The organism is Calditrichota bacterium, assembly GCA_013112635.1.
In the GTDB taxonomy this organism is placed as follows: Bacteria; Calditrichota; Calditrichia; order Calditrichales; family J004; genus JABFGF01.
This window is the reverse complement of the sequence record JABFGF010000001.1, coordinates 865,071-922,741: the sequence shown is the minus strand read 5'-3', so window position 1 is coordinate 922,741 and position 57,671 is coordinate 865,071. Positions and strand designations below refer to the sequence as shown.

Below are 57,671 nucleotides of genomic sequence, written 5' to 3'. Positions count from 1 at the left end.
ATTAAAGAACTGCAAGGTTTAAATACAGATAGTTATTTAGGCAATTTTTTTGTTCGCTGGGCGTTAAAACCAGCAATGCCGGAAGTTTATGTATATTATTCTTCAGGAGAATTTGTTAGTACAACCTTATGGTATAAAAATTTCTTTTATCCAAGAGATGAAGGAAAATATAATGACAGTCTATACGAACATCTTTTTAACCCTGGCTTTTTTCAGGCAACTTTAACTCCTTACCATAGTGTAGATTTATATATTTCTACGAAAGAGTTGGATACAAATAATCTTAATTATGAGGCTTTGTATCGGCAGGAAAAGGAAAAAAGAAACACAGAAAAAAAACTCTACTTCACCAATGATAAAAATTTATGTGAGGTTAACAACTCACTTAGAAAATCACAGGTAAATATAGATTCTGAATCTTTAATTTCAGTTTCATCCCTGGAAAATGTTTATACAAACCGTGATCTGATGTTATCAATGCCAGGGTTTTATTTGGCCAATAAAGATTATGATGGGTTTAAAAAACAATATTTATCGTTGATAGATCAGCTGAATGAGGGATTACTACCTGTACATTCAGCACATATGCGGAAAAAGAATCATTACTCTTCTGCCGACTTAAGTTTGATTTTAATAAACCTTGGATATCAATATTTTGAAACGACAAAAGACATTAATTTTTTTAATAATGGTGTCTATAGCAGCTTCCAATCTATTTTTGACTACTATTCTAAAGGAACTTTGAATAATATCTATCTGGATAAAGATAATTTGATTTTTTGTGGAAATAAATCTACATCTACCAGTTGGATTCCTTTAATGGCAGAAAATAAAGAAGTATTGCGTTTTGGAAAACTACTAGAAATAAACGCCCTTTGGTTTAATGCCTTAAAAGTTTTACAAGTTATCAGTGAAGAATTGGGTAAAAATAGGAAAGCTTCAAAATATGGTAAACTGGCAGTAAAAGTAAAAGAGAGTTTTAATAAAACATTTGTTCAGAACAGTGACACATTGCTTGATTTCATTGCTAATGAAAATAAAAACAGTGACTTTAGGATTAACCAAATAGTACCCTTGGCTTTGCCATTTTCTGCACTTGATGATGAATTGAAGTGTAATGTATTAAAACAGGTAGAGAAAAATTTACTAACTCCCTATGGTCTCAGGTCTGCAATTAAAAATGATCAAGATAAACAAGGTAATTTGAATAGAAGAAACTCATCTTTTTATAATGGTGCAATTTGGCCATGGACTATGGGAATGTATGTTACTTCTGCTCTAAATTGTGCAGAGAATAAAGAAAACAAAGCAAAGCAATTGTTAGAATATTTTAGCCCATTACCAAAACTTATTTCTAAAGGTTTATTAAACCACCTACCTGAAGCACTTTCTGATAATGATAACATGGATCAAGGCGGCATTGTTGATTTTGCACCCTCACTCTCTTGTTTACTTTGGGCTTATTTACAAATTGATAAAGCTGGAAATGTGCAATAATTACGGAGAGTAAGTGTCTTACTTATTTGAAGGTTTTCGCGAATTACTTTCATTGAGTTGATTTTTGATGCTGTTATAGACTGAATGCCAATATTCTGGTTCTTGCTCTAGCTTTTTAATGATGCTTTTTAATGAATCAATTTCAATTTTATAAGTTTGCATTATTTTAGAAATTTTTACAGCTTTCAGACTATCAGATATAGCAAGATGTTCAATAGCCATCAATTCAGTCATAACATCGACTATCACATCTTTTTTAATGTCTGGTTGCGATTCATTTGAACAACTTATAAGCAAAAAAGTACAAGCTATAAAAATTATTATACTATTGAGTAGTCTTTTGTAATTATTCATCGTTAAATGTATAAATTAATGTGATACAAATTCAATAGTTTCTGATTTATATTAAAACAAAATACAAAAACCATTTTAGCCTGGAGGGTTAGCATGTTTAAACCCCGGAAATTTTTACACATCTTTGTTATGTCTTTTTTCTTGTCTCAACATTTATTTGCACAAGGGTTTGGCCAAAACAAAGTGCAGTACAGAGACTTTGACTGGCATTTTCTGCAAACGGAACATTTTGATATTTATTTTTATCCAGGCGGATATGATATAGCAGTTTTTACAGCAGATGTTGCTGAAGATGCTTATAAGTTATTGCAAAGAGATTTTAACTATGAGCTAAGCAAACGGGTTTCAATTATTTTATATAAATCTCATAATGATTTTCAGCAGACAAATGTCGTTATTCCTTATATGCGTGAAGGTATTGGTGGTGTGACTGAGCTCTTTAAAAACAGAGTTGTGGTTCCTTTTGAAGGATCATATTCCTCATTTCGTCACGTAATTCACCACGAACTGGTTCATGCTGTTATGAATGATATGCTATATGGAGGATCTGTTCAATCTTTAATTTCAGGGCAAATTGCCCAGGTACCAACCTGGTTTTCTGAAGGGTTGGCTGAATATTTTTCCCAGCGATGGAATACCCGTACAGATATGATGGTTCGGGATGCAACAATTGGAGGATATCTGGTAGGAGCTTTACCAACATATGGCGCCTATTTTGGCGGAAACAGCCTTTTCAGATATATCGCAGAAAAATATGGTAATGAAAAAATCGGGGAAATTTTACATAAGATAAAAGGGAGCTTCCGGTTTGAAAGCGCTTTTAAATCTGCTTTGGGAATTGAACTAAATGACTTAGCTGAAAATTGGCAGAAGCAAATGCGCAAAGAATATTGGCCAGATATTGCTGATCGGTTGGAATCAAAAGAATTTGCACGGGCAATAACCGATCACCACGAGAGTAAAAGCTATTTGAATATTAGTCCAGCTTTGTCACCAAATGGCGATAAAGTTGCTTTTCTATCCAATATGGGTGGGAAACAAGGAATTTTTATAATGGATATTCTCGATCCTGAAAATATTACAAAAGTTATTCAGGGCGAGACAGATGTTAATTTTGAAGAATTGCATTGGCTAAGTCCTGGAATGGGTTGGTCGCCGGACGCAACACATCTTACATTCTCAGCTAAAGCCGGAGATCAGGATGCTTTATATATTTATGATGTTTTTAATGATGAGATTGAACAGCATAAATTTGATATTGACGGACTTTTTTCAGCAGCCTGGTCGCCAAATGGTGATGACATTGCTTTTGTTGGCAACAATAACGGAGCCGGCGATATTTACGTTTTTAATTTAAAATCACAAAAACTGGAAATGATAACAAATGATATTTTTTCTGATACATATCCAAGGTGGTCTAATGATGGAAATAAAATTGCCTTTGTATCTGAAAGAGGAGAGTATTTAACTCCTGAGCAAGTTCCTGAAGACTTTAAAATGTCAAATCACAATTATGAAAATACAGATATTTATATTGTTGACAGATATTCAAAAGAAATTGAACGTATAACAGACACAGAATTTTTAGAAACAGATCCAGTTTTCTCCCCAAATGATAGCAGCTTGCTTTATGTTAGCGATGTAAATGGTATTTCTAATATTTATGTTCATAATCTGGAGTCAGGAGAGTTTTACCCGGTTTCAAATCTCTTATCCGGTGCTTTCCAGCTTTCTTTAGATAAGAAAGGCCACACTTTGGCATTTACTTCTTTTAATGAGATTGGCTTTGATCTCTATACAATAAAAAACCCTTTTGATTTACCAAAAGTTGAATTAGAGAATACAGTGTTTTACAATAAATTAGAAGATGAAAACAGTTTACTAAGCACCGTGGATAATCTTGATCAGCAGGAATCACAAGGCGATTCTGCAAAAACAGAAGTTAAGATTCCGCAATCTACAGATTACAGCAATTATGTGTTTGCCGATTTAAATAGAAAGACCCGTAAGGAAAAAGTTAAGGTAAAACTTAAAGAAGATGATTATAAACGCACTGATGGAAATTTTAAAATACGCAATTATAAAGTGAAATTTTCTGCGGATATAATTCAGGGTCAGGCTCAATACAGCACATTATGGGGTCCTGAGGGGTTTACTCAAATAGCCTACAGCGATGTTCTGGGAAATCATAGAATTAACCTCGGTACAAACCTTGTTTTTGATTTACGCAATAGTTTTATATCAGCCCAATATTGGTATTTGCCAGAACGAATTGATTATGGAGTGACAGCTTTTCACTCAGCACATTCATATTATTCAGGAACATCAAATAGTATTATCCGCTTTAGAAACTATGGAGCAGCCTTTATTGCATCCAGACCATTTAATAAATTTTCACGAGCAGATTTTCAATTATATATGATGAATGCAAGCCTAGAATATTTAGTTGCCGGTGGTAGAACAGATGAAGTTAGAAGCCTTGTACCAAGTATTCAACTAATCCATGACACATCCCAATGGTGGGGGACTGGGCCAAATGAGGGCTTTAGAGGTTCCGTGTCGTTAACACATAGTCCATTGTATACGGATAAATCACTGGAATTTACAACACTAAAACTGGATGTTAGAAAGTATTTTAAAATACATGATTATTACAGCCTGGCCTTTCGACTAAATACAGGAACAAGTTTTGGTGAAAATCCTCAATTATTTTATTTTGGGGGAACTGAAAACTGGATTAACAGGGATTTCAATGGCAATATCGATTCGCGAATAAATTCTGTTCGAGATGTCTATTTTTCAGAATTTGTAACACCTGTCCGTGGTGCAAGGTTTTATGAAAAAACTGGCTATAACTTTGCTTTGGTAAATTCGGAAGTGCGCTTTCCATTGATTACCCGTCTGGATTTAGGATTACCTCCAATTAGTTTCGGTTATATCCAGGGAGTATTGTTTAGTGATGTCGGTAGTGCCTGGTTCTCGAATAATGAATTTAAAGGAATAGAAGATGGAAAAGTTAAAGATTTGTTTATTGGTTACGGAACCGGAGCAAGGATTGGCATTTTTGGCTTTCTTCTAAAATATGATTTAGCATGGGAATATAATCTAAAAAAATCAAGCAGGGCAAAACACTATTTTTCAATTGGTGTTGATATTTAAATCAATAAATGTAAGCAAATATTAAGGGGAGAATAGTTGGACATTCTCCCTTTTTTTTATTCACAATCCTATCCAAAACTTCCTCAAACTTCAAGCCTTTCTTCAACAAGCCGAATTAAAACAGTAAAGATAACTAACAAACGGATTGAAATGGGTTGGCTGGAATTATTTGAAGAAAATCAACAAGACATTGAAATAAAACAACAAATTTCAGAAAAAATGTCTGTCCTTGTTGTTGATGATGAAGAACATATTACAAACACAGTTGATAAATACCTGAGTCATGAAAAGTATCAGGTTTTTGTTGCAGGTAATGGCCTTGAAGCTCTTGAAATCTATAAATCACAATCCCCCCGAATTATTATAACTGATATTTTAATGCCCGGGATGGATGGCCTGGAACTTTTAAGTACAATTCGAGAGACAGATGATGAAACTGAGGTGATTGTTTTAACCGGCCATGGCGATATGAGTATTGCAGTTAAAGCCTTGAAAAATAAAGCCTCAGAGTTTTTGATAAAACCTGTTGATCTGGAGGTTTTGTTAAATTCTGTCCAAAATGCAGAATCCCGGTTAGTTTTAAAAGATGAAGTGAAATCATATACAGCAGAGTTAGAAGAACTTTTTAAAGAGGTGCATCATTCACGTGATTATCTTGAAACTGTTTTGCAAAACTCCCCCAATGCGACAATAACTTACAACACAACTGGCATTATTACTTCATGGAATGAGGCAGCTGAGAAAGTTACAGGATTTACAAAAACTGAAACAGTTGGAAAAACAGTAAAAGATGTTTTTATATTCGAATCTCACCTTATTGATACAGGAAATACTAATCAGAAGAATGACAAGCAAAATATTGTGGGGCAGATTTTAACTAAAGACCAGAAAATGCGCTTCATAAACCGCAATGCAAATATTTTGTATGACTCTGAAAACAAAATAATTGGTGGAATAGAAAGTTTTTATGACACCACTGAAAAAACCCAAAGCGACCAGCTTTTAGAAAAACGATATATGCAGGTCCAGACAATCAATGAAATTGGAAAAAGGGTGGCTGCAAGTATTGAGGTAGGTGAATTAATCGGTTTTATAAGTAAACGCCTTGTAACCACTTTTTTTGAATCTGCAAATATCTTTTTTCTGTTAATAAATGATCAAAAAGAAAAACTCGTTTTAAGAGCGGCTTCAGGCATTCAGATTAATGATGTCCTGGAAAAGTTGCCGATTAACAGTGAAATTGAGATTGAAGATTTATATGGGCATGTTTATAAAACCGGCAAAAGTGGTCTTTACTCGAATGCTAATAAATCTGAATATTTTTCTGAAGGTTTTAGCAAAGAAGTTGCCAGCGTATTTACATTTCCTATTAAATCAAATGATAAAAAGTATGGACTGCTGCATATTGAAAATGCCGAAAAAATGTCCCTGGATGATGGCGATATTTTTATGATGGAAACAATAGCAGAATACCTTGCTATTAGTTTGGATAAACTTGAATTGGTGGAAAAAATAACAACTCAAAACCACCTCATTGAACAACAAAATAAAACACTTCTTAAAGATTTAAAAAAGGCTGGTGATTTTCAGAAGAGTTTATTGCCAGAGCATTTACCTGTTTTAGAAGATTATAAATTTGCCGTATCTTTTTCTCCATCTAATCAGCTTGGTGGTGACTACTATGATGTTTTTCAAATCAGTGAGCGTTTTGTTGGTGTTCTCGTATCAGATGCATCAGGGCATGGGGTTGCATCGGCAATGCTTTCTGCCATGTTTAAAATGACTCTTGAGAAATATTCTTCCCTGGATATAGATCCTGCAAGTGTCTTTAAAAAAATAAATTATGATTTTTGCCAGGTAGTACAAACCGGTGACTTTTTTACATCCTTTTATGGGATTGTTGATCTGCAAACCAATAAGTTCATTTACAGCAATGCAGCACACCCACTGCCACTTTTGTATAATTATGAAACCCGCGAAATTAGCGAGCTTGACTCTGAAGGATTTCTTTTGGGAATTATGGATGATGGTATAACCTATGAAAGCAAAGAACTTGAATTTAAAGGAAAATCACGTCTTTTTATTTTTACAGATGGGCTGCATGAGGAGGTTAATAAAAAGAACGAGCAATATGGAGAAGAGCGGGTTAAAGAAAATCTCATAAAATATTCAGACCTCGATAAACAAGAATTTCTTGATAATATTGTAACAGACCTTAAACAATTTACCGGCCGCGATACGTTTGAAGATGATTTAACGTTACTTGTGATGGATATTTCTGTTTAACTATTCAAAATATACAATTAATTTATTTGAACCCGGTTAATTCTAAATTGATCGGGTTTTCTTTTTATCTATAGAATCCTTATTTTTAAAATTCAATTTATATTCAAACAGGATGGTTTTTTATATGCAATTTGAAAAATATTTCAAGTTATTAAAAAAAAATGGACAAGAACATATTCTTCAATTTTGGGATGAATATTCAGATCTTCAAAAAAGAGAAATAATAAAACAGATCGATTCAATTGATTTTCCCTTGTTGGAAAAACTTGTCAATTTGACTTCAGATAAATCCCAACAAGATATTGAAATGCAATTGGATGAAGCTGAGACAGTTTCGCTTGAAGAAAGAAAACTGAATGACGATGATATGCAGAAAAGTGGAGAACAAATATTAAGATCAGGTAAGGTTGGAGCTTTTTTGGTTGCAGGCGGGCAAGGATCACGATTGGGTTTTGAAGGCCCGAAAGGTGCCTACCCAATAACTCCGGTCAAAAAGAAAACATTGTTTCAATTACATGCCGAAAAAATTTTAGCCATGTCTGGTGAATATGGCGTGACCATTCCCTGGTATATTATGACGAGTACAGGAAATCATTCCGACACAATCTCTTTTTTTAAAGAAAACAACTTTTTTGGATTGGCGGAAAATGATGTAATGTTTTTCTCCCAGGATATGCTGCCTGCAGTTGACAAAAATGGCAAACTAATGCTCGAGGCAAAGGATCGGATTTTTATGAGTCCAAACGGGCATGGAGGTTCTTTGAAGGCCCTTTGGGATAGTGGAGCATACTTGGATTTGGTTAAAAGAAATATTGAGTATCTTTTCTATTTTCAGGTAGATAATGTTTTGGTAAATATTTGTGATCCTGTTTTCCTTGGATATCATAAAAAGTATAATGCTGAGATGTCCAGTAAGGTTGTCCGAAAAGCATTCCCTGAAGAAAAAATGGGTATAATCTGCAAAGCAAATGGAAAAACCGGTGTAGTGGAATACAGCGACTTAAGTGATAAAGATATGTATGCTGAAACTGAAAGTGGTGAGTTAAAATATTGGGCTGGCTCAATTGCAATCCATTTTATAAATACAAGTTTTATTGAAAAAGAAAATAAGCGAGGATTCCAGCTCCCTTATCACGTTGCACAAAAAAATATTCCATTTATTGATTCCAATGGACAATTAAAAAAATCTGATGAAAAAAATGGGTATAAATTTGAAACGTTTGTATTTGATGCACTGGCGCATTGTGAAAATACAATCACATTGGAAGTTAAACGGGAAGATGAGTTTAGTGCTCTAAAAAATAAAGAGGGTATTGACAGCGAAGAAACAGCAATCCGTGATATGAAAAACTTATATCTCTCATGGATGAAAAATATTGGAATAGAAATCCCTGAGAATTTTAACATAACGGATATTCAGATTGAAATAAGTCCTTTATTTGCATTTTCTGAGCAAATATTAAAAGAAAAAAAAGAACAAATCCCTCCTTTTTCAAAAAAAATGTACTTAAAATAAGAAGAATATATGGATGATCAATTAGAGCTACAATTACAAAACATTCTACAAAAAAATCGCATCGTTTGGGGTGCCGTTTTATTTGGTATGATAAGCTTAATATTAATTTCAGTGGCATTGTATTACCTCGATATTATTGATCGTTTGCCTGTGGTGCATCCGCAAAAAGCAGACAACATTGCTTTGTTCGTTATATTGTTTTTTGTTTTACTGATATTTTATATAAAACAAACCATATTAACCCCGGCCAAACTAATTGAAAAATCTAAAAAGCCTGGAATTGAATTAAATAATCTTCTTGCTCCATTAGCATCAGACGCAGATGAAAAAAAGTTAACCTTTCTTAAATGTGTTCAGATTTTTAATAAGAAAATGCTCATAGTCTGGTTTCTGGCAGATCTTGTTGTACTAACTGCTTTTGTTAATTTTATCCTTGCACCTGTTTTAAATAAATTTATCATGTATAGCTTTGTAGGATTATTTTCGCTGATAATAAATTTTCCTAATTTAAGCATATATAAAAGAGTGCACCGATATCTTTATGAATAAACCAATACCTATTTTTAAAATGTTAACCTGCCGAGTTTTGGTTTTTATAATATTAACTCTTTTATTTACTTCAAATGCCTACTCTCAAATTGGATTAGGATCACATGCTTCACTAAGTAATCCGGGTTTACAGAAATCTGACAAATATGATATCCGTTTTAAAACGGGATCAGGGTATGGTTTTTTTGTGCGGCATGATGTTTATGATTCGTCTGGGACAAATATAGATTTTCGTTATATTGCAACGCTTACTTCTCATAAAGCAAACCTGCCACTTGGCAATAACGCAAAATATGATTTTAGCCTTTTTTCAATGGAAGCATTGGCTAATTTTATGATTGAAAAGAGCTCAACTCTTTATGCAGGATTTGGAATTGGTATTATGTCGCAACTATCAAAAGACCGCTTTCGAAAAACCTATTCGGATCAAATATTTTATCCTACGGTAATTGCAGGATGGAGCTACCAATGGGCGCAGGGTTTTGATCTGTTTGTTGAAACTAAAGCAGGATATGGTAATAGTGGGGCTGGTCCGGAAAAAATTCCGGTTAGTAGTTTAGCGCTAAATTTTGGAATAACGATGTACATTACGGAATAATTTTTAATTATGGATACACAAAGTTTATTTGGGAAAAGCCCAAAACCTGATGCAAAAACTAAATCAAAACTAATTGCCTGTGGAAATGAATATGATGACCTGCCAATGACTTATGGCTTAAAACAATCTAAAAATCAGCTACGTTTTGGCAGTTCTAAAGAACGGTTTGAATGGATTTCTCAAGGAGCGGTTGATATTGGCTTTATCTCCTCTGCAGATTTTCCAAAACTAAAAGGTGGATGGACAGTATTTCCAGGTATCTGTAAGTCATCTTTAGGTAAGTCGAACCTCAATTTATTTTTTAACAAAGATTTAAGCGATATAAATACACTTGCAATTCCACCTAATTCAAATACGTCTTCAATTGTTCTACAAATTTTATTAAAAGAACTCTTTCAAATAGAAACAAAGATAGAGAAATCTTCTTTAGGATTGGAATCGGCTCTAAAAAAATACGATGCTGTTTTGCTGACAGGAAATAATGCCATTAAAGAAGTTGCAAAAAATAAGAACAAATCATTTATCGATTTAGGAGAAGATTGGTTTGATTTAACTGGCTTGCCATTGGTTTATGGGTTTTGGATCGGTAATGAACTTCTTGTAAATAAAAAAGACTACCTGCAAATTTCAGAATCACTAAAGAGTGGAAAAAATTCAATCAAAAGTATTGTAAACAATATTTCCGGATTTGATAATAAACCGCACTTAGAAAATTATCTTTCAAATATTATTAAATATGATTTTGGTGAAGATGAGAAGGAAGCATTGGGCGAGTTTTATAACTATGCTTTTTTTTACGGATTTGTAGATTATATACCGGATTTTAATTTTCTTGAAGTATAAACTGTTTACCTACCTGTTGTATTCCAAATGCTTTTTCATAGACTCCATTTTGTTCTTGAAAACAGGCTCTTCACTTATCTGTTGTGTTACAGAATCGATGCCGTGGATAACGGTAGAGTGATCACGACCGCCAAAGTGTAAGCCTATAGAAACTAGAGAATGGTTTGTAAGCTGTTTGGAAAGATACATGGCCACCTGGCGTGCCTTAACAATATTTCTTTTGCGGCTTTTCGCCCGGATGTGGTCTTTAGGTACATCAAAAACTTTGGCGCAATACTCAACAATTCCATCAATATTTAATAGCTGCTTATCCGGTTTGGCAATTTCGGCAACAATATTTCGGGCCAGACTGATGGTTGGTTCAGCTGCTGTAAATGTAACCTGAGCCATAATTTTTGTTAACGCTCCTTCAAGCTCACGTACATTATCTACAAGGTTTACCGCAAGGTATTCCAGTACATCTGCTGGAATGTCCAATTCACTTTCATCACATTTTTTGCGTAAAATTGCCAGACGTGTTTCAAAATCTGGTGCCTGGATATCTACGATAAGTCCCCATTTAAAACGGGAAATCAGCCTTTCCTCCAAACCAACAATTTCATTAATTGGCCTGTCAGAGGTTAATACAATTTGTTTTCCATTTTGGTGCAGATCATTAAAAGTGTGGAAAAACTCTTCTTGCGTTTTCCCTTTTTTGGAAAAGAACTGGATGTCATCAAGAAGCAATATATCGCAAGATCTGTAAAAGGCAGAAAACTCACTGACTTTATTACGCTGGATGGCATTAATAAAATGTGAGGTGAATGTTTCGCTTGATGCATAAAAAACTTTTGTTGCCGGACTTTTGAGCATTGCCCGGTTTCCAATCGCCTGAATTAGGTGAGTTTTGCCAAGACCGGTTTGCCCGTAAATTATCAGAGGATTGTAGTTTGTTTTGCCAGGAGCTTCACCAACTGCCTTTGATGCTGCAGTTGCGAAATTGTTATTATCACCAACAATAAAATTGTCAAAATGATAGCGTTCGTTTATGCGAGTGCTAAATGGCAGATCTATCTCGACTTTTTCAGCCGGCTTTTCAGTCTCATGTTGCCAATCTTGAGAAGTATAGGGTGATGGACTGTCAGAATTGCTATTATCTTTTACTAAATATTTTATTTTTTTTGAGTCGCCAATTACCTGGGTAATTGCATTTTGTACAAGGGTGGAATAGTGATTGTCGATCCATTCACAAAAGAAACGGTTGGGAACCGAAACTTCAATGAAATCTTCTGTAATCTTTAATGCTTTTACAGGTGCAAACCAGGTGCTAAAACTTCTTTTATTAATATTGTCTTCAATTACATCCAGGATTGCAAGCCATGTTTCTTCTAATGAATGCGTCAAATGAAGTGATGCATTTTCTGACATTAAGTTGGTACCTCAAAAATAGTTTTATCCACAAGAAGAAAAAAGCTTTGGTAATGTCAAAAAACGCAAACATTTAAGCCATAACTATTAAGCTGTGGAAATGATTTGTTATGTAAGTTGTTGAAAAATAAAGCTTTGGCGTGATCCGAGTTTTGGTCCGTTGATTAATCGGCATAAACCAAAGTGAAATTTTCAGTGTGGAATACCCCCTGTTTTCCACAAGTTATCCACATTGAATAACTTTCGCTGATTCAGTGTAAGAGCCAGGGCAAATATATGTCAAGCACTTCTGTAGTGATTAACAAAAAAAAAACTGCTGTCAAAAATCCGCCATACTTAAGTGCTTTAAATACACAATTTATGTAACAAAAAAAATGTTTATTTTTTAAAAAATATTTAGAAATGTTTCACGGTCATTTAGTTTCGTGCTTTGAAATCGGGAACTATACTTTATCGTGTTTCACGATTTTTTTTGGACATTTTTTTTTTGTTGGGCAGTAAAACTGATATTTGAAAATTAACAAGAATAAATCTAACTTATTCTAGTAAATAATGAAAGAGGATTTAAATATGCAAAGCATTAATTCAAAAAATGCACCGGCTCCTATTGGACCCTATTCGCAAGCTATTGAAGTAAACGGTTTTATCTATACATCCGGACAAATTGCTTTGAGCGCCAAATCTGGAGAGATTGTTTCTGATAATTTAGAAGATCAGGTACACCAGGTTATTAAAAATTTGCAGTCTGTTTTACAAGCTGGAGGATCGGATTTAAATAAAGTCGTTAAAACAACTATTTTCTTAGCAAACATGAATGATTTTGTCAAAGTAAATGAAATATATTCTACCTATTTCAATGAGTCTAAACCAGCACGCTCTACCGTGGAAGTTAGTTGCTTGCCAAAAAATGTTTTGGTTGAAATAGATTGTGTTGCGGTAATATAATATGCCGATCATAAAAAGATTTTTTTTCCTTCTAATTACGGTTTTATCTTTTTCTGTTTGTTCGGCTCAGGAATCTAAAATAAATCTGACCCGAGCAGACTCCTCTCAATTTGCATCACCTCAGAATGTCCTGATAAGTTCTGTTTTAATCCCTGGTTTAGGCCAGTTGAAGCAAGAGCGGTTGTGGAAAACAACGTTGTTTTATGGAGTTGCTGCAACTTTTTATTATCGTACAGCTGACAATTATTACAAATACAAAAAGGAAAATGATAAAACCTATCTTAACAAAGCAAAAAATGATTTGGCTATTGCCGGGGTAACACATTTTCTAAATATTATTGATGCGTGGTATTATGGATATAATAAAAAGCCAATGGGTTGGAACGGGGCCTTGTTTAATGACAAACCTTTAAAGTCTCCCTGGGGCGCTACATTAAGATCGGCAATGTTACCGGGTTGGGGCCAGTTTTATAATGAGTCATATGTAAAATCAGCAGTTTACGCGGGCCTTGTTTCATATGTAGGGTATCAAGTTTATTGGAATACAAAAAAGTATGATGAAACAGGTTTAGAAGAATATGAAGATGACCGTTCACGTTATAGTTGGTACCTTGGGTTAACTTACTTGTTAATGTTAACCGATGCCCATGTGGACGCGCATTTATTTGAGTTTGACAAAGCTGTTGAACTGGCAGTAATACCTTCACCAAATTCTGGAGCAATATCCTTAAACCTGAAACTATCATTTTAAAAACTTTTATAAATGTTTTTTATGAAATTATTTCTAATACTGCTGTTATTTCAAATTAATCCTCTTAAGGGCAATAGTTTTAAAACATTTTCAGTAGATTCACTTAGATTCCAGCTCTAAGATTAAAGATGACTGGTTTGGTAAAGACAAAGGTATGCATATCATCGGTAGTTTTATTAGCACCGGCATTACCAGGCTTGCCTTAAAACGCTATGCCGGGTTTTCGGACTCAAAAAGTGTAAATATTGCACTTTCATTTTCTTTTAGTCTTGGGCTTGCCAAAGAAATTCATGATAGTCGGCAAGAGAGAAATATATTTTCGTATAAAGACATCAGTGCAAATTTGCTTGGTTCTTTATTAGCTTACCTTGTTGTAAAATAATTACCATAAACATGGTATGTTTTTTAATTAATGTAAGCATTATTTATATCATATATAAATAAACCAACGTTTCATATGAACATAGCACTTATTGAAGATGATCGGGAAATTAGAGATAGTTTGATCGGTTATTTTAAACACGATCCTGAAATTAACGTTACCATTTCAGTGGAATCAATTGAAAATTTTTTTGACTGTTATATGACAGACCTGAATGTTATTATTGCCGACATTGGTTTGCCGGGAATCTCTGGGATAGAAGGGATTAGCATGATAAAGCAGGTATTGCCTGATACAGAAGTGCTGATGTTTACAATCTACAAAGATGTAGATAAAATATTTGCAGCTATAAAAGCGGGTGCTACAGGATATCTTTTAAAGAGTACGCCAAACGATAAACTGCGTGAGGCTGTTATGAAAACAGCCGAAGGCGGTTCTGTAATGTCACCTTCAATTGCACGAAAAGTGCTTTCCTTTTTCCAGGAGCCCAAAGTTGAGCCATTAAATGTATTATCAAACCGTGAAAAGGAATTGGTACAAGGTTTGGTTGATGGTTTAAGCTACAAAGCAATAGCAGAAAAACTATTTATTTCAGTTGAAACGGTCCGGTCCCACATTAAAAACATATACCGCAAGCTGCATGTTCAATCCAAGATTGAAGTTGTCCGTAAAGTTTTGAACAAATAATCCTTCCTAAAAATACCATAACCATGGTATAGTATTCTTCAATAAAGAACCTAATTTATATTTAGAATTTACTTGGCTTAAAAAATAATCTGGTATTTAGTGTTTATGGTATAGCTGGATAAAAAAATCTCATTATGTTGTTTAATAGATGAAATGAGGAAACCATGTGTAAGAAGTTTCTTGTCACAATGTTATTAGGTTTTGTTTCTCTAACAAACCTTTCTGCTCAAGCTGTTATAGCTGATATCAATTCTCACCAAATAATGGATGGTACTGGACGTGTTTCAATAAAATATCGTCTTTCTGGCATTGTAGGCACTGGTGTTACAATTAAACTTATAGCTTCATTAGATGGAGGAGTAAATTTTAATACTGTTCCACCTGACAAATATTTAAAAGGAGATGTAGGAACGGATATATCAAATGGCAACAATGAGATAATATGGGACGCTGATAGTACTTTTAGCCAGTCAAATAAACTACATGAAAATGTAAAGATTAAACTCATAATTGAAGAACAGACTTTGGCACAAACAATAACCTTAGAACTTTTTGAACCAATAGATTCAGTTTGGGAACTTCCTGACACTGTTACTCTTTCAGATTATGAATCCCCAAGTCAATTATTCTGGGGATCAAATGGAAAAGATGAACGAGGCTCACCTCTATTTAGCAATAGTGTTGATGTTGGAGCTACTTTTTACCCAATAAAAAACGTACAAGGTTTTCCAGTAAAATCAGATGGTCCAAGTTGGAATAGAAGAGGTGCAAGCAGTTTTTATGCACAAAAAGATGAAAAAATTTGGATTTCTGCATCTGTTGGTGTCTGGACAACAAATGGGATTGATTGGCAATATCAAATCCGATATCAAAATTCAGGAACCGACTCTTCAATGTTTATTGGATACGTTCCAAACTCTGGGTTTTGGACAGATCCAATTGAAATAACAGAATACAAAGTTACATCAAGTGAAAATATAAGCACACCATTTGTCTCTGCAGGTTTTTCAATTGATTTAAGAAAATCACTGAAACATTTAAATAGTTATTTGTCTTCTATAAATCCTAAAGAATTAACAGACACTCAATTTGATGATTCCCCAATTAAAGTCTGTGCTGACGGAACCTCAAATATATCACAATTCTATTATAGTGGAACCCTAGATGATGTGTCTAAAGCAGATTTGAAAATAGTTATTACAGAAAACGAAAGTATAGTTGATACAGTTCAAAATGGTCGTATCCACAAAGTGGCATTTGAAGAAGGGAATATAATTTTTCATTATAAGCATCCTTTACAAGTGCCTACTGACCATTTATATAATGAGCTAACTCTCAAAATAGTAAAAATATCTACACAATATACAATTTATGAATACCCCGTGCGTGTTTATCGCGCCCCTGTTGTAATGGTTCATGGCCTTTGGGCAGATAGAAGTACGTTTGAAGATTTAGATAATGAACTAAAATTATCACAGTGGCCAAATGAGTTGACAAGAAATCTAGGTTATGAAGAAACTAACAGTCATTCGTTTGAAACAAACAAAGATTTTGTTAAAGGCGAAGTGTTTTCCACAATATTAAATGCAATTGAAAAAAAATATTCTGTTGGAAAAGTAAATCTAGTTGTTCATAGTATGGGTGGTATTTTATCAAGACTTTATTTTCAAAGTGATGGTTATAATGCTGATGTTTGTAGGTTTATAACTTTGAACACACCGCACTCAGGTTCTCAGATGGGAAACTTCTTAATAGAGGCATTACACGGGAAAGGAGGGGCTGGTTTAGCTTCAGTACTTTTCACAGCCTTAGCTCTGTCAAACCAAAACCCCTATAATGGTGCAGTTGAAGATTTGAGGGTTGGTAGCGATGCAATATTTTCCTTAAATGACAATATCACTTCACAAAGTATTCCAAAACACGTTATTGTAACCAATGAAACGCTCGCTGACACAACTAATGAGCCAACAGGATTTGTTAAAGTAATTTTTACAGTTCTGTTTTTTATTTATACAGATGTTGAGCAACAAGTAAAAGATATTTTCAACTATACATTAAACGATTTCATCGTTCCAGATTCAAGTCAATCAGGAGGGATTATTAATGAAACATTTTTAGCTGGACAATGGCATTCTGGTTCTGCAGCTAATATAAAAAACATATCGAAAGTGTTATTCTTATTAAATCAACATCCTGACAACGAAAGTTTTTTCACTAGAGATATATTTAAACCTCTAGAAATTCACTACAATTATAAATTTAACCATGGCAATTCATTTCAACCTGTTTTTTCAAATACTATTGCAAATTCATCTGATTCAATATCTATAACTTACCCATCTAATGGATCTTCTTTTTCTCCGGGAATGAAACTTGACGTTTCTGTTTCCGGAACAGATAATATTATAAAGTCAATATCTATAATTGGTTCAGAAACATCTCAAGGTTTTACTCATATCATAGATTCAGCAAATGGGGTATTTCAATATACTATACCGGATGATGCTTTTGGTGTTTTTAAACTTGTTACTTTTGGAATCGACAATAATGAGAATCTTTATCAAGATTCAGTTTTATTTAATGTCAACTTTGACGCAGATCTTGATAGTATTAAAATAAATCCTCGAAAGATATTTTCACTTGAAAGTAATTTATTCCAATTAAATGTACAGGGTTTTTATAGCGATGGAATTAGAAGAAATATTGCAAAGCTCTCAGATTTAAAATATGAATTTGCTGACAGTTCTTTACTACATGATTCCCCAGGCTTATTTAAAGGTGTGTATCCTGACACAACCAAAATATTTGTTTCCATTGGCCAAATAAAGGATTCTATTGAGGTAGTAATTTTACCTAAAGATATCTTTGTTGGAATTAATGATAATAACTCAAAGCTAAACCAGATTGTTAAATATGAACTTATACAAAACTATCCTAATCCGTTTAATCCAATCACGACTATTTCTTATAATCTGCCAAAAGCAGATGATGTTAAAATTGAAATCTTTGATATAACCGGTCGCAGGGTAAAAGAATTGTCTCATGGAAAACAAACAGCTGGTACACACTCATTACAATTTGATGGTTCCGATTTAGCAAGCGGTTTATACATTTTAAAACTTCAAGCTGGAAGATACATAGCCAGCAAGAAAATGCTCTTGATTAAATGACAAAGCTTTTATAACCAAATTTTTATAAATAATGGACTTTAGGAGAAGCTATGAAAACCACGATAATAAATGTCTTTTCTATGGTATTTCTTTTAACAATTTCCAATGCTAAAGAATTAGGCTCAAACACACAATCTGGCACTTTGAGTATCTGGATAGTGGGAGGTTTGGATAAAGTAAGTGGAAAAGTAACGATTAATGGTGTGGACAATTCTCGACCGAGTACACCTTTTCAGTGGGATTGGGGTGATGGGACAGTTGAATCAGGATGGTTCCCGAATAGTCATATTTATAGTGACTTATCCCAAAACTACAGCGTCAAAGTAATAGCATTCTATGGCAGTGGGGCCACAGATACTAACAGAATTAATATTGAATTTGTGGGAACTCAGGTGCGGTTCAAAGATCATACAATTGTTGGCGGGGAATTTGCTGCTTTGGACGTCAATTCGGTTTTTACTATCGATATAGACAATGATGGGGATGTGGATGTATTATCAGCTTCAGGGAAAGATGACAAAATCGCCTGGTATGAAAATGATGGGAGTAAAAATTTCATCTCCCGTATTATCTCGACTAAAGCTGATAATGCTGAATCTGTTTACGCTGAAGATATTGATAGTGATGGGGATATAGATGTGCTTTCAGCTTCTTTTGGTTCTTATCCGGATTACAAAGGAGAAATAACCTGGTATGAAAATGATGGTAATCAAAACTTTAATGAACACATAATTACTTCGAGTTTAGATGAAGCTAAATCTATTTTTACAATAGATGTTGATAGTGATGGTGATATGGATGTGTTATCTGCATCATTCGGGCAAATTGCTTGGTATGAAAACGATGGTAGTCAGAGTTTTGTTATCCATGTTATAACAACAGAAGTAAATATAGCTGAGGAAGTTTATGCAATTGATATTGACGGTGATAATGACATAGATATTCTTTCTGCCTCCAGGGATGAAGGAAAAATTGCTTGGTATGAGAATGATGGGATACAAAACTTTATTACACATAATATTTCAAAAGAAGCAATAGAGGCCTATTCAGTTTATGCGAATGATATAGATAATGATGGGGATATAGATGTACTTTCTGGTTCAGATAAAATTATCTGGTTTGAGAATGACGGCAACCAGAATTTCACATCCAATGTTATTGCTGACAAATCTTTTGAATATTATGATGTTATTGCAGAAGATGTTGATAGTGATGGAGATTTTGATATAGTATCAGGATCTTGGGGACCTCCAGATTCTCGACTTTCTTGGTTAGAAAATGATGGCGAAGAAAATTTCACATCTCATAGCCTTGATTTTACTATGTTTGTTTTAGGAGTTGAAGCTGCAGATTTGGATAATGATGGTGATATTGATTTGCTTTCTGGGCGCGCAGGAGATTATGATTTAGGATGGTTTGAAAATGATGGTGAGGAAAGTTTTATACTGCACCCATTAACAAGTGGTGTCTGGGATCCAATATCTGTACATGCACTTGATTTGGATAACGATGGGGATGTGGATATGTTGTCTGGCTCATATAACAATAATAGAATTGTTTGGTATGAAAATGACGGGAAACAATGGTTTAACACCCACATAATTTATAATGGAATTGTGTTCGGTCTCTTATCAGTGTTTCCTATAGATTTAGATAGTGACGGAGATATGGATATTATTTCCACATCTGAGTCTAATTATGCAGATGAAAATTTTGATCATGTCTCATGGCATGAAAATGATGGTAACCAAAATTTTGAAAAACATATTATTACAACCGATATTAGTTATTCAACATCTATTTACGCATGTGATGTTGATGGTGATGGTGATATGGATATACTCGCAACCTCTGGTCATGAAGATAAAATAATATGGTATGAAAATGATAGCAATCAAGATTTTACATCACATATCATAGCTACCAGTGCAGATCTTCCTCTATCAGTCCATGCTAACGATGTAGACGGGGATGGGGATATTGATATTCTATCTACCTCATGGTTTGACAAAGAAATAGCCTGGTACGAAAATGATGGCAATGAGTTGTTTTCTCCACATGTGATAAATACAAGTGCTGATAGTGCAAAATCTGTTTTTTCAATTGATCTGGATAATGATGGAGACATTGATATATTATCCGCCGCTGGGAGTGAAATCTCCTGGTATGATAATGATGGTAATCAGAATTTCAGAACCAGATATATTTATAAAGGATTGAAATCAGCTCAGAATGTGTATGCAGTTGATATGGATAATGATGGTGACATAGATGCTCTTTCTTCAAGTAATGAAAACAATGGTATTAGCTGGTTCAAAAATGATGGTAATCAGAATTTTACAGCCTATTCATTTACAACAACAATTGGCGGAGCACAATCAGTTTTTGCAGCAGATGTTGACAGTGATGGGGATATGGATGTTATTTCTGGAACCCACTATGATAGTAGAATTGCTTGGTATGAAAATCTGGGTGATCCTGTCAGCATAAATGATAAAAAAGTTATTTTAGCTATAGAGGCAGATTTATCCCAAAATTACCCCAATCCATTTAACCCTGTCACCACAATTTCTTATAGTCTGCCAAAAGCAGATAACGTTAAAATTGAAATCTTTGATATAACCGGTCGCAGGGTAAAAGAATTATTCAATGGTAAACAACAGGCTGGCACACACTCCATAAACTTTGATGCTTCTAATCTGGCAAGCGGTTTGTACATCTACAAACTCCAAACACATAGTTTTATAACAAGCAAAAAGATGTTGATGATAAAGTAGTCTAAGTATCAGTGGACAACATTACCTATTTCAAAAGCCTATTTACCGGATTTGATTGCATTTAATAAATGAGAATATATCAGGGAAAATATTATGAGTAAAATATTGAAAATTATTATTTCTTTTAATTTTTTATTTTTAAGTACAACAATTTTTGCCCAAAACAAACAATCAAAAACTGCAGTTGCCGTTCTTGATTTTGATGGTGATGGTATCTCAAAACAAGCATTAGTTTCATTGACAAATCAATTTCGCGGGAATCTGGTAGAAATTAATAGTTTTACCGTTCTTGACCGGGGAAAAATGGATGATATTTTAAAAGAACAGGGATTTCAATTTTCCGGATGTTCTTCGAATGAATGTGCGGTAGAAGCCGGTAAAATTTTAAATGTCCAAAAGATGGTTGCTGGAAATATTGGCAAAGTAGGCGATACATACACAATAAATATTTTCTTGATTGATGTTGAATCAAGCAGAATTGATAAATCTTCCAATAGAACCTATAAAGGCAAAGTGGATGGCCTTTTACGAATATTTAAGGAAATTTCTTATACGATGTCAGGAAAGAAAATAAAGCAGGTAACAAAAGCGCCTTTGTACATTTTCGGCACTTCTGCATTAGTGTCTGTAGGTTTTGGAACATATTCTTATTTCGCGGGTCAATCGAGTTATAAAAAATACAAAGATGCTAAAACTTTTAATTCAATGTCAGGATATAAATCCGATACTAAAAAGTTCAATAATTATATTCTATATAGTTCAATTGCTGTAGGAACATCTGCTTTATTGTATTTTATTTCTGATGGGATATTTAATTCTGATAGAGAGATGAATACAGTTTCAGCTAGTTTATATAAATCAAATTTTGATACATATAATTTTGCATTATCAATAGAATTCTAAACTCACCTAAAGGAATGAAATGAGAACTTTTAAACAATTTGTTTTTCTTCTTTTATTTATTTCTTGTAACCCTGACTGGAATAACCCTTTAGAGGTAGATGAAGATTTAAAACAAATCCCTTCAATTGAAACAATTCTTCTAAACCAAGACAGCTTTATTGAGATTTCCCTGAACTATTCATATTCAGATGACGCTGATATTGTACTTGAACGTAAATCCAATAATGCCTTTAAAAAAGCGGTTTTTCAGTTTAAATCTCAATCAGTTCTTTTAGATACTTCGTTTGATCAGCATGCTGATTTTCATTTCACATACAGGTATTATGTCGAAAAAGATGGCTTTAAAACTGATTTTTCTGATGAAAAAGAGTTTGATTACATAGGGAAATCTATTCCAAAAGCAGTTTTTACAGTATCTCCACTAAACGGCACAATTGATACGATTATCCATTTTGATGCTTCTGGAAGCCACGATAAGGAGGATCCATTATTATCGCTCCAAATCAGGTGGGATTGGAAAAATGATGGAACATGGGATACTGGATTTACTACTTTAAAAACCGCCAGTCACCAATTTTCTACTTTGGGAATAAAAACAATAAAACTTGAAGTGAAGGATACTGATGGGTTTACGAGTACAACAACGAAGCAAGTATTGATGAAAGAGAAAACAACCGGAACTGTAACAGACTATGAGGGCAATGTTTATAAAACAGTAAAAATTGGCGATCAATGGTGGATGGCAGAAAACCTAAGATCAACACGCTATAATTCTAATGACCCAGAACATCATACTATCGGATACATTAAAGATAGTAATACATGGAGCACTCTTGCTAGCGGTGCTTACTGTTATCCACACGGAGAGCCCGGAAATGTAGAAACATATGGATTGCTTTATAATTGGCATGCTGTTAACGATGTCCGCGGATTGGCGCCGGAAGGCTGGCATATACCAACTGATGAAGAATGGAAAGAGTTGGAAATATATTTGGGGATGACCACAACTGAAGCTGACAAAACAGATACATATCACAGGGGGACTGATGAAGGGGATAAGCTAAAGGAAGCAGGTACAATCCATTGGCCTCCTCCAAATGCAGGCGCTACTGATGAATTTGGCTTTACGGCCATACCTGGTGGTGGAAGGTTTAAAGACGGTCATTTTACAGGAATTGGAACAGGAGCTTTCTTTTGGACAGCAACATCATCTTCAAACAGGCAAATAGATAACGGTGAACCAACCATTTACAATGGAACAGGCTCTTCACCTACTTGGGGCATGTCTGTTAGATGTGTAAAAGATTAGATTTTGTTAAAATTTGATACTCATTGATTGATATTTAAAAAGATAAGATAAAATCTTGGAAGCAATTTATTGATAGTTAGTACAAATAAGAAAGCGCCAAATTACACCCCCTCGTTGTGTTGATACTTAATTTGGCGCCTATCTGTTCAGCCCTGTTTTTCATGTTTTTTAGTCCATTGCCACTTTTGTTTTGTATACCTTTAATTCCAATGCCATTGTCCTTGATGTGCAGCTCAAAGCCATTCGATAGCTTTTTTAAAGCTATGTCAACTTTAGTGGCTTGTGCATGTTTGCAAATATTATTTAAAGCTTCTTTATAAATAAAATACACGTTCTGACGCACTTCAACATCCAGGTTAGAAGGTTCAAAAGTATCCGCTTTAAAAGTAACATGAATGTCATCCTCTGCAAACAAGTCAAATACCAGGTCGTTCATGCGGTCAATTAAATCCTGCATGGAATCCTTTCGTGAATCAATTGCCCAGATGACATCACCAAAAGAAGAAATCATTTCCCGGCTAAGATTACCAATTTTCTCAGCAGCCGCTTTTATTTTTATGCTGTCTTCTGCTGATTTAATGATCTCTGAATTTGTACTAATCTTGGTCAGGGTAGACCCAATATCATCATGAAGATCGGCTGCAATTCGTGTCCGGGTTTTTAAACGGATTTCGTCTTTCTCGTCTTTTAACCTGTTAATTCTATCTCCAAGCCCAAAAGATAAAAGTGTCATTTCCAAGGCCGAGCCAAAATGAAAGGCATAGAGGGTAAAAAAGCTTTCTGGAAGTAAACCCAAATTCCTTGAAATCCGGATCACCAATCCGGCAATAAAAAAGCTTACTGCAATCACAAAAAACTTTGAAGGCTTAAACCCATCGATCATTCTGACAATTGAGCTTACCGTCAAAAAAATTAAAAAAAGATAGCTGAAATTATGGGCCATTCTATTCCAATCATAATACCCTAAAAGCGGCAGTATTAAAATTAGAATAATATTCAGAAAGATGAGAACCTTATAATTATTATATAGCCAGGTATTTTTCTTAAGCAATAAATATTCTTTGCAAAAAACCAATCCCATCAATAAAAACCCGTTGATAGTAATACCCATCATAATCTCTGTAAGTATTGGGTTGTTTGGATAGGCATAAATCTGCACTAGGCCATCAAAATGAAACTGGTATAAACCCTGAAATCCGGCATAAAATGCATAATACAAAAACGATTTTTCTTTTGTTGAAAAAGCCAAAAATAAATTATAGAGAACCATGACCAAAACAAGACCATAATAATGACCTAAAAATAATTTCTTATCAATCAACGCCCTGTAGTAATTTTCTTTTTGAAATATTTGGGCATTGATTGCCATGGAAGAATTAGATTTTATTTTGAAATAGAAACGATTAATCCTGTTGGGCGAAAGGTAAAGCGGGAATGTTGGGCTTTCGGATTCCACATCTCTGTTTTTTAGTGGGATATCCAAACCAGACTCTTGAATCATTAATACGCTGTCTTTTATTGAGTACATCGTAACATGGTTTAACATCGGGTATTCAAATTGAATAAAATATCTATTCAGGTTTATATTTCCCGGATAAATATCGAGACGTAGCCATACCGCCGATTTTGTATGACCAAAACCTAAATGTGTTTTTTGTGAATGGATAAATATACTCTCAAATTTAGGTGATTGGACTGCTTCAATTGTTTTGGAATTTGTTGAGTCTGTATAGTAATACAAATATGTTCCAATATGAGATGAGTTCAAAGTATCGGATAGCTGGAAAACATGCTGTGATTGGCTCTGTTTTGCGGTGAGTAAAACAACAATCGGCAAAACAAAGTATTTTAGTTTTAAAATTTTATTCATGGAGTAAAAAAGTGCTGACTATTTTGGAAAACTGCTCAGGTTGTTCTATAGCTGGGAAGTGTCCACAATTTTTAATTATTTCTAAACGGGCATTTACCAATGATTGCAGTATTTTTTTTGAGCTTTCTAAAGTGATCAGATCATTTTCGCCATGGATAACTAAACTTGGGATTTTTAAATTTTGCAGTTTATTTTGGATGTTGTAGGCTACTAACTCTTTGAGCATCAGGCCATTAATTTTAAATATATTTTTAGCTGTATTTTTACTAATCGTAAGATTTAATTTTTGCAGATTTGAAGGTTCATCAAAATAGACTTTAAATATTTCCTGAAGTAAACTAGTTATAACTTCGCGGTCTCCCGTCACAAACCCAGATTTGGCCATTATAGTTTTTTGAATTTCAACATCTTCCTCGGTAAAACTTTCGTTTCGCATGTAAACAAAGGAATTGAGATCATCGTAGCTTGGGCCAATAGAATTTGCTAAAATTATTTTATTAATATTTTCAGAATATCTTAAAGCATAGTTCATGGCCAGCAGTCCACCCCAGGAATGACCAATAAGGTTTATTTTGCTAAGATTGAGTCCTGTTCTTAGTGCCTCAAGATCTTCAACAAATTGGTTCATTGAAATCAAACTAGAATCAACCTTGCTGGACGTCTTGCCTGTACCTCGTTGGTCATAGAAAATAAGGGTAAACTTTTTTGATAGAATTTCCCAATGAGGTAGCATATAAGAATGATCAAGACCCGGCCCACCATGAACAACAACAAGAATAGGACCCGATCCAATTTTTCTATAAAAAGTTTGAATCCCATCAGTTTCAACTAAACCTTCTTCATCTATTTTAACGACATTGTCGCAAGCAAAGACCATAAAAAAACTGATAGCAAGAACTAGTTTCATCATTGCCCTAAAAAATTCTGAAATAATGAATGATAATTTGGTTGGTAAGATTAACGAATTATAACTTTACTGTTTGATAAAATCAAATTTTTGTAATACGATGTTTTATTCTTAGATATTTTGATTTCAAGGTCAATATTCGAAGTTATTATTGGCATAAAAATAATGTATTAAATTAATTCTCATTTTTTTGGATTTATTTTTAGCCAATTTGATACCAAATGTTTATATTCCCGCTTTATTAATAATAAGTAAAATCGAAAAATATTATATGAACGATTATTTGGATAAACCAAGCGAGTTTTGCGGTGTTGTCGGGATCTATGGAACTAACGATGCTGCTGTAAATACCTACCTGTGTTTACACGCATTGCAGCACCGCGGACAGGAAAGTGCCGGTATTGCTGCGAGTGATGGGAAAAAAGTAAAAAAGAAATTAGGTATGGGCCTGGTATCCGATATTTTTAATGAAAAAAATATCTCTGAGTTAAACGGGCATATTGCAATTGGTCATAATCGCTATTCCACAACGGGCGAGTCTGCAGCATTAAATGTGCAACCTTTGGTAATAAAACACAGGGATGGACTTCTTGGAATTGGGCATAATGGTAATTTAAGTAATTCAAAATCCTTGAGAAATGCTTTGGAAGAGCGGGGTTCGATTTTCCAAACCACAACTGATAGTGAAGTTATTCTTCACCTTATTGCAAAATCATTAGAAAAAAATATTAGCGGCAAGATTAAAGATGCAGTACGCCAGATAGAAGGTGCTTTCAGCCTGGTCTTTTTAACCCGAAAAAAATTAATAGCCCTGCGAGATCCATACGGATTCCGGCCGCTTGCTCTTGGCAAATTAAACGATGCCTGGGTTGTTGCTTCAGAAACGAGTGCATTTGACTTGATTGGTGCAGAATATGTGCGCGATGTAAAATGTGGTGAAATGATTGTATTTGATGAAACAGGAATGAAATCTCATTTCCCATTTGAAAAATGTGAAGCAGCCCATTGTGTTTTTGAGTTTGTCTATTTTTCCCGCCCGGATAGCCAGATATTTGGCGAGTATGTTGATAAAACCAGAAGAAAGCTTGGTAAAAATCTTGCCATTGAAAATGACCTAGACGCAGATATTGTTATCTCTGTTCCTGACAGCAGCAACACTACTGCACTTGGATATTCAGCTAGAAGCAAAGCAAAGTTTGAACTTGGGCTAATCAGAAACCATTATGTTGGGAGAACTTTTATTAAACCAACACAAGAGAGCCGGGACGCAGGAGTTCGTCTTAAGTTTAATACTGTCGGTGGAGTTTTAAAAGACCGCCGGGTGATTTTAGTTGATGATTCAATAGTTCGCGGAACAACAATTAAGCAGCTTGTTACTGCCGTTAGAAATGCAGGTGCTTCCGAAGTACATGTAAGAATAAGCTCACCCCCAATAAAGAATCCTTGTTTTTATGGAATGAACTTTCCTACTAGTGATGAGCTAATTGCAAATAACCGGGATGTTGATCAAATCTGTAATTATCTTGGAGCAGATTCCCTTAAATACCTTTCTCTGGATGGAATGATTGAAGCCATGCCAAAAGATCAAGGTCAAAAATATTGTACTGCCTGTTTCAGCGGCCAATATCCTATTCCGGTTGATGATTTATTAAGTGAAAGTAAATAATGTCATTTTCCCGGTTTCTTTCCGTTTTTGATTATTTTTTTGTCCTTCGGCCTATGTTATTTATTCCTGGTTGGTCAACAATGATGGCAGGATATTTTATTGCCTCAAAAGGACAATTATTTTTTACACCGGATCAATTTCTAAATTTGGATTTTAAACAGATCTGGTTTTTGTTTATCGTTTTTGCTGCGGCAATGGGCGCATCATTTTTGTTGAACCAACTGCAGGACATAGAAAGCGATTTAAAAAACAAAAAACTATTTATCCTCTCCGAAAATCATATTTCAAAAACTACTGCAAAAATTGAGATATTTCTTTTAATAATTGTGGCAATTGTTTTTGCATATTTTATTAATTATGCCGTTTTAGCTACGGTGATTATTTTTCTTTTGATAACAGGATATGCATACAACTATAAGCCATTTATTCTAAAAGATAAACCGTTTAGAAGTCTTATTTCCAATGCGGCCATGGGGTGGCTGGCATTTGCAATAGGTTGGTTCACAACACAGACAGCAGGTTTCTCAATAATAGCAGATTCATTACCGTATTTATTTTTTAACACATCTTTATATTTTTTTACAACACTGCCGGATGTTCCAGGAGATTTAAAAAGTGGTAAAAAAACATTGGCGGTTATTCATGGCACACGCTTTGTAATAAACCTTGCATTATTGTCCTATGTGGCCGGTTTCATTATGGCAATAATTCTGCAAGATTGGTTCGCTCTTATATTTATTATAGCATCCTTACCTTTTTTTATTAATATGTTTACCAAAAAAGAGGTCAATGCTACTATTAAAACAACAAAATACGCCATATTATTTTTCGCGTTTGCAATATGTTTAAAAATACCGTTTTATTTTGTGCTGATGATTATTATTTTTGCCTTCACAAAATGGTATTTTATCAACCGCTTCCAATATAACTATCCAAATCTAAAAGGTGAGTAGTACGAATGTTTGGGAAAATTAAAGCAAGTTTGACAAAAACCCGTGAAGGCGTTTTTTCAAAAATTAATAGAATTGTAACAGGAAAACGTAAAATTGATGAAGATCTTTTAGAAGAAATTGAAGAGATTCTTATAACCGGAGATGTTGGAGTTGAGACTTCATTGCACGTTTTAGACAATATTCGTAAACGTGTGAAAAAAGAAAAATATCAATCATCTGAAGAGCTTGATTCTATTATCATCGATGAAGTTAAACAGTTACTGGAATTTGAACCACTGGAACCAGCAAAAACTAAACCCCAGGTTATTTTTGTAGTTGGTGTAAATGGAACGGGAAAAACAACCTCTATTGCAAAACTGACAAATTATTATAAGAATCAGGGAAAAACAGTTTTATTGGCTGCAGCAGATACATTCCGTGCGGCAGCTATAGAGCAATTATCCACATGGGGAGAGCGATTAGAAACTGATGTTATTAAGCATCATGCCAATGCTGATCCGGCTGCGGTAGTTTTTGATGCATGCGAGGCTGCTCTTGCCCGAAAAAGCGATGTTTTGATAATCGATACAGCTGGACGGTTACACACAAAAGTAAACCTGATGAGTGAGTTGGAAAAGATGTACAGGGTAATTGAGCGGCAAATTTCCGATGGCCCTCATGAAACAATTTTGGTTCTTGATGCGGGTAATGGTCAGAATGCAGTTAACCAGGCCAGAGAATTTATAAAAACAGCAAAAGTGAATTCAATTTTTTTAACTAAGCTGGATGGCACTGCAAAGGGCGGCGTGGTTCTTGGAATTAAAAGAGAGCTTGGGATTCCTGTGCGTTATATTGGATTAGGCGAAAAAGTATCTGATATGGAAATTTTTAATCCTGAAGAATTTGTAGAAGGGCTATTTGGTAAGTAATGGCAGTATCTTTAAATAAAAAAGTTCACATCACAACACTAGGGTGTTCTAAAAATGTTGTCGATTCCGAAATATTGATGGGGCAGCTTAATGCCAATAGTTTTGATGTAATTGAGTCCCCGGAGAACTCGGATGTAATAATTGTTAATACCTGTGGATTTATTCAAAGTGCGAAAGAAGAGTCAATCCAGGCTATTTTGGAAGCATTGGAGTTGAAAGAAAGAGATCCTGCTAAAAAGGTTTTTGTTGCAGGGTGCCTCTCGCAAAGGTACAAACCGGAAATTGAAAAAGAAATGCCTGGTGTAGATGCAATTTTCGGTACAGAAGATTATCAATCTATATTAAAGGCGCTTGGTAAAAAACACTCGGCTGTGGATAATTTGCACCGCTTGCGAATGGTCAGCACTCCAAGACATTTTGCTTATTTAAAAATATCTGAAGGATGTAACCATAGTTGTGCTTTTTGTGCAATCCCACATATTCGTGGTAAACATCGTAGCCGATCCATTGAGAGCCTTGTCGAAGAAAGTAAAAAGCTGGCGGAGAACGGAGCAAAGGAACTTATTCTGGTGTCGCAGGATACTTCGCATTATGGAAAAGATCTTTATGGTAAACAGTCAATTGTAAACCTTCTTCAACAGTTGGAAAAGGTTGATGGTATTGAGTGGATACGGGTTCTTTATTGGTATCCTACAAATTTCCCTAAAGATGTGATTCAATTAATGAAAGGCAGTTCAAAAATCTTACCTTATATTGATATGCCGATTCAACACATTTCAGAAAATATGCTGCGTACTATGCGCCGGGGAGATACGCGTCAATCTTTGGATGGGTTGTTTGAAATGTTCCGTGAAGAAATCCCGCATATCACTTTACGAACCACATTTATTTTGGGTCATCCGGGTGAAACAGATAAAGACTTTGATGAGTTAACCAATTATATCCGTAAAATTCGTTTTGACAGGGTTGGTACTTTTGTTTATTCTGATGAAGAAAATACATATGCTTTTGATCAGAAAAACAAAGTGGATGAGGAACTTGCCAATCAACGCCAGGCAGAGTTTATGGAAATCCAAAAAGATATATCTTTTGATTTGAACGAACAATATATCGGAAAAAAGCTTAAAGTTTTAATTGATGATTTTGATATAAACACATTTACATATTATGGCAGGACTTTCCGGGATGCACCGGAAATTGACAACGAAGTTATTATTCAGTCAGATGAAAGTGTAAATATAAAACCCGGGGATTTTGCAGATGTTATAATCGACGATGCTGCAGAATATGAACTCTTTGGAAGCTTTGAGGTAAAAACCGAAAAAAGTATAGCCTAAATTGAGGGAATCAATTATGCAAAACTCTAAAATTCTTAAATCTTTTATAATATTGTTTTTCTTCTGTTCATTTTCTTTTGCCCAATATTATGAGGAATCTGGTTATAGTGGAGTAGGGCTGCCTTTTTTCGACTTTTCATTAAACCGTCAATTTAACAACGATTTTACTAACAGCCATGTTATTATTGTTGCCCAGGTCTTATATGATGATTTGACTTTTGTAACTTCAGAACAATCTGGTTATGAAGCAGAGCTTGAATGGCTAATTGCTGTTTATTCAGATGATGACAAAATGATATTTTCACGCTCTGTTACCAAACAGATAAAAGTTGCTGATTTTGGAGAAACCAACAGCCGGACTGACAAAATTATTCTCAAAGACGAAATTCCACTTAAACCAGGTGAATATAAAGTTTTACTCAGAACAGTGGATCTGACAACAAACCAATCTGCACAAAAAACAATGCAGATAGAAATCCCCAATTATTATGATGAAAATATATCTATTAGTGATATCCTCTTTTTGAATTCTGTTAAACTTGATTCAGCAGGTATGCTAAAAGATTATGAACCTATACTTGGAGAAAATTTTACGATTAAAGATGGTGAATTTTATATTTATTTTAATGTTTATTCTGAAAAAATAAATTTACCTGTAAAAATAAACTACAAATTTAATGGTTCTAAAAATAAAACGGAATTTGATTCTCTTACTTCAAAATTAGTGAAAGCCAATATCACGTCTCATATTTTAAAAATTGATAAAAATATGTTTAAAGAGAACAAATACGAAATTAATATAAAAGTTACCGTAGATGGTAACAGTTCCGAGACCTCAAAAAATATTACATTTTTTTGGAAATCTGTACCACATAATTCTTTCGATTTAAACCTCGCTTTAAATCAGATGGTTTACATCATTAATCCTGACAGTTTAAGTTTTTATCTGGAAGCAGAATTGACTGATAAGCAGGCCTATTTTAAAAAGTTCTGGGCACAGCGCGATCCAGATCCTAAAACAAAAAAAAATGAGCTAATGGATGAATATTTTAAAAGAATAAATTATGCCAATGAGCATTTTTCCGGTTTAAGTAATCACGGCTGGACAACGGATCGCGGCAGAATTCTAATCAAGTTTGGACATCCTGAAGATATTGAAAGACATCCATTTGAATTGGAAACCAGGCCATATGAAGTCTGGCGTTATTATTCACTTCGCAAAATATTTCTATTTGAAGATCATACTGGTTTTGGCGATTTTCGTCTGCATCCGGAATATATAAGTGTCGAGTACCAATAATTTCTTTTCTCACTTCCTGCAGTTTTATAAATTAGTTTTATTTTCTACTATTCTTGAATATCACGTGATATAAATGTGAGAGGTCCGTTTTATAATAATTTATATTTTAAACAGGAGACAATTATTATGGAAAAGAAAGTTTTGATAATTGAGGATGATCCGGATATTGGGGATCTTCTTGAATTGCATTTAAAAGATTTGGATTTAAACCTTGACCGCGCTGAAGATGGTGAACTTGGATTGAGTAAGGCCCTGGACAGCGAATATGAATTGGTAATACTCGATGTTATGCTACCGAAGTTAAATGGGCTAGATGTATGTAAAAAAATTCGTGAACACAAAAAAAGTATGCCCATTTTAATGTTGACGGCAAAGTCTGAAGAGTTTGATAAGGTGTTGGGATTAGAGCTTGGAGCAGATGATTATCTGACAAAGCCTTTTAGTATTAGAGAATTGATTGCAAGGATTAAAGCAATAATTAGACGTGTAAATGCCGTTATTGAAGAGCAGGTTAGTAGTGACGTGACGGAGATATCTTTTGGCTGGCTAAATATCAATATGGAAAAAAGACGCGTTTTGTTAAATGGGGAGAATATTGAGTTAACCGCAAAAGAATTTGACCTTTTAGCCCTTTTTGCCGCTAATCCCGGTAAAGCCTACACCCGTGAAAATTTACTGAATATTGTTTGGGGTTATCAATTTACCGGTTATGAACATACCGTTAACTCTCATATTAACCGATTACGTTCGAAAATTGAAACAGATCCTGCTCAACCAAAGTTTATTAAAACGGTTTGGGGAGTTGGTTATAAGTTTGCCGAACATGAGGATTTTGAATAATGCGCGCTTTTTTCCGCACACTCTATGGTAAAATATCGTTGGTTTTTGTGATCCTTTTGGTTCTGCTTGGAGGTGTTCAAATTGCAATTTCGGTGCAATCTTCGCTTAATTTTGTTTGTGAAATTGATCAGACTATAAATCGTTATCTTGCAAAAAATGTTGCTAAAAAATTTCAGCCACACTTGAAAGACAGTATAGATTACATGGCCATTGAAACAATTATCGCCGATTTAATGGACCTAAATCCGAGCGTTGAAATTTATTTAACCGACATTGATGGCAACCTGGCAGCTCATTTTGCAAATCCGGATAAAATTAAGCTGCACCAAATTAATACAACTCCTATCAAGGCTTTCCTTTCCAAAACAAGGCATGTTCCTTTACCAATTATGGGTGATGATCCTAAAACACCAGATAAGAAAAAAGTGTTTTCGGCTACTGAAATAAATCTTGGCCCAGATAAAAAAGGATATCTTTATATTATTCTTGGAAGTGAATTATATGACACTGTTATGAGTGGTGTTGGAGGCAGTTATATTTTAAGTACCACTGCAATCATTTTTGGTGTTACGTTACTTTTTGCCGGCGTTTTGGGTTCAATTTTATTCTTCAACCTTACAAAACGATTACGTCGAATGACTGATATCGTTACGGAATTTGAAAAGGGTAATTATCGAAAAAGAATTGTTGTACAAAGTGATGATGAGGTGGGGCAATTAACAACGGCATTCAACCATATGGCCGAAACCATTGAAATGAATATGGATGAATTGAAAAAAAATGACAGATTAAGGCGCGAGCTTATTGCGAATGTATCACATGACCTAAGAAGCCCGTTAACTTCTATTCAGGGATATATTGAAACGATTTTGATGCGTGAAGATAAGATGGATCCTGAAGAGAGAACATTGTTTCTTGAAACTGTTTTGAGAAATGTAACAAACCTGAACTCACTTGTTACTGAGCTTTTTGAACTATCCAAATTGGATACAAAACAAAATGAGTTAACAAAGGAATCATTTTCGATAGCTGAGCTTGTTCAGGATATTGTGCTTAAGTTTCAGCCTCAGGCCGAAGCAAAATCTGTTAATCTCATTACTAAAATCCCAAACAGCCTGGAATTTGTTATTGGCGATATCAGCATGATTGACCGTGTTATTTCAAATTTGATTGACAATGCTATTCGTTATATCAAGAATGGCGGGAAGGTTACTTTATTACTAAAAAATGAAAATGGTTTTGTTGAAATTAATATCATTGATAATGGGGATGGAATCCCTGAAAATGATTTACCACATATTTTTGACAGATTTTACAGGGTAGAAAAGAGCAGGTCTAAAGATTCCGGAGGCAGTGGATTGGGACTTGCCATTGTTAAAAAAGTTGTTGAAGCACATAAGAGTAAAATCATTGTGGAAAGTAAAGTTAATGAGGGTACTAAATTCTCATTTAAACTAAAAAAACATAAGCCGGATAGAATTCCAGCCTGAAACATTTAATCAGACATTAGTTCTTCTAAAACTAAAAACCCGGCATGATTTTCTTCGGCCGGGTTTTTCATTTGTACTTTATATCTAAAAAAAATCCCCCGGGGATTAGCGGGGGATTGGGGGTTAAGCTAATTATGAGGGATTAGCTTATTTGAGGAAAATCATAGATTTGGTTTGTAAACCGTTTTGTGTTTTCAATTGAATAAAATACATTCCAGATGCAACCACATTGCCGGACTGGTCTTTACTATCCCAAACAAACTTACTCAAACCACTTTGTAAAAGACCTCTGTGAAGAGTTTTAACTTTTTGTCCGGTTACATTGTAAATAGTCAGGCTTACATTTTCTGTTTTTACCAATTCAACTTTGATAGTTGTTCTTGGGTTGAAAGGATTTGGATATGCTGAATAAAGCTTGTTTGATTTTGCAATTTTCGCTTCATTTATGTCACCAATTCCAGTTACGCCTAATGAAATTTCAGTTTCAACGACCAGGTTGTTTTTCACTTCAACACTACCTGTTACGTTTTCACGATCAGGAGATGTAAGCAACAAGTCATAATTTCCTTTACCTTCAATTCCAAGTTTAAAAGAACCATTTTCATCAACATAATCAACTTCTTGCCACTCATCTGTACCTTGTTGTTTAACGTAAACCATTGAACCTGCATATACATCAGAAGATGTGGTTTTTCCAAAACCATTTGGCTTAACTGATCCAATAATTGAGCCAATAATTGGGCGACGTGCAGGAACCGGTGTTAAATTGAAATCAGCACCTGTAATATTATCAGTACCTATTTCGATTGGAGTTGCATCTTCCCATGTTTCGGCACCATCATACATTTGTGGTTTATAACCATATCCTACCCAGCATTGCAATAAAACGGTACTGCCTGTAGGGAAAATTGCTGGAAACTCATAGTTGCCGTTTTCATCAATCTGCACATAAGTTTGACCAACATTTGTATCAGTTGTATAAGCTGTTACCTGGCCAAAACCAATAATATTTCCAGATGTGTCTGTAACTGTTCCGGAAATTCCAAATCCTGCAGTTGTGTCTATTGCATTTAGTACAAAGTCTACAGTAACTGTTTCATTTGGATGATAAACAACAGCATCGGCTGTTAAATATGTCGCCTCATCTTCATAAAATTCTGAGAAATATCCATCAGCCCAAACAAATGCTACAAGGGAATCTTCCGGTATCATTGTATAGCCGGTAATAGAATAAGAACCTTTTTCATCTGTTACATCTCCAGTGCTCATATACATATTTGGTGAACCATTTTTAGGAAGTATATTTACACTGGCTCCAACAATGGCTGACCCATCAGCGGCATCCGTAACTGTTCCGGTAACGGTATAAGGAGAAATAACCGGATCCGGTAAATCAAAATTTATTCCGCTTACATCAGAACTGGCATCAACAACAGTTGCTTCATCGTGTGAGTAAACTCCATCATAAAATACAGTATATACATGCATAGTGGAATCAACTGTGAAAAATGCCTGTAAACGAAGTACATAGTCACCAGGTGCAACAGCTACGTCATATTCTCCATTCCACGCATCAGCCATAAAAGCACGGCCAGCGTTAACAGGATGTCCAAATATTGTTACATAATCATATCCTTCAGAATTAGAAACGGCTCCTGAAATATGTACTTTTTTACGCATATCAATTTGATGTCCGCTTACATCACCCTGAATAGTAACAACACTCCACGATGGAAGAACATCGGGTGTACCTGGGATAAAAACAATATAGTTGCCATTTAAAACATCAATTGAAAAATCACCATTACCATCAGATGTCAAAGAATAAGACGCCCAGCGGCCAGCATTAACCGGTGAGATATAAAGATTTTCAACTTCGGTAAAATCATCCGGATCAATGTCAGAAGGCAGTTTTTGCATAAACATTTCGGTGGCATATCCAGCGCCATCAAAAGTTACAGTTCCTGAGAAGTTGGAATCCTGTGTCCGTGTTTCCAAAACAATGTCTACGGTAGTTGTTGGTGGAAAATCTGTTGGCGATACCGAAATAGATATTGGATTGTACGAAAAACTATCATGCGGTGTAATTGTTGTTGGTGTAGTAAACCAGTTTTGGCTAAAATTACCTGCTGTATCTGTATCAACAGGCTTTACAGGTATACCAAGACTTGTATCATCGGCAGCAAACCATAATGTCGTGTTGGGAACTGGTTTACCATCATTTGTAACTGTACCAGAAATATTGGCGATTTGAGCAAATGCAGCTCCACCAAAAATCATAAACACAATAAATGTGCGAATAGTAAATTGTTTGAACATAAGTCCTCCTTCAAATTTGTATTGGGAAATTTTAACAACTTTTATTAAACAATATCTGTGCCAGAAATTGAGCAATAATCTAAATATGCTGTAAGCTTAATAAAAACAATGTTTTTAGAAGAGGAAAAAATGAAAATAGAAGGATACAACTGAGATTTTGATAAATACTAAAAAAACACTATGAAATATTTTCATAGTGACGAAATAATTACATAGTAAAGTGTGAAAAATGATAAAAAAAAGGGATTCTCAAAAAGAATCCCTTTTTGTAAAATAATCTAATTTAAAACATTTCCATCTTTATCCAGACTTATTGCTTTTCCTAATCCAAGTTTTTCAACAGATGATTTTTGAGTTGCAGCATCACCAACAACCAGGAAAATCATATTTTCAGTTTGCAAATATTTATTAGCAAGGTCTTTATGATTTTCTAAAGTCATATTAGTCACTATTTCTTCACGATCGCGCATATAATTATGAGGTAGGTTATAACGGGCAATATTCTTTAACATTCCAAGTAATCCACCAAATGTCTCAAACCTTCTTGCGTTGGATTGAATTAATGCATTTTTAGTAAATGCCAGCTCGTCCTCTGTAATACCGTTACGATATGAGTCAATTTCATCTTTAAATATTTTAACAGATTCGCCCGTAGCATTACTTCTAACAGCGGAAGACGCAGCAAAAGGTCCTGGATATTCAGTTCCTGAGAAACCAGACCGGGCACCATAGGTGTAACCTTTTTCTTCTCTCAATATCATATTTACATTAGAATTAAAGCTACCACCCAAATTATAATTCATCACATAAGAAGGGTAATAATCAGCATCTGTATATTTTAGGGCTAATTTTCCAACATAAATCTGAGATTGTTTAGCTCCGGGTATATCCACAAAATATAATTGTTTTTTTGTAACAGGTTCAGGCAATGCATATTCTGCAAAAGTTACTTCCTTTGCTTGCCATTTTTCTTCAAGAGGTGAAAATAATTTAATTGCCTCATCTTTAGAAACACTGCCTACGATGGTTATATAACTTACTGAAGGCGAAAAATTCTCAGTATAAAAGTTCTTTAAATCATCTATTGAAATATTTTCTACTGATCCTTCAGACCCGTAGGTGTTATTACTTAAAATGTGGTCTTTATATAACAGCTTGGCCCAGACATTTCTGGCAACCGAACCCGGATCGCTTTTCTGGCGATTTATGGCTTCGATTGTTTCAGTCTTAATTCGGGCAAATTCTTTTTCGTCCCATCGTGGCTGGGTAATAATTTCTTCAACAATTTTAGCAACATCAGTCGTACGGGATTTGAGCATATTGGCAGTTAAACCAATAGATTGTTTGCCTGTAAACATATTAACATTTGCTCCAAGACCGTCAATGGTTTCTTCCAGTTCCAAAGGAGTTTTATTGGCGGTTCCTTCCATCATCATATCAGAAATAAGATTTGCCACTCCAATTTTTTCAGGCTTATCCAAAAGCATGCCGCCGTTAACAGTCAGGCTGTATTGTACCAATGGCAATTCATCATGTACAATTCCATACATTTTTAAACCATTACTGAAAGTATGTGTCCAAACATCTGGTAAATTTAAAGCAGGTGCAGCACCTTTTTTCGGCTCAACTGACCGATCAAATTCTGTAGGGATTTTTTCTACTTCAGCTTTTTCACCTTTTTCTTCTTGAGCTGCATTTAAACCGGCAATATCAATTTTTTCTTCTTTTAATGGAAACAGTTCACAATCTTTTGCACTAAGCTCAAGTTTCCCTTTGGGGACAAAACTGGTTAGTACATAATTTTTGTCTTTGATATAAGTATTGTAAACCCGCATAATGTCTTCTTTTGTTACTGCAAGTTTTCTCTCAATATCTTTTGTGACATAACCTGGTGAGCCCGCATATTCATTATAAAAGGCTAGCTGAAAAGACTTGCTTAAAATACTGGAAATTCCATTGTAAAAATTAGTCTCAGATTTTGCTTTAATCCGATTTAGATCTGCTTCAGTGAAACTTTCAGCTTCAAAACGAGCCAATGCTTCAAAAACGGCATCTTCAATTTCCTGCAAATTTTTTCCAGGGAATGCCCGTACATTAAAACGCACCTGGCCGGTAATTTCCATAGGATTTACATAGGCATAAGCTCTTGGGGCAAGTTTTTTCTCTTCGACGATTACTTTATAAAATGGGGCCTTTTTTCCGTCAGACAATAAATCTGTTAATAAATCCAATGCATAAGAATCATCTGTATATTGTTCGACAGTTGGAAACACCATATTTAGTTCAGCAGAAGAAGCAAAATTATCTTCAAATGAAACACGCTTGGTTTTATCCAATGAAACATGCTGTGGTTTTGGATCAGTAGTTTCTTCGCCTCTTTTTATTTCACCAAAATATTTTTCTACCCACTCTTTGGTTTGTGGAATATCCAAATCACCTGCAATTACCAGTGTGGCATTATTTGGACCGTACCATTTCTTATAAAAATCAACAACATCATCACGTGTTGCATTACCTATGTCTTCTAGTTCACCAATAACCTGCCAGTTATAAGGATGGTTTTCCGGATAAAGAAGTTTATGAATAATGTAGTTTGTATGTCCATAAGGTCTGTTGTCCACGCGAAATCTTTTTTCATTTTGAACAACGTCTTTTTGGTTTAGCAACGCTTCATCCGTTACTGTGCTTAACAACCAACCCATGCGATCAGATTCCAACCACATTGCCATTTCCAGCGCATTTTTGGGAACGACTTCATAATAGCCGGTACCGTCTTCAAAAGTAAATCCATTCAATGTGCCACCGGAACCCTGGATCTTCTTAAAAAACTGATCCTGTCCTACATGTTGTGATTCTTGAAATAACATATGTTCAAACAAGTGAGCAAAGCCTGTCCGTCCTTTTAACTCGCGGTTACTTCCAACATGGTACACAACTGCAACAGAAGCAATTGGGTCGGATTTATCTGTATGAAGAATAACTTCTAAACCATTGGCCAAAGTATACTTCTCAAAATCTATCTTTAGTTCACTTTTTTTCTGACAACCAGTTAAAAAAAGTACAACTACAAATATAGAAAGCAGTAGAGCAGTTAAACGCATATCTTCCTCCTAATTATTGGGTGATATTAAGTTTTGTAACTATTAAACGGTTATGTAAAGAAGCGAGATATTGATTGATCTATTTTAAAAATGATAGCTTAATAATAATTCGGTTTTACTTCCATCAGAAACTGTTTTTAAGGAGACGAATTGATCTTGGTTGTTTATTTCAAAAATATTGTATAACCCCCAAATTAAATAAGCTCCAATCAGCACTGATCTTGTCTTGTATGCACTATTGTAATCATCATATAGCGCATTATAATTTGCATTGCCTTTTGCTTTATGATAAAGATCCATATTGTCATTGGTTTTTATATGACTGACTACAATACCAGCCATCAAACCAACAGAAATCGCAGAATGGATATAGCCTTTTTGTTTTTCACCTTTTATTAAATGTCCGCTACCAGGTAAAAGAACAGATGAAACTGAAATCCATGGAGTCTCTTTTTTAATTCTGACAGGATTGAGTTCATCATCTTTTTTCACGGGCTTTGTTGGGAAAAGGTTTTCCTCTGTTTTCACATGATTAAAGAACTCTATTATTTTAGGTGAAGTTTTCTTTGGGTTTAAAGAATGATTCAAGTCTGTTTTTAAGATAGAGATAATTATTGATTTTGCCAGGCTTGTATCATTTAAGGCATAGGCTGAGTTTAACATATATGTAAAAATGGTTAAACTATCGGATTTGGTTGTGTAAGAATCCGCAAGAATGAATCGCCCCTTTTGTAATACTTTCTCATAATCAAAAGAGATAAAATCCTGCTCGAGATCTTTTATGTTTTTAGAATTATCTTGCGCAAAAGTGAACGTTGCAAGTAACAGGAAAACAATCAGTTTATTCATATACTAATTTTTAATTTTTTCATTAAGGATGATATTTTTGCTAATAACTGGTTGCCCATCCCAAATAAGTGTATCAGTATAGCTATTGTAATATTGATTTTCAATTAATAATGTTTTGTTTTTTTTGCTCAAAACGATTGGTTTATTTAATGGGGTTGTTCCATAATAATCACCGTCAATAAAAACTTTGCCCCATGGCTGAACAGTTAATTCCAGCTTATAAAAAATTGAATCCAGGTTATAACTAAAAATATTTGTCATATTCTTGTTTATTTCTATACTATCGCTCCACGAGGGATAACCGGAGTTTTGCAATCCCAGGAGATATTTCCCAGGCTTAACAATAATCGAATCTTTCAAAGGTGTAGTATCGATTAGTTTATAATTTAGATATACACGGCACCACGGGTATGTATTTATAAAAAATTTTGTTTCTCTTTTTTCAGATTGTTGTATCTGGTTATTTGGAGTATTTTCTATATTTTCAGTTATTGGGATGTTTACTTTTGATGAATCTGTTTCAGTAATATTATTTGTGTTTACCGGATTCTGTTTTAGGCTGTCTTGTAAACTTGATAATGTGGACAAGCTATCGCTGAGATCTGATTTTGTTTCAATTTTATTAAACTGTTTAAAATAAAATACCACAGAAAATATTATCAATATCGGAACTAAAAAGTAACTGAAATTGAATTTTCTTTTAATTACTTTTCCTGAATCATTATTTCCATTCTCCATTTGGATATTTTGCTCAAAAATAGAAGTTACTTTTTGAATTGATTCAGGTCGATTTGCAGCTTCCTTTTCGATTAATGAGTTTGTCAGTTTTGAAAACCAATCCGGCGTTTCAGGCATTACTTTTGATAAATCTTCCGGGCAAAATGACAAAATCCTGGAAAAAATTTCACCAAAGTTTGGAGCATCAAATGGATTGGATTCTGAAAATATCTGGTAATATATGACACCAAGAGAATACAGATCACTTTGCTTTGTTACAGGCAGGTTATTTATTTGCTCTGGCGACATAAAAAGCGGGGTACCTAATAATTTCCCATCTGGAGTTGTCCGTTTAAGCGATTCGTGAAAGGAGATACCAAAATCAGTTAGTTTTACAAATCCTTCTTTATCTACGAGCAGGTTTTGCGGTTTTAAGTCGCGGTGAATATAGCCATGCTGGTGAATAACTTTGATGCAATTTCCAATTTGATAACATAATTTAATTTTATCATCAATGGTTAGATCGTGGTTTTCTAAATAGCTGTTTAAATTGCCACCTTCTACATATTCCATGGAAATATAAAATTCATTTTGCGAGGCACGGCCATAATCATAAATGGCCACAATTGAAGGATGGTCTAAATCTGCAACGATTCGAGCTTCTTCTTCAAAGCGTTTTATGAGTTTTGTATCGTCACTGTGATGTACTTTAAGCAGTGTTTTTCTATTTAAGATTTTATGAATAGCAAGATAAACAGAGACGGGACCATTCTCTGAAATTGTTTCCAGTATTTCGTAATTTGCTATTTCTTTTTTCATTTTTAATGTGTTTTTCTTCTTACTTCTAAAATCAAATCCCAAGCTCTTTTGCTTTAAGCTGCAAAGATCTCAAAGAGATATCAAGGCTTTTGGCTGCAAGGGTTTTATTGCCTTTAAATTCATTTACTCTCTGAATAATAAGCTTGTTCTTGAATTCCTCTAACGTCCCATTAAACTCGTCTTCAAGTTCATCAAAAATTATATCATCCTCAGAAATCTGGTTTTCGGAAGACAAAATACAGGCACGCTTAACCAAATTTTCCAGTTGACGTACATTTCCGGGCCAATTGTAACCGATTAATTTCTTTAATGCTTTTTGCGATATGGACATTTCTGGATTATTTAATTCATCTTTTAAAAAATGGTTCGCTAAAAGTGGAATATCTGTTCTTCTTTCCCGCAAAGGAGGAACAACAATTGTAATAACATTCAGCCGGTAATATAAATCTTCGCGAAATGTCCCGTCCTTTATCATTTTCTTTAAATCACGATTGGTTGCGGCAATAATGCGAACATCAATCTTGCGGACCATATTTTCGCCCAGCCTTTTAATTTCCTGGTTTTGAAGGACGCGCAATAATTTTGTTTGTAAATCTGCTGTTAGCTCTCCAATTTCATCAAGAAATAAAGTGCCGCCATTAACAGCTTCAAAAAGTCCTGGCTTATCATTTCCGGCTCCGGTAAACGCCCCTTTTTTATATCCAAAAAGTTCACTTTCCAAAATTGAAGCAGGAATATTACCAACAAATTGGGCAATAAAAGGTTTGGCTTTTCGATTGCTCAAATCATGAATTGCCTGGGCTACCAAATCCTTGCCTGTACCGTTTTCGCCATTTATTAAAACAGATACATCCGATGGGGCAACCTTTGCTACAAGTCTGTATAACTGTTTCATAACCGGAGATTCGCCAACCATTTTAGGCAACTCTATTTGGCTTTCAAGCTGTGATTTTAATAAAAGGTTTTCTTTTGTTATCTCTTTTGCAGACAGAGCCTGTTCCAGGGTTAAGGAGGCAATTGGAGCGAAAAACGATAATAGCTGCCTGGAACCTTCGTTAAAACTTTGCCGGTTTTCGCGGCTGTCAAAATACATAATTCCGTAAAGTTCTTTTTTTACGATTAGAGGGAAGGCTAAAATGGCATGAATTTTATTTATTTCAACACTCTTAATACCTTGATACGAATCGTCTTCAGATGTATCGAATGTTAAAATTGCCTCCCGCTCTTTTAATATCCTTCGAAAAACAGTTTCAGAAAAGTAAATCTCCTCAAGTTTATCCTGGAATGATTTTTTTACTGTTTTTGTTTCGAATTTGTCTTCAGCTTTGTTGTAAAATATAAAGGCCCCAATCTCAGCACCTGTTTTTTGGTTTAACTGAGATAAAAGAATATCCAAAATTTTATGTTCATCCTGTTCATCTGCCATCAGCTTTGTCAGGCTAAAAATAAACTCAAGATGATCTTCTTTAATATTTGTAAACAGGTTTTCCATCATTATTTCGAATAATTAAATAAGTTAAAATGAGACTTATTTCTATTTCCCAAACTGTCAATAATATACAAAGACCAAATATTATCTTCAGCATCAAGGTTGTTTAGTATTTGTAAATCCTGTAGTAAATATTGAGAACTATCGGAGGGGATATCATTAATTTCTGCAATCAACTCCAACCGCTGAAGCGAAAAAATTTCAAGCTGGTAGCTGAAATTATAATTAAGTTGGACTGGTTGCCATTTAAAAAGAATATTACCGGTTTCAATAGATCCATCCCGTGGAATATGACTATCCCTATTAAAATCTTCCATTATAACCCTGCGGATATTAAATGGAGAAAATAAAAATGAATCTCCGGTAGTGGTTTTTACTCTTAGAGAAAAATCTTTTTCAACAATATTTGCAGGACTTAAAGTAGAGTCGATTTCTTCTAAGCGAATGGTAAGATGGTATTGTGGAAGGCCATCATTTATTGAAATGTCTAACTCTTTTTCAAAAATAAAATTGTTCAACTTTAATGATGCATTTGTTACAGTATTATTGATTTGACCGCTGTTTATTTGGGTTTGAAACATGAGTGTAGTGCGCGAATTGAAGTTTTCAAATATTGAATAAAATTTGGTGTCACTCAGGGTAGGTGTGTCGCCCTGATAATTATCACCATTTGGATCAAATGGATTTACGCGCGGTGCTTCGCATCTGAGTAGAAGTGCTATTGTAATTAATGCTATAAAAATAAGTCGCATGGAAGATTTTTTTTTAAGCGGATTTAATTATCGGAATTTAGAACTAATTTAACGTATTACAAGTTCATGTCAAAGCAACTATATCACTCATGCATATTCTTCTCTAACAAGTGTACCAATAATTAACAGAGAAGGTCTTTGCCTTAATAATAAAAGCGGCAGCGTACCCAGAATCAACCTTAATATCACTTAAATGCCAGCCATCTGCAGTTTCATTTTTATAACGCACATCGCGTAGTTCTGTCTGCGAACCTGGTATAAGTGAGACATCAAATGTATTTAAGGGAATTGATAATCCTTTCCCAACCGCTTTGATAAACGCCTCTTTTCGTGTCCAGCAATTAAAAAAGCCCTGCAATTTTTCATTCTCATTTAAACTCAGAAATTCCGTAACTTCTAAATCGGAAAAAAACCTTTTTGCAATATCACCGGTAATCATTTCCTCCCGGTATTTTTCTACATCAACACCAATTTGTGCAATGTCACTTATGGCAATTAAACCAAGGTTACCGGAATGGCTTACGTTGAAGAATATTTTTTCTGATTGCTGTACAAGTTCCGGTTTTCCGTATTTATTAAAAGTGAACTTTATTTTCAGTGCAGGTTTGGATAGGATTTTTCCTAATATTTTTTTTAGAAGACTTCGTGTGACAGAATAACGCCTGTGATCAATTTCAAAATGAAAGCGGGATGCTCGTTCCTTTTCTTCTTTGGACAAAATGATGCCTGATTCAGCTAAAATGCTTTCAGATTGGTCATATCTAATCAGCCAAATATGGACGTTGTTATTTAATACATAAGCTTGATCGTTTGCTTCACGCCAATATGTCGTTTCCATGGATTTAGCTATTTAGATTGAAATGGTTATTAAGATCGCGCAGAATTGTTTGTACCAGAGCATGCACCTGATCCTGAAGATAGAAATGTCCACCAGGAAACATACGGATATTGAATTCATTTTGTGTATGAATACCCCAGGATTCCAAATCTGATTTATTGATATCTTCATCACTCAAACCGCCAAGGACTGTCATAGGTATATTGAGTGGAGCGCGTTGTTGGTAGTTATATGTTTCGCACACTTCAAAATCTGCACGAATAATCGGAATAACCAACTCCATCAATTCTTCATGAGCAAGCACTTCTTTTGGGGTCCCGTTAAAACTGCGAATTTTATCAATAAATTCATTCTTGGGCAGCTTATGAATTGGTTCATCACGTTCAGGTATCTGCGGTGCGCCACGTCCTGAGAAAAATAGATGTTCTGGGGTTTTCTGATATTTGGATTGTAATAAATGTGTTAATTCAAAACCGGTAGCTGCTCCCATACTATGGCCGAATAAGACAAAGGGTCTGTCAAGTTCTTCTTTAATTCCCTCTGCTAGTTTTGTAACAAGCTCTGGCAGGTTTTTTAGTAAAGGCTCGCCTAAACGTTGTCCACGGCCGGGTATTTCAATCGCACACAATTCAACCGTTGCTGGTAATACGTCATTCCAGTCACGATAGGCAACGCTGCTGCCACCTGCGAAAGGCAAACAAAACAATTTAAGCTTTGCATTAGGATTTGGTTTTAACTTTACAATCCAGGGATTTGAGTTTTGGTATTTCATAATAAATAAAAGGGATTATTGAATAAGAGAATAAATGATTTAATGGGCAAACTAAAATAATGCAGCCAATTATTTCAACAATTCAAAAACTCAATAATTCTTGCTTTCTATTAACCGTCCATTTTTTGGCGCAAACTTAACGGGCGCATATCAGTCCATACTTCTTTGATATGATCCAGACATTCCTGTTTTAGGCCAGTTGTGCCTTCATCCCGCCAACCCAGTGCATTTTCACGATCAGCAGGCCAAATTGAATATTGCTCTTCATGGTTTAAAACAACTTTATAAATCGTTTTATCTTCTTGCTCTTCACGACTCATAATTCACTCCTTGATTTTTTTAATTGTTCTTCTAAATATTGTTCTTTTTGTTCATTAATTTTATCGCTGTCTACTGTTTTTATTTTGTAGGTGAATCCTGTTGGCGCCATTTGTTCTGCTGTTTGATGAGCTAAAAGTTTCCTTAGGTCTCGGTTAAAGGAAAAAATTAAAACAAAAAGAAACATCAAGCTACCGGCAATGATAAAAACAAGCTTAAGTCCAATAATATCTGCTGTAACACCGCCAATCATAATTCCCAAAGGTTGAAAGCTACCGGACAAAGTTGTCATGGCACCAAGAACGCGTCCACGGATTTCACTTGGAATGGTGATTTGCATAATTGTAAAGATATTTACAACCGTAAAACCGCTGAAAAATCCGCCAATTGTAAATAAAACTAATGCCGGAGTAGCTGTTTCTACTTGCACAAGAAAGGTATAACCAACAGCTTCCAAAAGCATAAACAAAAGTAACAGGCGTTTACGCGTATCTCCATGGAGATTTAATATACCGGCTGTTATTGATCCTATTAGTGATCCAATACCAGAAATAATGAGAAAAATACTGAACCACTCATTATCCAATCCTAAAAATTCTTTTACATAAAAAACCATTAAGGCTGCAATCGAGGCAGCAAAAAATCCGGTAACAATTGAAAGCATTAATAAACGGTTTAGACCTCGGTTTTTTTTAATATATGCGAGGCCTTCATTAAGATCAGTTTTAAATACTTCAATATATTTGGAAAAGGATTTTGCTTTTTCAGGAATTCTCTGTGGGATTTTTATAAACGATTCACTAATGGCAGAAAATATAAATGACACTCCATTAATTATCATTACAAGGGGCATCCCGATGGCATTATATAAAATGCTTCCAAGCCCTGTTCCAAAAAACATCGAAATGCTGTCTGATAATTTGCCCATCGAGTTTGCCCCGGCAACTCTTTTCTCTGGAACAATGTCCGGTATTGATGCACTAATTGCAGGGCCAAAAAATGCTTGTGTTGTAGATGAAATTATAGTCAGACCAAAAATAAACACCAATAATAGAATGCTGTAATCTGGATTAAAAAAGAAAAAAGAGGCCACGAGGAGCATTGTTACGCCACTTAAGAAATCGCTTAAAACAATGATTTTTTTTCTGGAAAACCTGTCGGCTACAGCTCCGCCCAAAATGGCCATTACTACAAGTGGCAAAGATGATGAAGCACTAAAAAGTGACACAATCGTTTTTGATCCGGTATTTTCCTGAAGCCAAAGGATTATGGCAATTAAATAAATTTTTGTTCCAAATTTACTTACAAGCTGGCCTTGCCAAAGAAGTAAATAGTTTTTTGTAAAAAGCTTTTCCGGCTTTTTTTCTACCTCAACTTTTGGTTCCTGAGGTTCAACTATTTCTTTCTTCTTCTCGATTTTTTTTACAACAGTTTTTTGTTTTTTCTTATGAGATTTTGTTGTTTTTTTCTTTTTCTTTGCCATTTTTGCCTTGATAAAAATAAGCGCCAAACTTACCTGTAATGATTGATAAATCCAAAATAAATCCTGTGTTGTTAGATCATTATTTCGCAGGATATTTTAGTCAGTTTTTCTTTTTGCATATCCAAACCGGGTAAATGCCATTTCCCATTTTGTATTGATTTTTTCTACAAGATCCTGTGAAATTTCGATGTGCTTATTTTTCTTATAATCTTTGTGTTCTTTATCAAATTCTTGAATTTTTGTTTTTAGCTGGCCAAAATTATCAAGATTAAGTTTGGAATAAATCTTTTCTATTGCAGCAATTTTGTTCTCTTCCAGGTCTTCAAATTTTATTTCGCAAAATTGGTTTTCAGGAATTAATGATTTTTGTTCAAAATAAGCATCATACATTGTTTTGTAATCGTTTATAATGTTGTCATCCCATTTGTTTAAGTCAGGAGTTTGCAAACAGGTAAGTGGCAGCATTTTATTATACAGCCTTTGTGTTGATAAAAATACCGTGTAGGGATCACGACTAATGTGTACAAAACGTGCATCCGGGAACATTTCCAATAGTATTTTTATGCGCGCTGTGTGATTGGGGGATTTTAATACCAACGGCTTATTATACAACCATGTCAGCTTCTTGAAAAAATATAACAGGCTTTCTTGCCATCTTTCCAAATCTTCATTGGGAACATCTGCAAAGGTGTGATATTTTGTATAATATGAATGATTATCGGGAAATGTCCAGCCAATTAACGGCGAACGTTGTGACAGAACTGAAAGCCCGGATTCATCCTCTCCGGGATCGCGAAAAGTAACTTTCATGTTGTCCATTGGGCGGTTTTGGGCTTTGGCCTGGGCAAATCTTTTTTCCATCATCTCACCGCGAAATAGAAATTGATGAGGGCGCGAAACCTGGAATAAGTTTGAGAAAGCAAATTGTTCATCCATTGAGATCAGGCTATGTAATAGAGTTGTTCCAGATCTCCAGTGACCGAGGATAAACAGAGGCTTTTCTATTTTTACATCATGGATTTTTGCGCCAAAAAGTTTGTCTTCTTTCTTGCGGTCTCGAGAGTTGATCAAACCTGAGATAAACAAAAACAATACCCGCTTCCAGTATTTTCCTTCAATCTTGTAATTATTTTCTTTAAACAGTTTAAACAAATCACCTAGCGTGATTCCGACTAATGCCTGCACATTTTCTCCAAATTTTATATTTATTGCCTGTCATTCTGAACAAAACGAAGTGTAGTGAAGAATCCCCGTTTTTACAGCAACCCAATTAGTTTATTACAGAATTTACAATCGTCTCTAATTCAGCCAAATAGTTTTTGGCAATTTTTTTAACCGTGCTGTCCTTAAAAACATTTGTGCTATATAACCACCGCGTACTTAGTTGACCGCCATTTACTACGCCAACAATATATAACTGGGCACTGCGTTCATCATCCGGATGTTGTTCGGCGCCAACATTTTCCACCGATTGCCGGAATGGGACTTTCGCCGACTGTTTTGTCTGCCGGCCACCCTGATCAAACTGTCCAAGATAGTTGAAATTAATCTCAGCTTTTGGCAGTCCTTTCAGTGTTTGACGAATATTTTTATCCGGACTAAGATATTTTAAAATATTAAATCCAACACCATGATTTGGTACAGCTGCAAGCTGTTCTTTAACCAGCCGGACTTCTTCTGCAATATTTGTAGCATTTTCAATACTTAGGTGAACAGGGAAAATACTTGTAAACCAACCAACAGTTCTTGAAGCATCGACATCTTCAAATAAATCTTCCCGTCCATGACCTTCCATTTCAACTAGAGCGCTTCTTAATCCGCTAAACTTTTCAACCGTTCGCAGCAGAGCTACAAGTAAAATATCATTAATTTGGCTGTTTAGTAATTTAGGCACCTCCTGAAGCAATTGTTTAGTGTTTTCAACCCCAAATCCCATAGTGATTGCTTTTGTGGCGCCATAGGTGTTTGCACCACCTGGTTTATCTAGTGGCAAGCCTGTAAATGGTTTGTCTGCCAAGGCTTTCCAAAAAGCACTCTCTTTTTCCATCTCTTCGGATTGAACATGTGCTGAAAGTTTTTCTGACCATTTTTTGTAGGATGTACTTTTTTCAGGAAGTTTAACATCCCTCTTTTCGGCAAACTGGGCAAAGATGCTGACAAAATCCTCAATAACCAACCGCCATGAAACACCATCAATTACCAGGTGATGAAAGATAAAAAGTAACTTGGAGTTTGCCTTCTTGCCACATTCAAAAAAGACAACCTTCATCAGAGGGGCATTTTCCAATACAAAACTTTGCTGAATCCGGGCAGCTTCTTCTTCGATCGATTTTTTTTGTTTTCCTTTTCTGAAGGAAGAAAGATCGACATACTTGACAGGTGCTTTTTCTGGTAAATTCTCAAATGTTTGATACCGGGTATTTTTCTCAATTTTGAACGAAGCGCGCAACACATCATGATGTTCCATCAATTTTAAAACTGATTTCTCCAAAACATCCACATTAATTGGTTCTTTTTGGAAAAGCTCTAAAATCATAGAGGTATTAAACTGATGCGGATGTTCTTGATGATGATCAAAAAACCAGTGTTGAATAGGTGTTAACGGCGCTTGTCCGGTTACCAAACCTTGTTCGGCCTCAAACTCCTCCACACTTGTTACTATTTTGGCAAGTGCCGCAATGGAAGGATTTTGAAAAACCTGGGTTGGCGTCATGTATAAACCGGCTTGTTTTGATCGGGCAATAGTTTGTATCATCAAAATTGAATCGCCACCCAGTTCAAAAAAGTTATCATGGATACCGATACGTTCTACATTTAAAATCTGTGACCAAACATCAACCAATGTTTTTTGGATTTCATCCTGAGCTTCTTCAAACTGGTTTTCCAATTCGGGCCGTTCCGCGCTTGGTAGCGGCAAAACTCTTCGGTCGATTTTACCATGGGCCGTAAGAGGAAATTGCTCAAGAATAATAAATGCAGCAGGCACCATATAATCCGGGACATAATCCTGCATAAATTTGCGAAATTCACTTACGGAAACAGCTTCGTTCTTTTCTGTCACAACATATGCCGTCAGTTTTTTATCGCCCGGCGTATCTTCACGTAAAAGAACAATTGTTTCGCGCACAAGAGGGTGCCGCGCCAGTGCACTTTCAATTTCCCCAAGCTCCACACGAAAACCTCGCAACTGTACCTGGTGATCAATTCGGCCAAGATATTCCAAATCTCCATTTTGTAAAAGACGCGCTGAGTCGCCGGTACGGTATAAACGCTGATTTTGATTAGTGCTAAACGGATCGGGGATAAATCTTTCTACGCTCAAATCCGGCTGCTTATTATAACCATGGGCAACGCCGGCACCACCAACATACAATTCTCCCGGCACTCCAATCGGTGAGGGCAGCAGGTTTTCATCCAGAACGTAAATTTGCAGATCCGGGATTGGCTCACCGATAACACTGCCTGTGGCCGTATCCAAATCATTAAAATTTATTGGCCTGTACGTAACATGGACTGTTGTTTCAGTAATCCCATACATATTTACAAGTTGCGGCTTTTGATCTCCGTGCCTTTCAAACCATGGACGCAGGCTTTGCAACTCTAAAGTATCACCACCAAAAATTATATAACGCAAAGCCAGATCGTCATTTCTGCCAAGCACTTCTTCTGCGTGATTTAACTGTTGGAAAGCCGATGGTGTCTGGCTGAGAACAGTAACTTTCTCCTTAACAAGAAGTTTGTAAAAATCTTGTGGCGAACGGCTTAATAAGTATGGTACAATTACAACCCGGCCACCATAAAAAAGAGCACCCCATAATTCCCAAACAGAAAAATCGAAAGCATAAGAATGGAAAAATGTCCAGACATCATTTCCATCAAAATTATACCAGGCTTCGGTAGCTGTAAAGAGCCGCCCTACATTTGCATGACTGACCATTACGCCTTTTGGCTTACCAGTAGAGCCGGAAGTGTAAATGATATAAGCTGTATTTAATGGATCGTGTTTTAAATTCAGATTTGATTCATTTTCTTTGTCAATTTCCTGCCATACTTTATTTAAATAAACAATGTTTGCACTATTATCCGGCAGGTTCTCTTTCAATTTTTCCTGGGTTAAAATCAGAGGCACCTGGGAATTTTCAAGAATTAAAGCAAGGCGTTCTACAGGATAAGCTGGATCAAGTGGAACATAAGCAGCGCCGGCTTTCAGAATTCCAATGAGAGCAATAACCATGTCAAGATCGCGTTCAACCGTAAGTCCGACAAGATCGCCGGGTTTAATGCCAATCTTTACAAGATAGTTGGCAAGCTTATTGGATTTCTTGTTTAATTCCCGGTAAGTCATTTTTGCTTCTTCAAAAACAAGTGCAATGTTGTCTGGATTTTTTTCTACTTGTTCTTCAAAAATTTCATGCACGCAGCGGTTTGATTCAAAAACTTGTGGTGTTTTGTTTTGAAGCTTTATAATTTCTTGCTGCTCTGCGTTGGAAATTATTGGTATTCTTGTAACCGATTGTTGCGGATTTTCTAATAGTCCCGAAAACAAAGTTTCAAAATGACCCATCATGCGTTCAATGGTCGTGTTATCAAAAAGATCGGTATTAAATTCAAATGATCCCTGAATGCCATGAGATGATTCTGCCAGCGTAACGGTCAAATCAAATTTGGCCAGCGTTCCTTCACCATCAATAGGTTCGATGGAAAAATCGCTCGTCTCCATTGCGCCAATCTCGGGTGTGTTTTGCATTACAAACATAACCTGAAACAACGGTGTGTAACTCATCTCGCGATTTGGGGCAACAGCATCAACAATGGTTTCAAATGGAATATCCTGATTGGCATATGCACCCAATGCCGTTGTGCGCACCTGTTTTACTAAATCGCTAAAAGAAATGTTATCAGAAAGATCGCTCCGAATAACCAGGGTGTTTACAAAAAAACCAATCAACGGCTCAAGATCCGCATTGTTGCGATTGGCAATTGGCGTTCCTACAGCAAGGTCAGTCTGGCCGGAATAGCGGGCCAGCAAAACCTGAAATGCAGCCAGCAAAGTCATAAAACTGGTAACGCCCTCAGTTCTACAGAAATTCTTTAGCGATTCGTTTATCGTGCTGTCAAAATTGAAACTTAGTGTGTTGCCATTGTATGTCTGGATTGCCGGACGTGGTCTGTCCAAAGGTAAATTTATTAATGGCGGTAATCCTGTCAGTTGATTTTTCCAATAACTAAGCTGCCGGTCATAAACCTCGCCTTGCAGCCACTCACGCTGCCAGTTGGCAAAATCGGCATACTGAAATTTGAGTTGTGGCAATCGTGCATTTGTACCTGTAGAATGAGCATTGTAAATGGTGGCAATCTCACGAACAAGAATACCCATCGACCAGCCATCAGAAATTATATGATGCATGTTCATAATGAAAATATGGTCATCATCAGAAACTTTTACCAGGAATGTCCTAAAGAGCGGCCCTGTTGTTAAATCAAAAGATTGTTGGATTTCATTTTGGGCAAAGTTTAGGGCTTCCTCCTCGCGCTCTGCTTCATTCACATTTTCAAGATCGATAATATTAAGATTTGATCCGGCTCTTTCTGAAATAACCTGAACTGCTTTGCCATCAATCATATCAAATGTTGTGCGTAAGGTTTCATGACGGATCGTTAAATCCAGGATGGTTTTTTCAAGCAAACCTGTTTTTAAATTACCTTTCAGGCGCACCACCGATGGAAGATTGTACATGGCACTGTTTGGAACAAGTTGGTCGAGGAACCACAGGCGTTGCTGGGCAAAAGAAAGTGGAATTGGCTGGGAACGATCCACAATATTTACGGGAGGTGTTTCTAAAGCCGGTTGGCTAAAACGGGCTTCTTCAATTTTTAAAGAGAGCTCAGCAATACTAGGAGCTTCAAAAATAAAACCTAATTCAAATATGATCTCAAACTCTTTCTGGATGCGAGAGACAAGTTGCGTGGCAATTAACGAATGCCCGCCAATTTCAAAGAAATTATCATGTACGCCCACCTTTTCAAGATTTAATACATCTTTCCAGATGGCCGCTACTTTTTCTTCATTTTCATTGCGCGGTTCAACAAATTCTGCCTTGATGGCACTGCGGTCATATTCGGGTTGGGGCAGGGCACGCTTAGCGATTTTGCCATTTGCAGTTAATGGAAATGTATCCATTTTAACAAAAGCAGAAGGCACCATGTAAGCAGGTAACTGATCGCCTAAATAATTGCGTAGATCTAATCCGGAAAACTCATTTTGACCGGAAGTAAAATATGCAGCGATTTTTTTATCGCCTGGTACATCTTCACGGACTATAACAACCGCATCATTAACGGCTTCATTTTCTATGATTGCATTTTCAATCTCTCCCAATTCAATTCTGAAACCGCGTACTTTTACCTGGTCATCAATACGCCCTAAAAATTCGATATTTCCATCAGCCAGAAAACGAGCTAAATCGCCCGTGCGGTACAAACGTGATCCTTCAGTATTTACAAAAGGATTTGGAATAAACTTTTCCGCAGTCAAATCTGGTTTGCCAAAATAACCGCGTGCCAGGCTTGACCCGCCGATGCACAATTCGCCCGGAATACCAACCGGAACTGGCTGCAAATTGTTATCAAGAATATAAAGCTGAACATTATCAATAGGATTCCCAATCGGGACGTTATTGCCGGACAAATTAGTATCAATAACAAAACTGCTTGCACAAACTGTGTTTTCGGTTGGGCCATAAGCATTCAGCATCCTACGCCCAATATGCCAGTGATTGGCCAAATCGACAGGCAAAGCTTCTCCGGCTGAAACGAGTGTTTTCAATTCAGGGAATTTTTCGTCTCTTAGTAAGGCGGAAACGGAAGGCGGTAAAGTTACCACTGAGATTTTGTTTTCTTTTAAGGTGCGGATTAATCCTGGTCCCGGCATCAAATCATCTTTGGAGGCCAGATAAAGGGTTGCACCACTTATAAGTGTTGTAAATATTTCTGAGACAGATGCATCAAAGCTAAATGAAGCAAACTGCAAACAGCGGGAAGTTTCATTTAATTCAAAATCTTTTATCTGAAAGGCTGTCAGGTTGCACAAACTTCTGTGTTGCACCATTGTGCCTTTTGGCTTGCCGGTTGAACCTGAAGTATAAATCATATAAGCCATGTTTTCAGCTTGCACAAGCGCTTCCGGGTTATTTGTATTCTGGCTCAATAATTTCAAATCATCTAAATAAACTAATTCGATGGCATTCTGATCACGCCGAAGGTCGGATTCGCCTGCCGGCGAAATGGAGCTTGCGGAGTGATGAATCCCATTGTTTCCTTTTGGGGATTCTTTGTCCTGCAAAACAGGACTCTGAATGACAGAGTGTTTAGTAAGTAAAGTTTTAATTCCTGCATCCTGCAATATATAATCTTTGCGTTCCTGCGGATAGGCAGGATCAATTGGCACATAAACACCGCCAGCTTTGAGCACCCCAAGCAACGCTACAACCATTTCAACAGAACGCTCTACAGAAATACCAACCAGCGTTTCCTGCGTTACACCTTTCTCAATAAGATAATGGGCCAGTTGATTGGCACGTTGATTTAATTCTGCAAAAGTCAGTTCCTGAGACTGATTCCCATCGATAAAATGAATCGCTGATTTGGATGCATATTTTTCAGCAATATTTTCAAATAAATGATGAATGCATGAATTGTCCGAAAATGGTGTTTTGGTCTGGTTCCAATCCTGCGTAATTTTTTTAATTTCATCTGCCGAGGTTAATGAAATTGTGCTAAGAGGAAGTTGAGGGTTTTCTACAATTTTTTCTAAAAGTACCTGGAAATGGCCAAGCATGCGTTCAACTGTTTCCTTTTTAAACAAATCTGTATTGTACTCAAGTTCAGCTGCAAGCATATCGGGCAGCTCAATCATAGACAAGGTTAAATCAAATTTAGATACTTTTGCATCTGCCCCAAGCGGTTCAATTTGCAGATTCCCGGCTGGCGCATTCTCTTGCTGGGCGGTATTCTGCAAAACAAACATCACCTGGAAAAGAGGAGAATGGCTCATGATGCGTTCATTTTGCAACTCATCAACAAGCTGTTCGAAAGGTACATCCTGGTGTGCATAGGCGCCGAGTGTAAATTCACGTACATTTTTCAATAAATCTTCAAAGCAGATTTGTGCATCAAAATCAGCCCGCAAAACAAGGGTGTTTACAAAAAATCCAATCAGGGCTTCAGTTGCAGAATAGTTACGATTGGCGATTGGTGAGCCGCTAAATATTTCATCTTGACCGCTCTGTTTATGCAACAGTGTTTGCCATGCAGCCAGTAGTACCATAAATAGTGTACTGTTATTTTCTCGGGCCAGCTTGTTAATATTTTTTGTAATATCGCTCGAGAGCTGAATTGAGATCACATCACCATTAAATGTTTGCACAGGCGGCCGCTGGAAATCCGTTGGTAAATCCAAGACTGGCGGATTCGTTCCCAGTTTTTCTTTCCAAAAATTGATCTGCGTATCAAGGGCATCATCTTTTAACCACGATCTTTGCCAGGCGGCATAATCGGCATACTGAATGTCCAGATCGGGTAATGGTGATTTATTTCTATTGCTGAATGCATCGTACAAAATTGAAATTTCGCCCATTAAAACAGTTGTGGACCATCCATCGGAGATGATATGATGCATGTTAAACAAAACAACAGTTTCATTTTTGGCGATTTTTAAAAACTGTACGCGGATTAAGGGACCTTCTGCAAGGTCAAAAGGATCTGTAGCATTTTGAGTAGATAATTGTTGAACTTTTACTTCGCGTTCGGATGGTTTTATTTCTGATAAATCAATCTGTTCAGGTTCATAAAGCAGCTCATCCTTAATAATTAAGTAAGGCTTGCCGTCTTTGTTACCAAACGTTGTGCGTAATACTTCATGGCGCCTAATTATCTCATTTATGGCCAATGTCATCACATCAAGGTTTACTGAACCAATAATTTTAAAGGCGCTGGGGATGTTATAGTTTGCACTTCCCGGAGCTAACTGATCCAGGAACCACAGCCTTTGCTGAGAAAAAGAAAGCGGCATTTCTTTGGTGCGTTCTGCCGGAACCAATGCTGGGATTTTGATATTACTACCAAGTTCAGCTTGTTCAATTTGCAGTAAAAATGAACTAATTGTCGGCGCTTCAAAAAGAATACGCAAGGGCAGCTCTACGCCAAATTCATCACGCACACGGGACATAACCTGTGTTGCCAGCAGTGAGTGTCCACCAAGATCGAAGAAATTATCATGAATACCAATTTTATCAACATGCAAAATGGATTGCCAAATAGCCGCCAATTTTTCTTCACCTGCAGATGACGGGGCGATAAATTCCTGCTGTAATTCCTCGCGGGAATATTCGGGTTTTGGTAACGCGCGTTTATCGACTTTTCCATTGGTTGTAAGCGGAATTCTGTCAAGTGATAAAAATGCCGTCGGCACCATATAATCGGGTAGCTGTGTTTTTAACTTTTCACGGATTTCTTTTGTATCAATTTCATTTTCATCTTTTGCAACCATGTACGCCACAATTCGCTTCTCACCGGGTATATCTTCGCGCACATCTACTACTGCATCTTCAAGATTGTCAAGGTTAATCAGAATGCTTTCAATTTCTCCCAGCTCAATTCGGTAACCGCGTATTTTTACCTGGCTGTCAATACGCCCTAAAAAGATCATTTGATCATCATTCAGATAACGAACCAAGTCACCGGTCCGGTACATGCGTGCGCCGGCTTCCACAGCAAATGGGTCTGGCAGAAAACGTTCAGCGGTTAAATCCG

General features: G+C 35.6%; 38 protein-coding genes (2 of these 38 cut by a window edge). 22 read left to right on the top strand and 16 right to left on the bottom strand.

The window, feature by feature from the left end:
• Window positions 1-1,497, top strand: partial view of a hypothetical protein gene (locus HND50_03725; protein NOG44310.1) — the 3' portion only. The gene continues 468 nt to the left of window position 1, outside the view; 1,497 of the gene's 1,965 nt are visible here — the last part of the coding sequence; the start codon falls outside the window, past its left edge; it ends in the stop codon at window positions 1,495-1,497.
• Between the two features lie 18 nt (window positions 1,498-1,515).
• On the opposite strand, the gene HND50_03720 is transcribed toward HND50_03725, so the two are convergent.
• Window positions 1,516-1,851, bottom strand: a complete 336-nt coding sequence (locus HND50_03720; GenBank protein NOG44309.1) for a hypothetical protein — start codon at window positions 1,849-1,851, stop codon at window positions 1,516-1,518.
• Between the two features lie 93 nt (window positions 1,852-1,944).
• On the opposite strand from HND50_03720, the gene HND50_03715 reads away from it, so the two are divergent.
• From HND50_03715 to HND50_03690, 6 genes are all read left to right on the top strand, one after another.
• Window positions 1,945-5,010, top strand: coding sequence for a biopolymer transporter Tol (locus HND50_03715; GenBank protein ID NOG44308.1), 3,066 nt, complete (start codon window positions 1,945-1,947; stop codon window positions 5,008-5,010).
• A gap of 36 nt (window positions 5,011-5,046) precedes the next feature.
• The gene (locus HND50_03710; protein NOG44307.1) at window positions 5,047-7,296 is read left to right on the top strand and encodes a SpoIIE family protein phosphatase; all 2,250 of its coding nucleotides are present in this window, start codon (window positions 5,047-5,049) and stop codon (window positions 7,294-7,296) included.
• Between the two features lie 124 nt (window positions 7,297-7,420).
• Window positions 7,421-8,812: a UDPGP type 1 family protein gene (locus HND50_03705; GenBank protein NOG44306.1), complete on the top strand. Its 1,392-nt coding sequence runs from the start codon at window positions 7,421-7,423 to the stop codon at window positions 8,810-8,812.
• A 9-nt stretch (window positions 8,813-8,821) separates the two neighbouring features.
• Window positions 8,822-9,361 (top strand): hypothetical protein, encoded by a 540-nt coding sequence (locus HND50_03700; GenBank protein NOG44305.1) that lies wholly within the window; start codon window positions 8,822-8,824, stop codon window positions 9,359-9,361.
• Window positions 9,354-9,959, top strand: coding sequence for an outer membrane beta-barrel protein (locus HND50_03695; GenBank protein NOG44304.1), 606 nt, complete (start codon window positions 9,354-9,356; stop codon window positions 9,957-9,959). Before HND50_03700 ends, HND50_03695 begins: the two co-directional genes overlap by 8 nt.
• Before the next feature lie 9 nt (window positions 9,960-9,968).
• The gene (locus tag HND50_03690; GenBank protein ID NOG44303.1) at window positions 9,969-10,802 is read left to right on the top strand and encodes a hypothetical protein; all 834 of its coding nucleotides are present in this window, start codon (window positions 9,969-9,971) and stop codon (window positions 10,800-10,802) included.
• Between the two features lie 9 nt (window positions 10,803-10,811).
• Here HND50_03690 and dnaA read toward each other — a convergent pair whose 3' ends face one another.
• Window positions 10,812-12,209, bottom strand: coding sequence for a chromosomal replication initiator protein DnaA (gene dnaA / locus HND50_03685; GenBank protein ID NOG44302.1), 1,398 nt, complete (start codon window positions 12,207-12,209; stop codon window positions 10,812-10,814).
• A gap of 570 nt (window positions 12,210-12,779) precedes the next feature.
• On the opposite strand from dnaA, the gene HND50_03680 reads away from it, so the two are divergent.
• The 8 genes from HND50_03680 to HND50_03645 all read left to right on the top strand — a co-directional run bounded on the left by HND50_03680 (window position 12,780) and on the right by HND50_03645 (window position 23,133).
• Window positions 12,780-13,154, top strand: coding sequence for a RidA family protein (locus HND50_03680; protein NOG44301.1), 375 nt, complete (start codon window positions 12,780-12,782; stop codon window positions 13,152-13,154).
• A gap of 1 nt (window position 13,155) precedes the next feature.
• Complete coding sequence (locus tag HND50_03675; protein ID NOG44300.1) at window positions 13,156-13,905, top strand: hypothetical protein; 750 nt, start codon at window positions 13,156-13,158, stop codon at window positions 13,903-13,905.
• Window positions 13,906-14,059: 154 nt separating this feature from the next.
• A complete protein-coding gene (locus HND50_03670) occupies window positions 14,060-14,287 on the top strand; it encodes a DUF2279 domain-containing protein (GenBank protein ID NOG44299.1) in 228 nt (75 codons plus the stop codon).
• A gap of 75 nt (window positions 14,288-14,362) precedes the next feature.
• Window positions 14,363-14,974, top strand: a complete 612-nt coding sequence (locus HND50_03665; protein ID NOG44298.1) for a response regulator transcription factor — start codon at window positions 14,363-14,365, stop codon at window positions 14,972-14,974.
• A gap of 164 nt (window positions 14,975-15,138) precedes the next feature.
• On the top strand, window positions 15,139-18,144 hold the full coding sequence (locus HND50_03660; GenBank protein ID NOG44297.1) for a T9SS type A sorting domain-containing protein: 3,006 nt from the start codon (window positions 15,139-15,141) through the stop codon (window positions 18,142-18,144).
• A gap of 50 nt (window positions 18,145-18,194) precedes the next feature.
• A complete protein-coding gene (locus HND50_03655) occupies window positions 18,195-20,921 on the top strand; it encodes a T9SS type A sorting domain-containing protein (GenBank protein ID NOG44296.1) in 2,727 nt (908 codons plus the stop codon).
• A 93-nt stretch (window positions 20,922-21,014) separates the two neighbouring features.
• Window positions 21,015-21,824, top strand: coding sequence for a hypothetical protein (locus tag HND50_03650; protein NOG44295.1), 810 nt, complete (start codon window positions 21,015-21,017; stop codon window positions 21,822-21,824).
• A 19-nt stretch (window positions 21,825-21,843) separates the two neighbouring features.
• Window positions 21,844-23,133, top strand: coding sequence for a hypothetical protein (locus HND50_03645; GenBank protein ID NOG44294.1), 1,290 nt, complete (start codon window positions 21,844-21,846; stop codon window positions 23,131-23,133).
• Between the two features lie 76 nt (window positions 23,134-23,209).
• Here the strand turns inward: HND50_03645 and HND50_03640 are convergent, their stop codons facing one another.
• Window positions 23,210-25,003: a hypothetical protein gene (locus HND50_03640; GenBank protein ID NOG44293.1), complete on the bottom strand. Its 1,794-nt coding sequence runs from the start codon at window positions 25,001-25,003 to the stop codon at window positions 23,210-23,212.
• A complete protein-coding gene (locus tag HND50_03635) occupies window positions 24,996-25,910 on the bottom strand; it encodes an alpha/beta fold hydrolase (GenBank protein NOG44292.1) in 915 nt (304 codons plus the stop codon). Before HND50_03635 ends, HND50_03640 begins: the two co-directional genes overlap by 8 nt.
• Before the next feature lie 271 nt (window positions 25,911-26,181).
• Here HND50_03635 and HND50_03630 point away from each other — a divergent pair, with 271 nt between their 5' ends.
• The 7 genes from HND50_03630 (at window position 26,182) to HND50_03600 (ending at window position 34,404) form a co-directional block, all read left to right on the top strand.
• The gene (locus HND50_03630; GenBank protein NOG44291.1) at window positions 26,182-27,576 is read left to right on the top strand and encodes an amidophosphoribosyltransferase; all 1,395 of its coding nucleotides are present in this window, start codon (window positions 26,182-26,184) and stop codon (window positions 27,574-27,576) included.
• Window positions 27,576-28,529: a UbiA family prenyltransferase gene (locus HND50_03625; GenBank protein NOG44290.1), complete on the top strand. Its 954-nt coding sequence runs from the start codon at window positions 27,576-27,578 to the stop codon at window positions 28,527-28,529. Before HND50_03630 ends, HND50_03625 begins: the two co-directional genes overlap by 1 nt.
• A 5-nt stretch (window positions 28,530-28,534) precedes the next feature.
• The gene (gene ftsY, locus HND50_03620; protein NOG44289.1) at window positions 28,535-29,437 is read left to right on the top strand and encodes a signal recognition particle-docking protein FtsY; all 903 of its coding nucleotides are present in this window, start codon (window positions 28,535-28,537) and stop codon (window positions 29,435-29,437) included.
• Window positions 29,437-30,774: a 30S ribosomal protein S12 methylthiotransferase RimO gene (rimO, locus tag HND50_03615; GenBank protein NOG44288.1), complete on the top strand. Its 1,338-nt coding sequence runs from the start codon at window positions 29,437-29,439 to the stop codon at window positions 30,772-30,774. The genes ftsY and rimO overlap by 1 nt, the downstream gene beginning before the upstream one ends.
• 16 nt (window positions 30,775-30,790) lie before the next feature.
• Window positions 30,791-32,074, top strand: a complete 1,284-nt coding sequence (locus HND50_03610; protein ID NOG44287.1) for a GWxTD domain-containing protein — start codon at window positions 30,791-30,793, stop codon at window positions 32,072-32,074.
• A 126-nt stretch (window positions 32,075-32,200) separates the two neighbouring features.
• A complete protein-coding gene (locus tag HND50_03605; protein NOG44286.1) occupies window positions 32,201-32,914 on the top strand; it encodes a response regulator transcription factor in 714 nt (237 codons plus the stop codon).
• A gap of 203 nt (window positions 32,915-33,117) precedes the next feature.
• Entirely contained in the window at window positions 33,118-34,404 is a 1,287-nt protein-coding gene (locus HND50_03600; GenBank protein NOG44285.1) for a HAMP domain-containing protein, read from the top strand.
• 147 nt (window positions 34,405-34,551) lie between these two features.
• Here HND50_03600 and HND50_03595 read toward each other — a convergent pair whose 3' ends face one another.
• From HND50_03595 to HND50_03540, 12 genes are all read right to left on the bottom strand, one after another.
• Window positions 34,552-36,723: a T9SS type A sorting domain-containing protein gene (locus tag HND50_03595; GenBank protein ID NOG44284.1), complete on the bottom strand. Its 2,172-nt coding sequence runs from the start codon at window positions 36,721-36,723 to the stop codon at window positions 34,552-34,554.
• Window positions 36,724-37,001: 278 nt separating this feature from the next.
• On the bottom strand, window positions 37,002-39,824 hold the full coding sequence (locus tag HND50_03590; GenBank protein NOG44283.1) for an insulinase family protein: 2,823 nt from the start codon (window positions 39,822-39,824) through the stop codon (window positions 37,002-37,004).
• Between the two features lie 84 nt (window positions 39,825-39,908).
• Window positions 39,909-40,673: a hypothetical protein gene (locus HND50_03585; protein NOG44282.1), complete on the bottom strand. Its 765-nt coding sequence runs from the start codon at window positions 40,671-40,673 to the stop codon at window positions 39,909-39,911.
• Between the two features lie 3 nt (window positions 40,674-40,676).
• Window positions 40,677-42,209: a serine/threonine protein kinase gene (locus HND50_03580; GenBank protein ID NOG44281.1), complete on the bottom strand. Its 1,533-nt coding sequence runs from the start codon at window positions 42,207-42,209 to the stop codon at window positions 40,677-40,679.
• A 31-nt stretch (window positions 42,210-42,240) separates the two neighbouring features.
• A complete protein-coding gene (locus HND50_03575; protein ID NOG44280.1) occupies window positions 42,241-43,704 on the bottom strand; it encodes a sigma 54-interacting transcriptional regulator in 1,464 nt (487 codons plus the stop codon).
• On the bottom strand, window positions 43,704-44,450 hold the full coding sequence (locus HND50_03570; GenBank protein NOG44279.1) for a hypothetical protein: 747 nt from the start codon (window positions 44,448-44,450) through the stop codon (window positions 43,704-43,706). Before HND50_03570 ends, HND50_03575 begins: the two co-directional genes overlap by 1 nt.
• A gap of 103 nt (window positions 44,451-44,553) precedes the next feature.
• Window positions 44,554-45,288 carry a 4'-phosphopantetheinyl transferase superfamily protein gene (locus HND50_03565; GenBank protein NOG44278.1) on the bottom strand — a complete coding sequence of 245 codons (735 nt, stop codon included), beginning with the start codon at window positions 45,286-45,288 and terminating at the stop codon, window positions 44,554-44,556.
• Between the two features lie 4 nt (window positions 45,289-45,292).
• A complete protein-coding gene (locus HND50_03560) occupies window positions 45,293-46,060 on the bottom strand; it encodes a thioesterase (GenBank protein NOG44277.1) in 768 nt (255 codons plus the stop codon).
• 110 nt (window positions 46,061-46,170) lie between these two features.
• The gene (locus HND50_03555) at window positions 46,171-46,380 is read right to left on the bottom strand and encodes an MbtH family protein (protein ID NOG44276.1); all 210 of its coding nucleotides are present in this window, start codon (window positions 46,378-46,380) and stop codon (window positions 46,171-46,173) included.
• The gene (locus HND50_03550; protein NOG44275.1) at window positions 46,377-47,861 is read right to left on the bottom strand and encodes an MFS transporter; all 1,485 of its coding nucleotides are present in this window, start codon (window positions 47,859-47,861) and stop codon (window positions 46,377-46,379) included. Before HND50_03550 ends, HND50_03555 begins: the two co-directional genes overlap by 4 nt.
• Window positions 47,862-47,957: 96 nt before the next feature.
• Complete coding sequence (locus HND50_03545; protein ID NOG44274.1) at window positions 47,958-49,046, bottom strand: sulfotransferase; 1,089 nt, start codon at window positions 49,044-49,046, stop codon at window positions 47,958-47,960.
• An 85-nt stretch (window positions 49,047-49,131) separates the two neighbouring features.
• Window positions 49,132-57,671: the 3' portion of a non-ribosomal peptide synthase/polyketide synthase gene (locus HND50_03540; GenBank protein NOG44273.1), read on the bottom strand. The gene runs 5,842 nt beyond the window's last position; 8,540 of the gene's 14,382 nt are visible here — the last part of the coding sequence; the start codon falls outside the window, past its right edge — the gene reads right to left on this strand; the stop codon is at window positions 49,132-49,134.

Bases quoted from the DNA above. Each gene is read 5' to 3' on its own strand.
- rimO (NOG44288.1), top strand. From the start codon at position 29,437: ATGGCAGTATCTTTAAATAAAAAAGTTCACATCACAACACTAGGGTGT.
- HND50_03705 (NOG44306.1), top strand. From the start codon at position 7,421: ATGCAATTTGAAAAATATTTCAAGTTATTAAAAAAAAATGGACAAGAA.
- ftsY (NOG44289.1), top strand. From the start codon at position 28,535: ATGTTTGGGAAAATTAAAGCAAGTTTGACAAAAACCCGTGAAGGCGTT.
- HND50_03665 (NOG44298.1), top strand. From the start codon at position 14,363: ATGAACATAGCACTTATTGAAGATGATCGGGAAATTAGAGATAGTTTG.
- HND50_03610 (NOG44287.1), top strand. From the start codon at position 30,791: ATGCAAAACTCTAAAATTCTTAAATCTTTTATAATATTGTTTTTCTTC.
- HND50_03720 (NOG44309.1), bottom strand. From the start codon at position 1,851: ATGAATAATTACAAAAGACTACTCAATAGTATAATAATTTTTATAGCT.
- HND50_03590 (NOG44283.1), bottom strand. From the start codon at position 39,824: ATGCGTTTAACTGCTCTACTGCTTTCTATATTTGTAGTTGTACTTTTT.
- HND50_03670 (NOG44299.1), top strand. From the start codon at position 14,060: ATGCATATCATCGGTAGTTTTATTAGCACCGGCATTACCAGGCTTGCC.
- HND50_03655 (NOG44296.1), top strand. From the start codon at position 18,195: ATGAAAACCACGATAATAAATGTCTTTTCTATGGTATTTCTTTTAACA.
- HND50_03595 (NOG44284.1), bottom strand. From the start codon at position 36,723: ATGTTCAAACAATTTACTATTCGCACATTTATTGTGTTTATGATTTTT.
- HND50_03635 (NOG44292.1), bottom strand. From the start codon at position 25,910: ATGAAACTAGTTCTTGCTATCAGTTTTTTTATGGTCTTTGCTTGCGAC.
- HND50_03550 (NOG44275.1), bottom strand. From the start codon at position 47,861: ATGGCAAAGAAAAAGAAAAAAACAACAAAATCTCATAAGAAAAAACAA.
- HND50_03645 (NOG44294.1), top strand. From the start codon at position 21,844: ATGAGAACTTTTAAACAATTTGTTTTTCTTCTTTTATTTATTTCTTGT.
- HND50_03695 (NOG44304.1), top strand. From the start codon at position 9,354: ATGAATAAACCAATACCTATTTTTAAAATGTTAACCTGCCGAGTTTTG.
- HND50_03690 (NOG44303.1), top strand. From the start codon at position 9,969: ATGGATACACAAAGTTTATTTGGGAAAAGCCCAAAACCTGATGCAAAA.
- dnaA (NOG44302.1), bottom strand. From the start codon at position 12,209: ATGTCAGAAAATGCATCACTTCATTTGACGCATTCATTAGAAGAAACA.
- HND50_03580 (NOG44281.1), bottom strand. From the start codon at position 42,209: ATGAAAAAAGAAATAGCAAATTACGAAATACTGGAAACAATTTCAGAG.
- HND50_03625 (NOG44290.1), top strand. From the start codon at position 27,576: ATGTCATTTTCCCGGTTTCTTTCCGTTTTTGATTATTTTTTTGTCCTT.
- HND50_03560 (NOG44277.1), bottom strand. From the start codon at position 46,060: ATGAAATACCAAAACTCAAATCCCTGGATTGTAAAGTTAAAACCAAAT.
- HND50_03715 (NOG44308.1), top strand. From the start codon at position 1,945: ATGTTTAAACCCCGGAAATTTTTACACATCTTTGTTATGTCTTTTTTC.
- HND50_03600 (NOG44285.1), top strand. From the start codon at position 33,118: ATGGCCATTGAAACAATTATCGCCGATTTAATGGACCTAAATCCGAGC.
- HND50_03640 (NOG44293.1), bottom strand. From the start codon at position 25,003: ATGAATAAAATTTTAAAACTAAAATACTTTGTTTTGCCGATTGTTGTT.
- HND50_03660 (NOG44297.1), top strand. From the start codon at position 15,139: ATGTGTAAGAAGTTTCTTGTCACAATGTTATTAGGTTTTGTTTCTCTA.
- HND50_03630 (NOG44291.1), top strand. From the start codon at position 26,182: ATGAACGATTATTTGGATAAACCAAGCGAGTTTTGCGGTGTTGTCGGG.
- HND50_03565 (NOG44278.1), bottom strand. From the start codon at position 45,288: ATGGAAACGACATATTGGCGTGAAGCAAACGATCAAGCTTATGTATTA.
- HND50_03575 (NOG44280.1), bottom strand. From the start codon at position 43,704: ATGATGGAAAACCTGTTTACAAATATTAAAGAAGATCATCTTGAGTTT.
- HND50_03570 (NOG44279.1), bottom strand. From the start codon at position 44,450: ATGCGACTTATTTTTATAGCATTAATTACAATAGCACTTCTACTCAGA.
- HND50_03585 (NOG44282.1), bottom strand. From the start codon at position 40,673: ATGAATAAACTGATTGTTTTCCTGTTACTTGCAACGTTCACTTTTGCG.
- HND50_03675 (NOG44300.1), top strand. From the start codon at position 13,156: ATGCCGATCATAAAAAGATTTTTTTTCCTTCTAATTACGGTTTTATCT.
- HND50_03650 (NOG44295.1), top strand. From the start codon at position 21,015: ATGAGTAAAATATTGAAAATTATTATTTCTTTTAATTTTTTATTTTTA.
- HND50_03700 (NOG44305.1), top strand. From the start codon at position 8,822: ATGGATGATCAATTAGAGCTACAATTACAAAACATTCTACAAAAAAAT.
- HND50_03605 (NOG44286.1), top strand. From the start codon at position 32,201: ATGGAAAAGAAAGTTTTGATAATTGAGGATGATCCGGATATTGGGGAT.
- HND50_03680 (NOG44301.1), top strand. From the start codon at position 12,780: ATGCAAAGCATTAATTCAAAAAATGCACCGGCTCCTATTGGACCCTAT.
- HND50_03555 (NOG44276.1), bottom strand. From the start codon at position 46,380: ATGAGTCGTGAAGAGCAAGAAGATAAAACGATTTATAAAGTTGTTTTA.